Raw genomic sequence first — 46,073 nt, forward strand, 5'->3', positions numbered from 1 at the left:
CCTCGGTCTAAGGGGATTCCGTATATTATGGAGCATGGTACGTTTGATCAAGCGCTAGTTTTTATGTTGTGTTTGTTTGGCATTATGCTCGGTTTGTCGGTGGTGGAAAATATTATTATCTTTTTCATCACGCCTGTAACCATGCTCGATACGATTATATCGATTTTAGGCTTTATTTTTGCATGGGTTTTCCTAAAAGGGCTTTGGTTCATATTGGCCCATTTTTATGTGAAAGCCACTAGTAATCGTGATGTTACGTTTAAGGACACGTTTATGGCTGTTTCGTATGCGATGGCCTTTGATTTACCTATAACTGTATTGTCCTTACTCGGTGCGGTACTTGTTGTTGTATTAAGCCTTGCCGGAGCCGGTATGATTGCGTTTGGCGTTCAATTTATTTTGGGCCTCATTACATTTGTATTGGCCCTATATTATATACTTTGTTCACTTGGATTATACCGCCAAATGTTAAGGACCACATCGATGCATATTATTATCATTGCTATTGTATATACTGTACTTTTAATAGGTGCATCTATGATGTTACGAGTATAACTGAACGATATTTGATATTTTTATATTATGTAAAAGCACAAAACGAGCTTAGAATCAATCTAAGCTCGTTTTATTTTGTATGGTAAATGGGTGAATGAAGAATTTAGTATTTTATTTAGTTAATCGATAGCTCATGTCGAGGAGCATTTTTATTCTTTCAGTAGGCACGGAACCATCCAACGAAACAGTTAGCCAGTTAGCCTTATTCATATGATAGGCCGCATATATGCCCGGTTCCTTGCGAAAGGCACCGATCATGGTTGGATCGCATTTGATATTTAATACGTCGATGGGTCTAATTTTCGACCAACCTAATTTATCGGTGGTAATATTCATGACTAGGGCGAACCATTTATGATTACCTTGATGGCGGTATACCTTATAATGTGGAAACTGCGTCCAAGGCATATTGGTAGTAGTATCCTCAAATTGATTGTGAATATAGGCTTCTAAATCTTCGCGTGTCATGTAGATCCCCTCTTTCTCTCTTATGTAATTAGTATATTATCTTATGAAAGCTACTGCAAGTAATAAAACTATATTCTATAGAAATATGGTTATGAAATTAAGTTATTAGGTCAAAGAATGTAAAAAAAAACACCTATATATGGTAATAGTTACTGTTTTATGTAACTTACCACGTATAGGTGCTTTTTATATAGAGTCTAATGAGAGGAGGAGGTTATCTATATAATCTTATTCAGGTTTATGAACGAGGTTTACGATAAATTCGCTATCTTCAACAAGCGTTGCTTGAATGTAGTTATCACCGTTAAATTCAAGAACTTGGCCCGGTACGAGTTCATGTTCTTCTGTTTCATTAAGGAATACTTGAACTGTGCCCTTTACGACAGTGAAGATAACATTGGCTTCAGGGTGATTGTGTTTTTCTACCTTTTCGCCTGCTTTGCCACCTTTTTTCACGATTACGTAGTTAGGGCCTTGGAATAATAGACCTAAATCTTTTTTTACTGTGCCTGCCATGATGCTGCACCTCCTATATTTGAAAGTATATGAATAATGATTTATCCTATGCTTTTATTATAACTGATATTTCTTATCAATTCTGTGTCTATAGCTACAGTTTTGAAAGTAATTTTTTTAGGCACATATATTAGGTACTTAGACATAAAAAAACGAGCGTAAAATTTTACGCCCGCGTTTTCATTCGTTTTTCGTACGTTTCGCCCGTTTATCGCTCATTTTTCGTTTTTTTACGACCGTATAAGCGAACGATATGGTATGTATTTATTTTTTAGCGATTGTGTATAAGCGTGTGCCATTTTCTTCTGTTGTGATAAGCTCAAATTCAGGATCGATAGCTTTCACAAAGGCTTCGAACCATGTTTGGTATGCGAGCATCATGAATTTAGGATCCACGCCTGCGGTGCGCCAGTAGCCAGCTTGTAGGCGGTGGTCGCCAACCCATGTGAAACGGTCAGCGCTATCCTCAATGATTTGGTCGCCGCCATCGCAAGGCATGCCGTTTACATAGAAGTTTTGAAGGGCATTGTAGATGGCAGGAGCCGTATGTTCTTCAAGGCTATCTTGAGCCACGACGCCGCACGCTTGGCCTTGTACTGCGAAGGCATCGAGAATAGCCGTAACCACGTGGATGGCGTTTTCATCAGCATTTGTATCGAGCATGTCTTTGATAAAAGCCGCTTCGCGGACGGACGCCACGTTGATTTGGTTAGCAAGCCAACCGTGGATGTTGTTGTGGTCGATGATATTTTCTAATGGAATGCTAGGGTTGATTGGTTCGCCGTATGTATCTACGGAGATGGAGTGCAATTCTTCAGCAAGATCATCTACGACCTTTGTTGTTTTTTCAAGAATTAAGTTTTCTCGTTCTACGAGCAATTGAATTTTACGGTATAACCAGTAGTGAATGTGACCTAAAAATGCGGACATGTGAAACTCCTTTGTATAAATTTCTATGATAATGGGGAAGGGACCTATGTATTTACATAGGTCCTTATATATTTCTAATTATGCACCTTTGCGGGCTGTTTCTAATTTGTTAACCAAATCGTACACGTTAACGCCGTGGATTTCAGCGGCTTGCCATAGTGGTTCCATCGTAGAGGATGGGCAACCGAGGCAACCCATGCCGATACTTTGTAGTACAGGTACTGTATTCGGATACATATCTACGATGTCGCGGATAATCGTATCCGGTGTAATTGGTTGACCTGGTTCAAGGCTTGGCGTCTCAACCTCTGGATCATTGCCGTGACCTGGCAAGTTAATAACTGGTTCCGCCGCTTTCGTTTCTGTAGAAGCCCCTTCGAGGTCGCCCAATACAGCTTCTTTGAAAGCATCTAAGCCGATGCGGTCGATAAATTCACCCATGCGTTCGATTTGAGCATTGGCTTTGTAATATTCGATGATGCGATCCACAAGTGCAAGGGCTTCTTTTTCTGTTGTTACCTCTGCAATGAGGTCGCCAATGCGTGGATGAGCGCCACCACTGCCGCCTGCATAAACGCTCCAGCCCTCAACAGAACCGATAACGCCTACATCCTTCATGCGGCTTTCAGTACAAGAATTGATACAGCCGGACACGCCGATTTTCATCTTGCTAGGCATTTCTTGAGACAAATATTTGCGTTCCAATTGCATGCCAAGATGCACGCTGTCTTGTTTAGCCCGTTTACAGAACGTTGTGCCAGGGCAAATTTTGACGCTGCGCACGCGGTTGGACACCATGTACGCCGGTTCCATGCCGAGCATTTCCCAAGCGGCATCTACGTCCTCAGCTTTCAAATTCGTAATCATAATGCGTTGGCTGCCAGTTAGTTTAAGAACTGCGCCAAATTTGTTCGCCACATCAATGTATTTTTGCAATTGATCTGGTTGAATAAAACCCGCTGGAACACGCGGTGTAATAGCATAACGGCGTTGGCCGTTTTTAATTCGTTGTAAATTTCCTGCGATTTGAGCCATTGTAATCCCCTCTAAATTGTAATGAACTACTTATATTCTATCATATATTTTCACTGTGAAAGCCCCTATTAGCACATGCTAGAGACGATGTGTTTTGACGGTGTACGTCCAAACGATACATGCTCTAGAGAGCTAGTAAGAGATCGATATGAAATGATTGTTATCATCATTCCAAATTACATATACTAGTATAATTCATTTTACAATAAAATAATGTGTCCCAAGCTACAAAAAAACAAAAATTTTTGGCACTGTTTCACGTGAAACTAAATACAAAAGTACGGCCCTAAACCTTGATTTGGGGTCGTTTTTTCAGGGGTAAAAATATTATTCCTCTTTTTGAAACGAATTTGCTTGTCACGAGCCTCCTTTTGGAATGTATATAGGTGAAAGGAGGTGATCAGATGGCTGAACTAAAACGCACAAAGTTAGTGTTACGTTTTAATATCGGTACGGAAGAAAAGCCGAAGTACAAAGACGTCACTTTCACACGCGTCGCTGAAGAAGCTACTGATGATGCGGTTAAAATCGTCGGTACTGCATTGGCTGGTCTTTATGAGAACACCATTGCTGACGTAATACGCGTCAACGAAGTATCCCTTGGTCATTAATGTGCTTTCACTCATAATAGTTAGCACATAATGGCTGCGTGAAGGTTCGTAGTAATCCAAACCCTGTGGACCTATCGCGATCATTCCCATCCCTATGTATATGAATCAGAAAGGAGTGCCCAACATGGCTGATAAACGTGTGGTATATCTTAAATTTGCTACAGTCGATGGTAAAAGCGCATCGATCACAATTAGTGGACCTCGCACTGGCCTTACTTTGGAACAAGCTAAAACGGCAGCTAATGCGCTAGTAGCGAACAAGGTAATCTTAGGCTCTGGCGACGCTCCATTGGCAAGCTTTACCTCTGCCAGTGAAGTATCTACGCAAAGTAAAGATTTGCAATAAAACAACATATCGCTAATGCATAGATAATTCTATCCCATCTGTGCTTAGCACAACTATCGCTGTTATGCGATGAATATCTTATCCCTGGTCATATGATAGCCTCGGAACCTGTCATATGACGCCTCCCAGCGGGCCGCTCTTCGGAGTGGCCCGTTTTGTTGTATAATGAACCTAGAATTATCTTGATGTAGGAGGAACGATGAAGGTTCTATACGATACAATTTTGAAAGCAACTTATACAGGCCGGCCCAATCGGTTTGTGGTGACTTTGGATCTTAATGGTGAAAGCGTACTTGCTCATTTACCAAATCCAGGTCGTATGTGGGAACTGTTATTTACCGGTGTCACGATGTATATCGTGCCTCATGATAAGCCTGATGCGAAGACGAAGTACCGCGTTGTAGGTATTGAGCGGGATGGCGTGGTTATCATGCTCGACACGAATTATAGTAATGATGTGGCTCAACATTTGATTGAACATAAACTCATCCCTGGGTGGGAACAATGGCGCGTTGTACGGCGTGAATATACCGTAAAACTACATGGTGCGACATCACGCTTTGACCTGCTTCTCACCAATGACGAAGGTGAGGAGTTCTTACTAGAGGTTAAGTCTTGTACCTTGTTCTCCAAGACCGGTGCCATGTTCCCCGATGCCATTACAGAACGGGGACGCAAGCATTTATTGCACTTACGGGAGCTTCAAGATGAAGGCTACCATACGGGTGTACTATTCCTTGTACAATGGGACCAAGCTCAATGGTTCTTGCCAGATTACCATACGGATTTAGAATTTGCTACGACCTTTAAAGAAGTAGCTCCGTACCTCGACTGGAAAGCCGTTGCTGTAGCGTGGGATGAGACTTTCACCATGCCTACCGTGACGCGCGCCTGCACCTATCCGAGCTATGTTCTCGATAGCGAAGCGCACGATAGTGGCGTGTACATCATGGTGATGCACCTTGACCATGAACTGGACCTCGAAATCGGTTCCAAGGGCATGATGCATTTTAATGCAGGTTATTACATGTACGTCGGCTCCGCCAAGGCGAACCTTACGAAACGCATTGAGCGCCATAAGAGAAAACGCAAGAAAATGCACTGGCACCTCGATTACTTCCGCGGTTACTGCGAAATGATAGCGGCCGTGCCAATTCGTACAAGTGGTCTGCCTCTTGAAAGCTGGAGCTTCACCCATGAACCATACCCATCCATGCCGAGCATACCAGACCCTGATGTAGAAGTGAGCGTTGAATGTGCTTTGGCTGATGCGGTGCGCGCCATTGCCGTGTGGGACGTACCAAAATTTGGCTGCTCCGACTGCGATTGTACAAGTCATCTGTTTGGAATGACCGAAAATCCAATACATAATAAAGAATTTATGGACGTGGTAGAAGAATTCAGGATGAATCAGCTGGATTCGATAATTGTTGAGGATTAATAAATCAATATGCTCAAGATGTGTTATCAGTTATTTCCAAAATGGAAACAACTGATGATGATATGATAAAAGGACGTGTAAATCAATTTGATTTGCACGTCCTTTATATGTATTGAGATTTATATTGATAACTGTGTTTTGGGATTACAATCCCTAAAGGGATAAAAAATGTGGTGAATTGGGATTGTAATCCTTAAACTTGTTAAAATCGTGCGAAATTAGGATTATAATCCCTAAATATTTATTGATTAGAATAAAATTATACATTCTGGAGTGTTACTTATAGGTTTATTAAGATTATGATCATTATAGCTCTTATATTTCAAAGAACCTGTATTTTGAATTTTGTAAAAATGAGTTTTTTATAGTCGGCTGTTTATATATATTGGAGCATATTATGTTAAAATATGAATAATAGATGAATAAACTTTTTGGGAGATGTAAGCATGAGTAAAATAAATTATTGGATAGTAAGTGCTGATATAAAAAAATGGAAAGCAGAACTTGGTGCGGACTTCAATACTTGGGAAGATTGGAAAGAACCTATTAGTTATAATTTTTATGGTGATGATAGCAAAACTAAACGCCGAAATTTTACTAAAAAGATTAAAGTTGATGATATAGCCCTTATTTATGCTAAGGCTAAGGGGCTTATAGGCGAGGGGAGGTTTATAAACGTTATTCCAGATGATAAGTTGATAATTCAACCTATAAGTATCTGGCGTAGACCAATTAGTTTAACTGAAATAAAAAATAACTCTATATTAAATAAAATATATGTATCAGCAATTAAGTTTCATGCTTCTTTTAGTAAATGCTCAGAGGAGGCATATAAGGAGGTGGTACAATTGAAGTGTATTAGTGTACATAATGAGGATATAAAATCGTATGCTAAAAAATTAATTTCAGCTAAAAATATTATTTTACGAGGCGCTCCTGGAACGGGGAAAACATATCTTTCTAAACAGATAGCAGCAAGTATTATTACAGATAATAGAGAGACTGATTTGGATAATCTTACTGAAGAACAAAAGCAGCAAGTAGAATTTGTACAGTTTCATCCTAGTTATGACTATACGGATTTTGTTGAGGGCTTGAGGCCTAGTCTTGGCAGTGATGGTAAGATGGAATTTGTATTGAAAGATGGAATTTTTAAGAGCTTCATTGAGAAAGCGAGAGTTGACTACGAAAACTATTCTTTAAAGTCTGAAAAGACGTTGGGTAAAGAGGCGATTATTCAAAATATAATTAATCAATTTCTTTCTAATAGTTTATCTAATATGCAAGTCTTTCAAACTAAGACGGGTAATAATTTTAATATTACTGGATTTAATGAGAAGTATATAGTTATTTCTATACCAGATAATGATAAAGCGAATATGCTTCAATTGAGTTTGAAAAAATTAAAGGAGTTGTTAATATCTGATAAGAAGTTTGAATCGGTTAAAGATGTTATGGAGTTCTTTAATGGTAAACACCATACTCAAAAAGATTCATATTACTTTTCAATTTATAAAGAACTTGAATTTGACAAGATAACTGCTAAAAAAGACCATAATAAGGTAGAGATAAAAAAAGGTAAGTTAAAAAAATATGTATTCATTATTGATGAAATTAATCGTGGTGAAATTTCCAAAATTTTTGGTGAATTATTCTTCTCTTTAGAGCCTGGATATAGAGGGGAAATTGGAGCGGTATCTACACAATACTCAAATTTATATGATGAAACTGATGAAAAATTTTATATTCCTGAGAATGTATACATTATAGGAACAATGAATGATATAGATCGTTCTGTAGATAGTTTTGATTTTGCTATGCGTAGGCGTTTTCGTTTTATTGAAATTACACCAAATGATCGTGAGAGTATGTTAGATTCTTTGCCTCCAGAAATAAAAAAAGATACGCTTAATAGAATGAATGCTTTAAATAAGGTAATTGCTGAAACTGAGGGATTAAATGAAAATTATCAGATTGGCCCATCATACTTCCTACATCTAAAAGATATTGATGATAAAGATTTGTGGACTGATTATTTGCAGCCCCTTTTACATGATTATATTCGAGGTATGTATAATGAAAGTTCTTTAATGGATAGTTTTAAGGTGGCTTATTTTGGTAATGGCGATGAATCTGCTGAGAATTAGAGATAATAGTCAAATTAAGAAAGAAGCATTTTATAAGATCAAAAAACTAGAGACTAAGATTCTTAATGTGACATTAAAAAATCTGGAAAAAGAAGGTGTATTTGTATTTCCAGAAGCAATACTTGAATCTCAAGATCTTGAACAAAGTCAGATGATTCTTCAAGATGAAAATGGTGTCTATAAAACTAGTAATATTATGGGATTTATTGGATATGGAGATGAACGACTAGTTATAAGTTCGAGATTTAGTGATAATCATGAAGATTATTTTTTTCAATATTTGCTTAGTAGAGTGCTCGATACTCCCAATGTTGTAAACCTAGAAACAGATCTTAGCTATGATAATAGTATTGTTAACTATTTATACTTTTTATTTCCATATTTTTTGAGCGTTGCAATACGAAAAGGTCTATTTAAACAATATGTTTATAATGAATATAATGACAGAAATATAAAAGGAGTAATTGATATTGCAAGACATATAAAATGTAATACTCCTTTTATAGGTCGTATTGCCTATAGACAAAGAGAGTTTTCGTATGATAACTACCTTTTGCACTTAATAAGGCATACAATTGAGTTTATTCAGAATAAATCGTTTGGTAAAGCGTTACTTTCAAAGATAAAAAATGAAGTACAATTAGTTGTAGATGCTACATATACATATAGGGTACATGATAGACAGAGTATTATTGATAAGAATGAAAAAATGTTAGTGAGACATGCATACTATCATGAATATAGAGCATTACAAAATTTATGTCTTTTAATATTGCATAATCAAAAAGGACAAATAGGGGTAGGCTATAATAAATTATATGGAATCTTATTTGATGGTGCATGGCTTTGGGAGGAATATATTAACCTATTAATTGGTAAAGATTTTTATCATCCTAAAAATAAATCTCACTCTGGTTCGGAACAATTATTTTCGGGTAATAGACAGCAGGGGCTTATTTATCCAGATTTTATTGGTAGAGATGCAAATAATCGAATTATTGCAGATGCAAAATATAAACCTATAGATAACATCAGAAGTAAAGACTATTTACAAGTATTAGCATATATGTTTAGATTTGATGCTAAAACGGGATATTATTTATATCCAGAGTCTAAGGAAAGAGATAAGGAAGAATTAAGATTAAATCAAGGTACGAAATATGAATCAAATGTAAGTGCCAGAGAAGATATTTATGTGATGAAGTGTGGATTAGAAATTCCTTGTCATACATCTAACTATCAGGAGTTTGTTGATAAAATTAAGATAAATGAACATAAATTTATAAGAAACTTTAGTAATATGCAATCCTAGACAAAGTGAGTTTCGTTTAAAGGGGGGAAATAGTTTGTTAGGTGAATTAGAACATTTACGACGAACTTATGCGAGATTATCTGCTGAATGTATGGATCTATATGGATATTGGAAGCGCTTGAGTAATGGAGAAGAGTGTGACATTGATATAGTTGAGCGCGAAGATTATTCAGCCAAAGTTATTTCTTATGATATGGATAAAGCCGAGTTATGTAATCATATAGAAGACTTGAATAAAGAAATACTTGAAATAAAGAATAAAATTCAAGAAAGTTTGCGTTGAAGATATTTAATTAAATAATCTTAGTCATAGGAGGGGAAATATATGTCTAAATATACTGTTAAATTTCATTATAAAGGTAAAAGTGCATCCACCACTGTAATTGTTGACGCACGAAGTGAACATGATGCTCGTGAGCAAGTCAGAGTAGCGTATGGACAAAGTAAGCCACCTATTATAATTTCTGTTAGAAAAGGGTAGTTTGCAGGGGATAACCTTTATAAAATATAGCGTTAAGACCGCAAAAATGCTATAATTATATGATAATTCTATTATAGTGTTAGTAAAATGAGGTGAGATTGTGGCAGACCAACAATGGTCCCATGGGAATATTCATCCCGTTCAGATTGATAAAGAAATGAAGAACGCCTATATCGATTACGCGATGTCCGTAATCGTAATGCGTGCTCTTCCTGATGTGCGCGATGGCTTGAAACCAGTTCATCGTCGTATTTTGTACGCGATGCACGAAACAGGCATGACGCCTAATAAACCGTACAAGAAATCCGCGCGTATCGTCGGTGACGTTCTCGGTAAATATCATCCACATGGTGATAGCTCCGTTTACGACGCAACGGTTCGTTTGGCGCAAGATTTCAATACGCGCTACCTCTTGGTAGACGGCCACGGTAACTTTGGTTCCATCGACGGCGATAGTGCTGCTGCGATGCGTTATACCGAAGTACGTATGGCGAGAATTACGCAAGAAATGCTCGCTGATATCGACAAGGAAACTGTTGATTTTATGCCGAACTATGATGAAAGCTTGCAAGAACCGACCGTATTGCCAGCGAAGATCCCAAATCTTCTCATCAATGGTTCCAGCGGTATCGCCGTAGGGATGGCGACCAATATTCCGCCGCACAACCTTAACGAAGTATGTAATGGCCTTGAAATGCTCATCGATAATCCAGATGTAACTGTGGATGAATTGATGACCGCTATCAAAGGTCCAGACTTCCCAACTGGGGCGCTCATTTTGGGCCGAGAAGGCATTAAAAAAGCGTACTCCACAGGTCGTGGTAGCGTAAAGATGCGCGCTCGTGCAACCATTGAAGAGATGGCGAAGGGCAAGCATAAAATCGTAGTGACTGAGATTCCGTACCAAGTTAACAAGGCTCGCGTTATCGAAACGATTGCGAACTTGAGCCGAGACAAGGTAATCGATGGCATCACAGCACTTCGTGACGAATCTGACCGTCAAGGTTTGCGCATCGTTATCGAATTGCGCGCTGATGTGCAACCAGATATCGTCCTCAATAAATTGTATAAACATACTCAATTACAAGAATCCTTTGGCGTGATTATGTTGGCCCTCGTGGACGGTCATCCTCGCGTATTGAATTTGAAAGAAGTATTGGGTTACTACTTAGATCATCGCCTCGATGTTATCGTACGCCGTACGCAATTCGAGCTTAACAAAGCTGAAGCGCGTGCTCACATTTTGGAAGGCTTGTTGATTGCCCTCGACCATATCGATGAAGTTATCGCTACCATCCGTAGTTCTCAAACTGACGAAATCGCACGTAACGCATTGATGCAAAAATTCGGGCTTTCAGAAAAACAAGCAGTAGCCATCCTCGACATGCGTCTACGCCGTTTAACAGGCTTGGAACGCGAAAAAATCGAAGAGGAATACAAGGAATTATTGGCATTGATCGAAGATTTGAAAGCTATCTTGGCTAGCGAAGCACGTCAACGTCAAATCATCAAAGACGAACTAGAAGATATGAAGAAGAAATACGGCGACCCTCGTCGTAGTGAAATCACAATCGATACGTCCGACCTTGATGTAGAAGACCTCATCGCTGATGAAGAGATGGTAATTACCTTGACAAAACAAGGTTATATCAAACGCATGAATGCGAACGTATATCGCAACCAACATAAGGGCGGCGCTGGCGTTATCGGCATGAAGACGAAGGAAGACGATTATGTAACGCAAATTATGCATGTTCGTACGCATAATACATTGTTGTTCTTCACGTCCACTGGCCGTACATATCGCCTCAAAGCATACGAAGTGCCTGAAGCAGGTTCCCGTAACTCCCGTGGTACTGCTATGGTCAACGTATTGCCACTTGCTGTGGGCGAATCCGTTACGACTATGATCGACCTCGAACGCATCCATGAAAATGTAAACTTATTCATGGTTACCGAATTCGGTGTTGTGAAACGTACAGCTATCGAAGAATACCGCAACATTCGTCGTTCTGGTCTCAATGCAATCAACCTCGACGAAGGAGACCGATTGATTTGCGTTATCGTAACCACAGGCAACCAAGATATCTTGATTGGTACGAAACTTGGCATGGCGATCCGTTGTAACGAAGAGGACGTTCGTCTCATGAAACGTGCGGCTCATGGCGTGCGCGGCATCAAGTTGAAAACAGGCGACGTTGTTGTAGGCGCTGGTGTTCTTGAGTCTAATGAAAGCGAAGCACAAGTGTTCACCATTTCTGAAGAAGGGTATGGTAAACGCAACGAAGCGGATGCGTACAATGTACAAAAACGCGGCGGTATCGGTACAAAGAACTTCCGCATTAACGACAAAACTGGCGATGTAGTAGCCGTTGAGGTCGTTCACAATGATGACGAAGTAATGCTCATTTCTGAACAAGGTAAAATTATTCGCTTTAACATGAACGACATTGCTGTGAAAAAAGGCAAGGCCATTTCTGGTGTGAAAACACAAAACCTCGACGAAGGTGATAAGGTAGCTAGCATTGCTGTAATTCCTGCATCTGAAATCGAAAGCGAAGATTAATATCGTACACCATATGGATTCGTGTTCTATATGAAAGTAACGAAAATATATTATATCTAACATAGATATGCACAATTGGCGATCACCTATGTGGTCGCCACTCGTGTTATACAGGATGCGTGATGGTCCTGTAGTTGAGACCCTGACACTGTGTTAGGGCCGAACCTTAATCATGCCCGTATATAGTTGAATAGAGAATAGGATTGAATAGGAGAGAATGATGAAAAAATGGTTAGCTGCCATCATGGTGGCAGGATGCATATTTTTCGGTGGCTTTGGCGTAGCTAATGCTGCTGATTGGTATTACGTTGATGCGGACACAGACGATTCCGCGTGGTTTATCGACAACTCATCGGTGTTTAAAACAGATTCTATGGCGCGTATCTTGGTGAAAGCCAACAATGTAGAAGGTTATACCTATATCTACACCGTTGAAATTAATCGCCCGGATAGCACATGGACAGAAGTGAATGCCACTGTGTATAGCCAATCTGGTGTACCTTTGTTGACAAGCAATGAAAAACAAAAACCTGTGAAAATTGAGAAAGATACAATAGGGTCAGAAGTAATGCAGGCCCTTTGGGGAAAATAAAATTTAATTGAATTTGTATGCTTATGTTTCTGAATATTAGCATTCGTATATAGTGTGATAGGAATGGCAGGGAATCGAAAACCTCCACCGGCCGGAGCGGAAAAATATATTTTCCCATATTTTATGGTAAAATTAGGGGAGAAATAGTTTTATAGGGGAAAGGTGGTGTGGTATGCGTAGTTTTGATTATCGGCGGCTTGCGGATTGTCTGTGGGATGGTGAGGTTGTGTCGTTGGTATCTCAGATTCATGAGTATAAAGGGCGGCAGGATGTGTTTGTATCGCAGCGGCCTAGTAGTGTGGCGCGGCTTGTGGATATTGCGAAGGTACAGAGTGTGGAGTCGTCGAATCGGATTGAAGGGATTGTGACGACGAAGGCGCGGATTCGGTCGTTGGTGGCGGATAAGACGACGCCTCATAATCGGGATGAGGAAGAGATTATGGGGTATCGTGATGTGTTGAATACGGTGCACGAAAATTATGAGCATATTATGCTGACGAGTAATATCGTATTGCAGTTGCATCGTGATTTATACGCATATTCGCATAAGAGTATTGGCGGACAGTTTAAGAATGTGCAGAATTCAATTATTGAGCGGCTTGCGGATGGCTCTGAGGTAGAACGCTTTAAGTCCTTGACACCCTATGAAACACCGGATGCTATAGATGAAATATGCCATAGTGTTAATGCGGTTCTTCAAGATAAGTTTGTAGATCCCTTGCTTGTGATTCCTGTATTTATACACGATTTTTTGTGTATTCATCCTTTCAATGACGGAAATGGGCGTATGAGTCGATTGTTGACGACATTGCTGTTGTACCAAAATGGGTATATGATAAGCAAGTTCATTAGTTTAGAGCAGAAAATTGAGCGTATAAAGGACAGTTATTATGCGGCACTGGCCCAATCTGGTGCAGGTTGGCATACAGGCGATGAAGATGTAGTTCCCTTTGTTAAATACATGCTCCGAATTATTTTGGCGGCCTATCGTGATTTTGAAAGTCGCATAGAATTGCTAAAAACATCGTTATCTGCAAAGGATCGTATAAAAATCATAATTAGTGCTACTATTGGCAAGGTTACGAAGACTGGCATTCTTGAGAAACAACCAGATATAGCTGTATCTACTGTTGAAAAGGCATTGAAGGAACTTGTAGAAGAGGGCTTTATCGAACGGCATGGTGTGGGACGAAGTACATTTTACGTAAAAGTATCGCAAAAAATTAGCTTTCACGCAAAATACATTTAATATATGGTATAATAAATTAAATCTGATTTTATATGAGGTGAAATATATGAAAAAATTACTAGGTACATGTTTAGCTGCTGCTGCAATTTGCGCATGCGGTTTCGGTTCTGCTAGTGCTGTTAACTGGCAAGTATTTGGTCAAGATAGTGCTGGTATTACTTGGTCCATCGATCAAGATAGTGTTCAAAAAAGCGATAAAACTGCTACTGTAATGATCAAGGCTCAAGATTCTGAAGGGTATCATTTCATCGCCACTGAAGAATTTAACCACAAAAAGAAAACTGTAAAAGACCAAAAGGTTGTATTGTATAACCCACAAGGTTACGCAGAACGTGAAGATAAAGTTGATGGCAAAGATCGTCCAGTTGTTGCTGGTTCCCCATCCGAAGCAGTGTACAACTTCTTATGGCCACAACAAGCAAAACAAGGTAAAAAATAATATACACCTTATACGACAATGAACCGACCTCCTTAACGTTAAGATTTTTGGTCTAACATTAAGGAGTCACTACAAAGGCAGCTCGAAAGAGCTGCTTTTTGTGTTTTCAGATGAGGAGTGGGGTTGAGTTATAGGACAAAATATGTGGGTGAAAACTCTTGCAACACTAGATAATGTCTGGTGTGATGATGGCTGTATCTTGTTTGTGAATTTAGTATAACGTAATATAGTATAACGTAATATAGTATATCGTAATATACTATATCGTGTTATACTAAAAATATAAAAATTGAAATAGGTGTAAAATAGTGTAATTTAGATCAATGAGGAGGTGCGGTATGGTATTTGTAGGTCGTGAAAATGAATTAGCTTCCCTTGAAGCGCAATATAATTCAAAGCGTTTTGAATTGGCTATTGTATATGGACGCCGGCGTGTAGGTAAGACGTATTTATTACATCACTTCTTAGCATCGCATGATGGTGCGTATATGGTGGGCCTTGAATCTGGTGCAAGTAATAATTTAGAGGCCCTTTCACAAGCGGTATATCGAGCAACAGGCATGATCGAAACCGGTAAATTACAGTCTACATTGCCAAATTTTTCGACGATTACGGCGGCGTTGACCTATTTGTTTGCGTATAGTGTAGACCATCGATGTATATTTATTATCGACGAATATCCGTACTTGGCGGAATCGATTCCGTCCGTTTCATCTGAGCTCCAGGCTTTGATTGATGCGTATAAAAATCGGTCCCAGTTGATGCTCATCTTGTGCGGTTCGTCCATGAGTTTTATGGAAAATCAGGTGCTAGGACATAAAAGTCCACTATATGGACGTCGCACGGCGCAGTATAAAATTAAACCGTTTACGTATATCGAGGCCCGTCAAATGGTGCCGCACATTTCCTACGAGGATAGTGCGATCGCCTTTGGCCTTACTGGTGGTGTAGCTGAATATTTATCATATTTTAGGGATGGTGATTCTCTTGATGAAAGTATTATTTCCTTATTTTTTACGCCAACAGGACGTCTTGTAGATGAGCCATCGAGTCTGTTAAAGCAGGAATTACGAGAGCCGCGCCAGTATAATGCGATCCTTAGTGCCATTGCAAAAGGGGCTAGCCGTAATAACGAAATTGCCACTAAGGTAGATATGACAACGGGGGCTTTGAATAATTATCTGAAAAGCCTTATTGATTTACAGATTATCGAAAAAATACATCCTGTTGGGTCTAAATCCAATAAAAGTATTTATACCATAAAAGATTCTATGTATACCTTTTGGTATCGCTTTGTAGAACCGAACCAAGGGGCTATTGAAAACTTTAATGGCAAGCTTGTATATAAACAATATGTTAAACCTATGCTTTCACATTTCATGGGACCTGTATTTGAAACGATGGCAGCGCAATATGTACAGGCACGCATTCACCGTGGTACGGCGCCGTTCTTACCACAACAAATAGGCCATTGGTGGGGCACAGATACCGCGACGAGAAAGCAAGTGGAAATCGATTTAGTGGCCATGGCGGACATACAAGCAGATTCCAATGCACGGCCTGTGCGTCATCTATTAGTGGGCGAGTGCAAATGGAAAAATGAACCGGTTGGTCAAGATGTGCTAGTATCCCTCATGGAAAAAGCCCGCGTATTGCACGGTGAGCCATACTACTGGCTATTTAGCAAACGAGGATTTGGATTTGTCTCAGACGATGAATGGGTGGAGCTCATCGATGTACCGATGATGTATGAACTATAAAATTTGTTATTTATGAAAGCAAATAATCTTTCAATTCCTACTATCCCAGTACGTTGATGAACTGCCTCCATATTTGTTATGCTAGTACTATAGGAGAAATTTAAACTTTCACAATAGGTATGATTATACAGAACGAGGAGGTCCTCATGTCCCAATTTGAATTTATCGACAAACGCGTGCCGATCGCGCTTGACAACCCGTCCATTTACCACGACATTTCGAAGTGTAAGAATTGCACCTTGTGCCGTCGCGCTTGCGCCGATGTGATGAGTGTGCTTGATTATTACGACCTCGAGGCGACTGGCGATGTGCCGGTATGCATCCACTGCGGTCAATGTGCGGCTGCATGTCCATTCGATTCTATGCATGCAAAATCCGAGCTTGATAAGGTGAAAGCTGCCATTGCCGACCCTGATAAAATCGTCGTCATCCAAACGGCGCCGGCTGTGCGCGTGTCCATCGGTGAAGGCTTTGGCTTTGAACCAGGCACATTCTTAGAAGGCAAAATGGTGAGCGCCCTTCGTAAACTTGGTGCTGATTACGTAGTTGATACGAACTTTGGCGCAGACTTGACCATCATGGAAGAAGCATCCGAGCTCGTGGACCGCTTGAAAAACGGTGGGACCATCCCTCAATTCACATCCTGCTGCCCTGCATGGGTGCGCTTTGCGGAAATCTATTTCCCTGAACTCATTCCGAACTTGTCCAGTACCCGTTCTTGTATCGCCATGGAAGCGGCCATGATCAAGACATACTTTGCTGAGAAAAAGGGCATCAATCCGGCGAACATCGTGTCCGTCAGCGTCAACCCTTGTACGGCGAAGAAGGCTGAAACTAAGCGCGTTGAGGAGAATGCGGCGGCTCGTTATTACGATGATGAAAGCCTCGGCATGGACACGGATATTTCCATTACCACACGTGAATTCATTCGCTGGCTCAATGACGAAGGTGTTGATTTTGAAAGCCTAGAAGATTCCCAATTCGATGATTTGATCGGTATGGAAACTGGTGCATCCATCATCTTTGGTAACACAGGCGGTGTTATGGAAGCGGCTATGCGTACAGCATATAAGCTCATTACGGACAAAGAGCCACCTCCATATGCATTGACCCACCTCGAAGACGTTCGCGGCATGAACGGTGTAAAAGAAGCGACTGTACAACTCGGCGATGATGTAACATTGTCCGTTGCTGTTGTACATGGCGGTAAAAATACCCGCGATTTCCTAAACGCTTTGAAAGACAGCGGCAAACACTATGACTTTATCGAAGTTATGGCTTGCCCTGGCGGTTGTATCGGTGGCGGTGGTCAACCACGCACCAAATTACCACAAGCCGTAAAAACAAAAGAAGCCCGCATCGGCGGACTTTACAAAGCTGATGAAGAGTACAAATACGTGGCATCCTATGAAAGCCCTGAAATCCAAGAACTATACAAAAACTTCTTGGGCGAACCATTAGGACACAAAGCACACGAACTATTACATACACACTTCACAGATCGTAGTGCACAACTAGGGGACCGCAAAGATGTGGTGCCTGAAACATGCCCTACATCACCTAAATACAAAGGGTAATTATAGATGCTCCCAGGGGATCCTAAAAAACTCCACCGGCCGGATCTGTTCCTTCGGAACAGGGCCAAAGTCGTTTTTTAGGTTCCCCTGGGAGCTTTCTCTATGTACGTTTGTAGTTTAGGTGATGCTAGGGCATTGGGTATTCATAGATGTGTGATATAATAAACAGAAATGTTGATGGAGGGGTTGAGATGGCTGTAAGTTATAAAAAATTATTACATATGATGATAGAAAAAGATATTTCTAATCAGGATTTAATCAGGGGTGCCAATATTTCAGCGAATATTATTACGAAAATACGTACAGGTAAATACATAGCATTAGATAAATTAGAGAGTATCTGCCTAGCATTAAACTGTACTCCTAATGATGTACTTGAATTTATTAAAGAGGATAAATAAATGGCGAATTTATCACAGCAAAAGCGTCAAAGGATGTTAGAGTTCTTAGATAAGATAAAAGCTGAATACCAAGATAATGATGAAATGTTGATGGCACTTGGCGAAATAGAGAATGAATTAAATTCAAAAAAGTATGGACTTGTTTGGGAAAAGCACGAAGAACAAGTTGATATTATGATAAAGGATAACATTCCTGTTTTTACTGAAGTAACCGACAGAGAGGTTAAAGCTAGAGAAGATAATAATTACAACTTTCTTTTAGAAGGAGATAACCTACACAGCCTTAAGCTTTTAGAAAAAACACATAAAGGAAAGATTGATGTTATCTATATCGATCCTCCTTATAACACGAAAAACAAAGAATTCATCTATGGTGATAAGATGATAGGTTACGAAGATGGTTATAGGCATTCAAAATGGTTGTCATTTATGTCTGAACGAATCGTTGCTGCAAAAGAATTATTAAGTGAGAAAGGTGTATTGTTTATAAGTATAGATGAAAATGAATATTGTCAGCTTAAACTGTTATGCGATGATGTTTTTGGAGAGCAAAATTATCTTACAACATTTATACGTAAAACAAAGTCTATGACTGGTGACGATGGTAATGGTTTAAATATTCAGCATGAATATTTACATGTATATGCTAAGAATAAGTCTAAACCCTATTTTGTTGGAGATAAAAAGAAATTAGATTCATATAGTAACCCTGATAATGATCCTAATGGTGATTGGACTTCTGGAGATCCAAGTGCAAAAAGTGGTGGTGAAAGTACATATTTCCCTATAGAGAATCCATATACCGGACAAATTGATTATCCTCCTAAAGGCAGATATTGGGCATTTTCAAAAGAGACTATGGACTCTTATATAAATTCTGGAAGAATTAAGTTCAAAGAAAAAATCACAAAAAATCAGCGTGGCTTTATATTCAAAAGATATGCAAACAAACTGCAAAATAAACATATGCCTGTTGCGACTCTTGAATTTAGCGATAATAGTTTTATGAATTCCGTAGCAACAAAAGAAATTTTGAATATATTTAATACTAGTAAGTCTAGTAAGTCTAGTAAGTTTGACTACCCCAAACCAATCTCATTTATTGAGACATTAATAAAATCGGTTTCTGCAAAAGATTCTACTATTTTAGATTTTTTTGCAGGTAGCGGCACAACTGGTCATGCAGTAATGCGATTGAATAAAGAAGATGGTGGAAATCGTAAGTTTATTCTTTGTACGAATAATGAAAACAATATCTGTGAAGAAGTAACCTATGAAAGACTAAAAAGAGTTATCAATGGTTATGGTGATGTAGAAGGAATACCTGCTAATTTGAAATACTATAAGACAGATTTTATTTCAAAGGATGCCGAAGATGTAAGCAGTGAGCTATTACAACATATTGAGGAAATGGTTCAGCTAGAACAGGGGATTAAGATTGATGATAAGGAATATAAGCTTGTCTTGTCAGATGAAGAAGCAGATAGCTTAGAAAAAAATTGGGATAACTATCAAGACTTAAAGGCAATTTATGTATCTAGAGATGTTTTATTTACAAGTACGCAAAACAAATTATTCTCTACTGTGGAAATACATAGTATTCCTGACTATTATTTTGGATCCGAACTAAAGGAGGTTGGTGAATCATGGTAAATCCAGGCCCGACAATAAACCTTTTTGAATTCCAAGAAAAAGCAGTCACCAATTTAATTAATTTAACAACTAAAACTGATGCAAAAGAAACCATTGTAATGAAGGCTCCCACAGGATCGGGTAAGACGATTATCTTGATTGACTATATAGATACATACCTAAGCAATGTAGATAAGAAAACCGCTTTTATTTGGCTTTGTCCGGGTAAGGGAAATCTTGAAGAACAAAGCAGAGAAAAAATGATAAAACTTTCTCCGGGGAGAAGTACACAAAATCTTTTTGATGCACTTTTGGGTGGATTTGCTGAAGAATCTACTACTTTTATAAACTGGGAGCTTGTTACTAAGAGTGGTAATATTGCTATTCGTGATAGTGAAAGGAAAAATCTGTTTGATCGAATCGCGGAAGCTCATAGAAAAGGTACTGAATTCATAGTCATCATTGATGAAGAACATTCCAATAATACAGTAAAGGCAAAGTCCATTATCGATGCCTTCGCTGCAAAACATATTATTCGTGTTAGTGCTACGGCTATAGAAAATAAACGTTTTGAATTTTTTGAAATTGATGAGCTAGATGTTATCAACGCAGGACTTATAACCAAAGCACTTTATGTTAATGAAGGAATAACAGAAAACGTAAATATTGATGATGACTTCAACACTCTTTTAGATTTAGCGGATAGTAAAAGAAAAGAAATTGCTGATAATTATAAAAAATTAAATAAAAATATACGACCACTTGTTCTGATTCAATTTCCCAATGGACAACCAGAAACTATTGAGGCGGTAGAAGCAAAATTGGAATCCATGGGTTATACCTATGACAACGGTATGGTAAGTAAATGGATGAGTGAAGATAAGAAAGATTTACCCGATAATTTAACCGACAATGATGGTGTACCTATCTTTTTACTCATGAAACAAGCTATCTCTACTGGATGGGATTGCCCAAGAGCAACAATACTAGTAAAACTTCGTGAAGGAATGAGTGAAAGCTTTGAAATACAAACCATAGGCCGTATAAGACGTATGCCTGAAGCAAAACACTATGAAGATGATCTCCTTGATTTTTGCTATGTGTATACTTTTGATGAAAAGTATAAGGCAGGTCTGTTGGCAAACGTGGATAAGGCTTATGAAACTAGAAGACTATTTTTAAAAGACAAATGTAAGACTTTCACCTTAGAAAAGGAAATTCGTGATCTTGATTTTAATGGGCTTGGTGAACGGGAAGTACTCCACAAAATTTATGATTTCTTTGTAAAAAAATATGCTTTAACAAATGATAAAGAATTAAACCAAACAAAATTGGAAGCAGATGGATATATCTTCGGAGATGAGATTATTGGTCGTGCTTTACATGGTAAATTTATTCGTACCAATATGGTTATAGAAAGTGATTCATTCTATACTACTAGAAAAAGAGTTAATACGCATACACATGGTATTGAGCTCCTTCACAGTGTAGATGCGATTAAATCTACTATAGGAATGACAACGGCAAAAGTTAAAGTCATTTTGGAACGACTTTTCCGCCAAGGGAACCGTGGTAAAATGAATTTGTTAAAGCTGCCAACTGCAGAGTTTTATGCATTTGTTGTAAATAATGAGCATAAATTAAAAGAAGAATTCAAAGAAGTCACATCTGATATGGCAGTTCAAATGAGTTTAAATTTAATGCCTAAAAAATCAACCTTCAGAATACCGGAACAAGATTTCTATAAATATGATGTTGGGGTTAAAAATGAAATTGAGTATTTAAGTAATGCCTATGAGGGTTACACCTCTGGATATGTAACTAGCCTTGTAAGGTCAACATCGGAAATGCTATTTGAAAAATACTGTGAAAGTCGTGATGATATTGAATGGGTTTATAAAAATGGGGATACAGGACAGCAATATTTTTCTATCGTTTATATAGATGCACTCCAACATCAATGGTTGTTTTATGCAGACTATATTGTAAAGAAAAAAGATGGCACTGTTTGGGTCATTGAAACGAAAGGAGGAGAAGTAAAAGGGCAAGATAAAAATATTGATAGGCAAATCGAAAATAAGTTTAATGCATTTAAAAACTATGCGGAAGGAAAAGATATACATTGGGGCTTTGTTAGAGATAAAGATGGAGAGCTTTATATCAATAACACAGAGTTTGTAAGTGATATGGCTGATGATAAGTGGGTACATCTTAGTTTAGTAATTTAAGTGTGGAGATATAACTATGTATAGAAGTAGTAAATATGAACTTTCAGATCAATCATTAAAAGCATTTGCTAAATTATTTAATGAGGAAAGCACATTTAATCATATAAAAATTTATCCAATTGAAAAAGAAACATTTATTGATGATGGATACATTAAAAATGAATTAACAAATCAGACAATCGGATTTGATTGGGAAATTAGAGATAAGTATTTTGAAAATGGTGTTTTTAAGTTTGATACACTAGGACAATTTGAACGAAAAATAATAAAACCATCTATAGAATTATCGCTACAATGTGATAAAAATCAAACCGCCGTTTTAGTTGCTTGGCATCAAGATTGGAAAAATGAAAATCCAGAGATGATGCGTTTATCGACCGATACTGCAGATCAAATAGGAAAGGTGCGATATACTAAACACTTTAAAATTTATCGTTATGCTAATATTAGCGAATTAAAAGCGATGATTGATAGAGCCTTTGAGAATGGTGAATTTAATCATTCTAGTTTTTAACTTGTGTATTAAATTTCTACTAGGTCGATACGTGATGAATCGTCTTAATACGAATGTATCGACAAAGGCGTGCCGATATGACCATTATGGGGGAAGCATCGATATATGTTGGTTGTCATGAATGGTTTGCTAGTGAAATTAGTGAAATAGTGGAGATTCTTGATTAGAGCAGCTAGAGTCATTGGCCCTTACGCATGAATTATATACGAAAGACCCAAGTGAATCATTATGAAACACTTGGGCCCTTTTCGTCTTAGTTTTATTGATTACACACATAAAAACTTTCAACATATAATGAACATGTAGCCGGTGAGCAATTATTCAGTATCAATGAATTGGGATTCGTCCCTATGTCACCTTTAGCAGTAGAGGCTGCAGTTGCAGTGCTAATAGCGGTGCTTGATGGCATTGTTGATTAATATTAGATTGTTTTGTAAATAGTTTATAGAAAGGAGGGATTTACATGTTACCTTTATTAGCCTTAGTAGCTGTGCCAATGGCATGGGAAGGTTTTGCATCAGGTGTAGCCTTAGGGCTTAGTGTATATGGTGCTTCACGTCGTCGTCGCTAATAATGTTTATGTTGAGTGAAAGGAAGGTGATTAGTGTGTACCATTTTATAGGGTTTACTGTAGCAGTTGCACTTTGTACATTGTTAGAAGATTAGATTATTAAATACAATATTTTGATTAAAGATGAGGTGATAAAATATGGATGAATTATTAGACTTAGTGATGGATGTAGCTGTTGATACAGTAGTAGATGTGCTATTAGATGAATTATTAGATGATCTCTAGGAGGTGTTTAACATGTTATTAGCTGTAGACTTTGGTTTAGTACATGTATGTGTTGAGGGGTAAATTTGAAAGTAAGAAGTGAATATAAGAATCGATAGACCTATTCGTATGATGTCATATGGATAGGTCTTTTTCTGTATAAAATCGCGGCAAAAAGGTTTTCTGTTACCTTATAATGACTAAAAATAGGGATAAACATAGATATTACCTGCGTTTTGTAAAAAATAGACCTCTTGGAAAACCTACCCTCATATTGACGTAATTTCAGAAAACCCTTATAATTACTGTATCCTTAGAAATAAGGTTTTCCACCAGTATTTACCTAGGCTTCTAGGCCCTCTAGAACCTAATGAGGCGAAATTTTACCGTTTACGGTATTGAAACGTGAACTCAGTAGCTACCAAGAAACAAGTTTTATGGGTTGCAACAGTACTTACCGCTTGCGGTATTGAAACACTTTATTGTTATAGCCAACTACTGCAGATTGACCGGTTGCAACAGCGCTTACCTCTTGCGGTATTGAACCCCGTCGGCTTGTTTTATGACGTGGTCTGCCACCTTTGTAGTTGCAACAGTATTGAGACCCACCAAAATCGTCACGGAATACTGGACGTAATCCGTTGTTGTAATCGTACTTACCGCTTGCAGTATTGAAACCGGCTAATACGAAGTCGCACGTCTTGTTGTTGACGAGTTTCCATAGTACTTACCACTTACAGTATGTATCAATTGAATAGTATTAAACCCCCGAGTGAATTGAACCGACCCCTTAATGTTAGACCAAAAATCTTAACGTTAAGGAGGTCGGTTTTTCTATGGCAAAATATAGCTTAACATTTAAATTAAAAGTCGTTACTGCATATCTAAACGGCGAGGGTGGATATGAGTATTTAACTAAGAAATATGGTGTAAAGACTACATCACAAGTTCGTCGTTGGATTAGTGCATTTAAAGAATTTGGTAAAGATGGTTTGTGTCGAAAGCGAAATAATACAAGATATACTTCAGAATTTAAGCTAGCTGTGGTAGAGTCATACTTAACTAGTGAATTATCTTATCGGCAAATTGCATTACAATACGGGCTGAATAATCCTTCATTAATAGCTCGCTGGAAATCGGATTTTATGAAATATGGGGCCAATGCTTTTGTCGAGCGACCGAAAGGACGAATACCTACCATGAGTCGAACAGATGAAAAAGCAAAGATTACCACACATACTAAATCACGTAACCAAAAGAAGAAAAAAGAATTAACACCAGAGCAAGCTCGTATTTTAGAATTGGAAAAACAATTACGCTATGCTCAAATAGAGAACGCCTATTTAAAAGAATTGAGGAGATTGCGCATCGAGGACGCTCGAAAAATGAAAGAGCAGCAAGAATCATTAGCAGTCTCCGAAGAGAATTCAAACTAACTGAGATTCTTGCTGCCTTACGTTTGGCAGTCAACCACATCAAAAAATTACTACAGACACAACTGAATTTAAGTATTATGAATTAGATGCAAATGGTGCTTTGAAAGTCAGAAAACTATACTTAGATCCATTTATGGATTTATATAATCTTGAAATTATCAGTTTTAGTATAAGTCCTACACCATCAGCCGAGTCTATACTTTCAGCACAACAACAGGCGATTGAAAAGACTGCTGATGCTAAGTATCGGCGGACATTTCATTCTGACCGTGGTTGGGGTTACCAAATGAAAGCGTATCAACATAATTTAAAAGTGCATAATATTTTCCAAAGTATGTCTAGAGAAGGTAATTGTCTCGACAATTCACCAATGGAAAATTTCTTTGCCATCTTAAAAACAAGAGATGTATTATGGCAATACTTTTCATAGCTATGATGAGTTAAAAATGGCGATTGAAAACTATATTATGTATTACAATACTAAACGAATTAAGGAAAGATTGAACTGGCTAAGTCCAATTGACTATCGTTTAGCTACTACTGCAGCATAAAAAATTCCGAGCAACCAGTTTAGGTTACTCGGAATAAAAAGTCTAACTTTTTGGGGTCACTACAAATCATTTTGGTTTGCTTGGGGGTTTGTGTCTTAGTTTTCCTGAATATATTCATTGTTATTTATTTTATATACTTAAGATGTAGCCGATGAGTTATGGAAATTTAGATAGAGGATACGTCCTAGTAATTTTGATACAGAGATTTCCGACGTTAGGTTTATACTTAGATTAGTACTTATAGTATTTTGTTAAAAGGAGGAATTACTATGTTTCCATTATTAGGTGCTGTTGCATGGGGAGCTTTCGCAGAAGGTGTAACATTAGCTGTTTCAGTATATCAAACCGTACGGTCTCGGGACTAATTGTGGTTTGATTATACAAGAAAAGAAGGTGATTAGATGGTTCAATTTGTAGGTTTCGGCGTAGGCTTAGCAGTTTGTATGTTATTAGATGATTAGTAAAAAAGTAAATGTAATGATTAGTTTAGTATAAGGAGGAATTGATATGTTACCAGCATTAGGATTTTTAGCAGCTGCGTCTGCATGGGAAGTCTTTTCAACAACTGTAACAGTAGGAACAACAATATATCGGGCAACACGGGACTAGTTTAAACTCTGTAATAAAAGGAGGTGTTATACATGATGCCATCAGTTGATCTTGGTTTAGTTCATGTATGTGTTGAGGTATAATTTTGAAAGAAATAAGTGAATATAAGAATCGATAGACCTATTCGTATGATGTCATATGGATAGGTCTTTTTCTGTATACAATCGAGGCAAAAAGGTTTTCTGTTACCTTATAATGACTAAAAATAGGGATAAACATAGATATTACCTGCATTTTGTAAAAAATAGACATTTTGGAAAACCTACCCTCATATTGACGTAATTTCATAAAACCCTTATAATTACTGTATCCTTAGAAAAAAGGTTTTCCACCAGTATTTAACTAGATTTCTAGACCCTCTAGAACCTAATGAGGCGAAAAATTACCGTTTACGGTTTGAGGTTTTCCAAAACTAGCTTTTGGAACCGCTTAAATACTGGCTTTCCAGACCCCGCTGTTGCAACAGTACTTACCGCTTGCGGTATTGAAACGCATTCGTATCGACGAACACCTTATTCTCCCATCTAATATGTTGCAACAGTACTTACCGCTTGCGGTATTGAAACTATCTTCATCACCAACATAGTAACGAGAATACTCTACAGTTGCAACAGTACTTACCGCTTGCGGTATTGAAACAGATTAGAAGGAGGTATTCGTTATGAAAACTATAAAGTTGCAACAGTACTTACCGCTTGCGGTATTGAAACCGTCGAGATATTCCTTAGCGAAGCAGTTTTCGCTATAGAGTTGCAACAGTACTTACCGCTTGCGGTATTGAAACATGTACGTTACTCCATCTACTTCAAAGCCAGGAGCAAATCCCTGTTGCAACAGTACTTACCGCTTGCGGTATTGAAACCAACTTTAACTAAATTTGTTTCTTTTACTGTAACATTTACGTTGCAACAGTACTTACCGCTTGCGGTATTGAAACAGCGTTGCTGTTGCAACAACTCCCGTGCTGCAACTATGCAGTTGCAACAGTACTTACCGCTTGCGGTATTGAAACTTTAGGAGTGATTTTACGGATCAATTCAGGACGACCAGTTGCAACAGTACTTACCGCTTGCGGTATTGAAACGTCCTAATAGCATCACCAACACTAAAATCTTTAACGCGTTGCAACAGTACTTACCGCTTGCGGTATTGAAACGTTCGATCCTTTGCTTCATAGACTACAGGGTGCGGACAAGTTGCAACAGTACTTACCGCTTGCGGTATTGAAACTGCCAAGAACCATTCATCTTTTCAGTAAAGCCTGATACGTTGCAACAGTACTTACCACTTACAGTATGTATCAATTGAATAGTATTAACCCCCGAGTGAATCATTTTGATTTGCTCGGGGGTTTTGTGTCTTAGTTTTCTTGAATATATTCATTGTTATTTATTTTATATACTTAAGATGTAGCCGATGAGTTATGGAAATTTAGATAGAGGATACGTCCTAGTAATATTGATACAGAGATTTCCGACTCTAGGTTTATACTTAGATTAGTACTTATAGTATTTTGTTAAAAGGAGGAATTACTATGTTTCCATTATTAGGTGCTGTTGCATGGGGAGCTTTTGCAGAAGGTGTAACATTAGCTGTTTCAGTATATCAAACCGTACGGTCTCGGGACTAATTGTGGTTTGATTATACAAGAAAAGTAGGTGATTAGATGGTTCAATTTGTAGGTTTTGGCGTAGGCTTAGCAGTTTGTATGTTATTAGATGATTAGTATATATTGGGCGACACGGGACTAGTTTAAACTCTGTAATAAAAGGAGGTGTTATACATGATGCCATCAGTTGATCTTGGTTTAGTTCATGTATGTGTTGAGGTATAATTTTGAAAGTAATAAGTGAATATAAGAATCGATAGACCTATTCGTATGATGTCATATGGATAGGTCTTTTTTGCATATATTTGTATTTAGATTATGAAAATAAGATGATACAATAGGTATATATATTAGAGTATCTGTGTAAGTGGAGGCATTATGTTAACGGTTGCGCTCAATGAATATGGGGACTTTCATCATTTAGGACAAGATGAAGAGAGTATTAAGACGATACATTTTATTGCTGGTATTGTGTACGATGATATGGACAATGAACAGGATGCGGAGAACGAACGGATTCGACTAGATCGGTTTTTCCGTGCTGTTGCAAAAGATTCGCATAGTTTGTATCCACAAGGTTTTTTTGGCAAGCTCAAGGTTGATGAAGCCGAAGAGGAAACATTCAATCCTAATGCCAAAAAAGATATGCGTATCTTTCGAAATGCCATTGATGCGGCATTGCCTGAGTTTTTAGCGCACGGTACATATAATGGGGACGAGCTTGTGGCGATGCCACGTATTGGTCATTATGCGATTGCGCTTACGCTAAAGAGTGAGGCCGGAAAAACTGAATATTTACAACCTTTCATGAGTAATCTGTTGCATGATAAGGTTGCGAGTAATCTCTATTGGCACATGGCGGATGGGCTAGTGTCGCGCTTGGTATTTACGAATCCTTTTGCACTAGGCGTACAACGCGTACGTTTACAGTTAGCCACACAAATGATAGATGTACTAGATTCGGAACGAGAGCGGTTAATTGAGTATTCTCAATTAGGCTATACGCCATATGAGTACCAAGATGAGGCGGTAAAAAAAGAAGGAATTACATCCTATCAGGTGGCGAATGCCTTTGCGTATAGAGCTTCTTTAGATCGTCACATGGTGGAATCGAATCGACCAGATTTGGATGTAAGGCTTCGCACCGTGTCCCTGCGTATGAAAGAGGATGATCCTGAATCGACGATTCGTAATGCATTTTTATACTTAGCTACCTATATCTGTACGAATTTTATTTATTACGGTGCCGACCGGGAGGCTACCGATGTTTTTAAATTCAAAAAACTGGTAGATTTTTCTAATCGATTGAATCCGACGCATCAAAATCTATTGTTCGTATATGACAATATCGATACGTACTTTGAGCAAGCTATGCAGGCCTATCTTAATTGCAATTATTTCGATGCCTTATGTTATACCTATGATGCGTATAATTGTGAAAGTAAATTCCAATCTTATTACAAAACAAATTGGTTCCCCTTCCTTGAGGAACTCATTCATAGCGCGAATGACCGCGTAGCGATTGAACGAGCTGTACAAGATTTTGTAAATTATGCAAATCAAAGTCATATTGATGCGGGAAAATTACATTATGTGTACGAGCAACTCACATATGTGTTAGAAGATATTCAGCATCTTTCTAGCGTTGACCAACGTTTTGTATATGCTTTTTATGATGGTGGCGTAACGGCTTTTAATCACCTAGGTGAAAGCGACCTTGCCGTAGCGTGCTTTCAAAAGTGTCAATCCTTGGCACACACCGTACCATTAGAAACGTATATGCAAACTGTACGTCGTCGTATTGTAGCAAAATTGGATAGTTATGCTTATGACGATGCCTTAACATTAGCTAATTACGTGGTAGAGTATGAGGAACAAATACAGGGTTTACGGAAAAAACTCAGCATGGATGACAAAGCGATTAGTTTGGGGCAGGCCTATAGCCAGTTGGGTCAGGTGTATGCTTATTTGGAACGAGAAGAAGCTGAATCTTATTTTGTGAAAGCCCTTTCTATATTCCAAGAGGGAACGAGCGATTATTACCGTACATTGTCCTATCTATTACACTATTATATTGATGCAGAAAAACAACGTGACTATGAAACATGGGCGCCCAAATACTTTGGCGGAGCCATTAAAGTTTCCGATCAATTAATATATATTATGAGCATGACAGATGATGATAAAGTGGTGCAGCATGAATCTTATGTATTATATGTGTATATCAAGGCATTGTATCAATTTTATAAACATGCAGTAGGAAAAGATGTAATAAAACGTATCGTCGCACTGGGCAAAGAGGTGGGACAAACATTAAATTACTCTGTTAAAGGGCATCCATGGGAACTTATTTTTATTTATATGTCGCTTCTTGGATATGACTGGAATTATATGACGGATGCTGAGTATTTCAAGGAATGTATTCGTCAAACTGTAGATAATCCAGGCCCAGCTATTCGGAATATCATGGCCTATGGCGAAATGCGCATTGCGGATCGTAAGGGAAATCAAAAATTATGTGATGCGATACGCAAAATATTGGAGCAAGATGTGAAGAATATTGAGCGAACTATGACGTATATGTTTAGATAGAGGAGACTTAGGTGCTGTTGCATGGTAACATGCAACGGGGCTCTATTATATATTTATAATAAAGAGCACCATCACTCAATTGTACGTAGTAATGGTGCTCTAAAAGGCAAATGATATTAACTTATTCGTTGCTCGGTGCATAAACAAGAGCTGTTTTGTAAATCGTTTCTAGGCGGTCACGTAATGGACAGTCATCCAGAATACGTATGGCACAGCCTAATTTTAGTAAGTGTCGGAGAATATCTTGTTCTTGGAATGGGAGGTAACTAACCTCAATCGTAAATTCCTCGGCGGTGATATTTTTAGCCTGAATTGTATAGTTACTAAAATAGTTAAAGCAACGATCTACAGCATTATTGGCATCGTGAAGAATGAAAGAAATCGTTTGCTTTGATTCTTTTCTATAGGTTGCATAGACTATTTCTAAATCATCTAATCTTGCTTGTGTACTCACTGTAATGCTTTCAACATCGTGTAATGAGAAATCTCTGAAAGTTTCTTCCGTATGGTCATAGGCGATGAGCGTATATCCATTACTAGCTACCGAATATTCTAGACGGCATGGTGATAAGTCTTTGTCATTTAGCGTGATACGCACATTGCTTTCTATTGCTTGTAAGCACTGTATTACCACATCCATTGATGCCGGTGTATCATCTGTCATGGTTGGAATGCGTGTCCATGTATTAGCCGGGAATGTTGTATCCACTGAATCTAATGTGGTCGTTAATAGTTGTAATAGGTCTTCTGAAAGTAGCCAACTCACTCGTGCATCGCTAATGAGGTCTTTTAAAAACATGCGTTCCGCATCAGATATAATGACAAGAGGTAAATCAGGTAAGATAGACTCAACTTCTTCGCCGTCTTCGGTTGTTTCAATTAAGGCATGGGCTAGTAGATGTTCATAGTCATCGTTCCGTAACGCTTTTTTATATAACGCTGGTGTGAGCAAATCCCGTTGATTGATTACATCATCAATCTCTGATTCCGTATAAGCGATGCCATTAATTAAATCTAACTGTAATTGATATTGCGTGGTAAATGTAATCGCATTAATATCATTGAGTACAGAGGACACATAGGTGCCATCAATATCTGGATCTTTTTTTGACTTATTACGGAATTCTTTATCGGCCTCCTTTTTCTTTGGATATGGATGGAGAAATCGGTTAATTTTTTTCTTCTTTTTATATCCTTCCGGATCTATAAAATCGAGGCCCAATGAAGCATATAAATTGCTGTAGAATTTATTCTTAATACTAGGCTTGCTACTGTGTGTGATATATACATATGGCAAATAGCTTCGTAACAAAGGTAGTAACTGTAATGCATCAGGCACATCTAATTGTATTTCGATATATTCGTCCGTTGTATTTAGAACAGTTATCCAATTTTTGAATTGTCGAGAAAATTGGTCGTAAGCTAATTGATATCCTTCTAGGGTTAAGAAGTGAATCATACAAGTGTCTGTGGATGTTGATGTGTGTTCCCTATCAGGTATAAAGTCAGAAGCATTATATCTGGTTACTTCTAATGATTTGATGCGGTCCACTCGATTGCGTTGCATAATACCATTATTAATGCTACATAGTATATTCTTATTTTCTCCATAATATGTTTGCAATGATAATGGAGTTACAATTTCTCGAGGCTTTCCAGGTTCATAAAAGGAAAGACGTACTTTTCTATGTCGATGTAATGCATCTGCTAATGGATAAAAAATATCCCCATCAATTACATTATTAGGATTATTATCTTTAAATGCAAAGAAGGTATTATTAAATGCATAGATAGCAGAGTTTTCTTGTTGTTTTAGTGGTGCCAATCCATTGAGCAAATACATAATTTTTTTAAGTAGAATATGCCCTGCTGCAGATGTAATAGATATACTAGTGAAAAAGAATACGGCTTTAGCTAATTCTTGTAATTGAGGTTTTGTTAACTCTTCAATAATAGTGTTTTTTATTGTATATGTATAGCTTTTACTGCCTTCTGTTTTAGTTATAATACCTAATATTTCGAGAGTTTTGACTTGTCGTTGAATGTATTGTTGATCGATAAGTGTGGGAGGCTCTTGTTTTTTATTGCGTTGTGCAAAGAGGCTTTTAACTAAATCAACATAGTTATCCACTATATTTAAATCCGCATTCATATTTTGGTACAAATCTGTGATTGTCACATTCTCATTGCATGATATATACGATAGAATGCATAGTTGTACGTAGATTTGCTCAGGTACAGCCGCATAGAGTTCATATAATTGATTGAGGTAGTTGTAACCATCTAAAAAATCATTTTTATCTAAGTGATGAATAGAAGCCTTACCAATACGTTGTGTGTAAATATGACGCATAATATCAAAATAATCAAGACGACGAATGACATCGTCATGTTGACTTTCTTTGATGCCACGTACATTTACTTTTCCTCGATTATGATTCCCGAATGTTAAACTACGAAGAAATTGACGCATACTGGCTAAATCGTTTATGTAATTAGTGGTTGTTGCCATTGTTGTCTCCCTTACCAAATGTATAGGTCCATCTATACAAAGTTATTCTTAATTATGAATATAACATGATACAATAGAAAATGTAAGGATAAAGTGAAGTCGGAAACCCTATGTATCGATGCGTGCCTTCGAATAATGGGTAAATTTAATGTAGGTTTGGTGATAGTCATGGCAATACATAATATATTTTTGACATTTCTTAGCATAGTCACTAATACAAGTGTTAAACGGGTAACTAATGAAGATATAGATGACTCTATACGAGATGTCATTACAACGAATGAGACTGCTTTAAAATATGTTTTGTTTCACGGGTGGAAAAAAGAAGCAACAGCTCACATATCATTTGATAAAATCTTTTTACTTTGCACTGATGGAGTTATGGAAAGTGAGGAAAGTGCTCCTTCGTCTTATGATATATTTATAGATCAGATGATTAAGTTTTATAATGATAAACAGCAAGATGTAGAGGCTTTCACTAAAAGCATAGTGTCCGTTCCTTGCGGTGCCGACCTTGATAATATAGACCGGATTAAGGCGAGTATTATTGATGTATCTAAACGTATTCTTGAGTTTAAATCTAGTATAGATATAAATAAAGATACAGTTCATTTATATATGGATACCACAGGTGGTCCACGTAATGCTGCTATGATTTTACTCGTTATCAGCCGTATGATGGCGTATCATGGCATCGTTGTAGAGGATATGTATTACTCTGGTTATACTCGAGTAAAGGGTGCTCCGGATCAAATTAAGGTACATCGTGTACTTGATATTTATAATCTATTTGATATTGTGGCCGGCTTTGAAGAATTTAATCTCTATGGTAGTGCAAAAAAATTAAATGCACATTTTAAACCCAATGAAATAGATAATGTAGAGCAAGATAACCATTGTAATGAAGGTGAGGCCGGGCATACAGATATAATCTATAATTCAGCGATTCATGATTTATTAGCGGCCATGGATAGTTTCTCAGAGGCGATTAATATATCTAGCCGTGGCTCTTTTGAAAATTCTATTAAACGTCTTGATGAAAGTTTAACCTTGGTTCGTAATACTGCTAATGATACATCGAGTGGTGAGGATTTTGATCAGGATTTAGTTGAACTGTTACAAGATCCTATTGAACAATCTTATGAATCCCTATTAGAATGCCATCGAAATAATACACCTGATGAATTAACCTATATTGACTGGTGTTTAGACCATGATTATTTGCAACAAGCATTAACCCTGTTTTGTGAATACGTACCGGAATATGCAATAGAAAAAGGTATTATTGTTTATGATGTGGATACGTTCTATAAATATTATCAACAGAATCAGGTAGATAAAGATAAAAAAATATTACAAGCGGCTATTAAGTCTTGGAATCGAGCTGGTAATACTATTTCGTTTACTAAGTTTTATAACACTGTAAAATCCAATAGTGACAAATCGGTTACAGATACGGATTTACGTTCGATGCCTATGCGATTATTTAATACCATTAATGAAACACGTGCTAATGGGCTAGCAACAATTAAGAATGATGGAAAAAATCGAGTATCCCCATATATTGATAAAGAAATTAGAAGTTATATTACTTGTGTTATCAAAGAGAAAAAAAGATTGTCATATATTGAGAAAAATCCAACACAGCAAAAGGAACGAATTCACTCTTTTATCAATAAGGAAACAGAAAAATTGTTTCAGAAATGTGAGAGCTTATTAAATCAATATCATTTCAGCCTTCACGTTCAAGATGAGAAATATGCTGAAAACTATACATTAAAAGAATGGATTGTTTTTCTGAAAGAGATTCTTAAAGATTCACACAAAATACTGTTGTTAAATAATGTGGGTTCATCATTACGCAGGAATATTATTGCTGATACCTTAAATAAAGAAGTGTATCAAAAATATGTCTCTTGTGATCTCGATAGTGGATTGATTACCCTGAAAGATAGTACTGAATTAGCATATAATGTCATATGTAATGCACTGTTAGATAATATAATCCATATACATAAAGACAAACAGTATAAGAACTTAATTCTTCATCAGTTACCATTGCAGGATGATACTTCAATCGTATATGCGGAGCAACTTCTTTCACATCGAGGTCGTGATTCAAAGGAAACGGCGCTATTCAATGTGCCTGGTGTATCCATTCCTCATACAGATTTTGAATCTGTTAGAAATACGCTGATTTTTATTGAACAATATTTTGAAATCAAAAAAGCTAGAAATGATAGTAACCACGCTAATAAAGAGATGTTATGTAAATATACGACATCTAAAGAATTGCATAGAGAAATGCGGAAATGTGTGGAGTTAGCAAGACAATTGAGTCGAAAATAAGATGAAAAAGGCTACAGAACAAACTGTATCCACAAAAATTATGTTTAATTTTGGTGGAGCAGTTTAATGCTCTGTAGCCTTTTATGCTGTTAATCTAGAGTAGATTTTTTCTTTATATAGTCAGATACCTCACGAATGTGTTGTATACAAGGTCTAATTTGGTTAGTGATTTTATCAGGTGTTATATAACGGGCAGTTCTAACTTCGTTAGCATGTGCTGTTTCGTTACGACTCTTTTTTAGCTGCCTATATTGATTTAGTATAGAACATACCCGAGAGGTTAAATGTTCATTATTTTTAAGTATTGGATTTAATGTTAAACCCTCTATATTATATGGCGCGTTTGGGAAGTTATCCATATTATAGTGATAAGTGACTATTTTCCTAAATAATATGGGAATCAGATTATTTACTTCATCACTTTTAAGCATATTAAATATATCGGCTTTTAGTTTAACTGGTTTTTTGTCTCCAACCAAGCTCATGGTGTTATTTTTATCTACTGTATATATATCAGAGGATTTGTTATGGTTATCGCTTAATTTTTGCGTGCTCCAAATCACTTCTCTAACGTAATCGTCGAAGTCATTTAACTCTAAAATTTTCATACTATCTATGCAGATAGCACTTAGAAATTTTAAAAATTTACTAGGTAGATTACTACCATCATTTTTATAGACTGTATGCTGTATGTGTGATGTAAAATCTGACTCTATATTTTTAGATACTTGTTCAATGATAATATCATTTACTGTATTTAAAAATTCAGTTTCAAGGGTAATTAGGCTTGCTTTTTCTTTTTCTAGAGTGCTTGAAGGGTTTTGTTTTAATTGACGAATTATATTACTTTGCTCATTTTTAATTGATTTTATGTGTTTTATGAGGGCTTCTTTGATTGCATTATATATATTATTCTTTGTATCATCAATAACATCCATTATAGTACCGATTTTCTCGTTAATTAGGCCAAATGTATCTGATAATCTGATGGTTTTTTTATTTTTTTCTTTTGGAAATATAGTTTCATCTAATGAAATCATATTTGACTTTAATATAACTCGAGGTATAAATTCCGTGAACAAAGCTAATGCTTGTTGTAAATAACCATTATCCAAGCACCAATCAATATATGCTAAATCATCTTCTTTATTACTTAGTACAGTAGCATAGTTTGCTTGGATTTTATTACTCATTAATTTAAGTGTTTCGATTTCAAAATTTTTATGCCCTGTAGAGATTTCGTTTACAATATTTTGTTTGCCAGTTTCTATATCCTTTAGCGTGTTATCAATATCTTCCATGGATTTTTGGAATTGTCCGCGGCTAGACAATCGAATTGCATCAGAAAATTCATTCATCTTAGAAATAAGATTAGTGATTTGTTTATCAGGGTTTTCCAATGTATTTACATATGTTTGCAATGTATCGACACTACCGAATTGATTAAATTCAGCAAAGCCTGTAATCATATCATAAATATTGTAAATAGAATTCCCTTCATACACGCGGACTTCTTTTTGCTTTTTTACATTTATATTGGCATATAAGATGGAACCAATATGAATACCTTGAAATGCTACAAGACGGATAATAGCCGTCATTAGCATAATTGCTGTTCGAGGGCCTCCTGAAAGGTCAACATGTAATGTTACCGTGTCTCCTTCGGGTTGAGCATTAAAGTAACTCATGATTGCATTAGACATATTGATAATACTGTCTTTTAGATTATCAATATAATCAATATCATCACAGTCTATATAATTAATTGTATCTGTTGTCCAAGAGATAGGTATTTGTTCATGGTTAATATATTGGCGCATTTGATTGTTAAATACATTAAGAGTAGATATATTTGAATCCTTAAAGGTGGTTAGCATTTCTTCCGTTTTAAATAGAAAGAATTTTTCTATTGTGAAATTAGGATCATTGATTCTTTTATGGTGCAATAAATATTTCAATGCAGATTCATTCGTTTGAAGAATTACATTAAATGGCGAAATTTCGGTGAGATTAACAACTGTTTTTTTTAGTGCCTCTGGCGAATAAGCATAATTGGTATTCAATGTACTGAGAAATGTTAGGTAAATATGATGTTCCATAATAATGCTCCTAAAAGACTGAAATAAAATGAATCTTTTATGAATACTATATCAAATTTAAAAAAAAATACATAGCTTTTACTAATAAGGAGGTAGTAATTAGACTATGCATCATTGTTAAGTAAAGAAATTTGAATCTTAGTTTTTTTGAATAGGTAGAGATTTGTCTTTCTTATATACTAAGGATGTAGCCAATGAGTAACGAATAACTTATTAAATCTATAGGTTTGACCTAGTGCTTTTGATAATGTATATTTGGCTGTTGGTATATAGTGTAACTATGAATTGTGTTTAGTTTAAAGATTGTGAGGTAATGTATGTACAAGAAATTTAATAGGGTATTAAAACTGTAGCGTTATAAAGTTGTAAATGAAGGGAGGGATAATATGTCATCTTTTGAAATGGATCCTGCAGTAGCAGTGTTAGTCGCGATGCTTGATGCACTTGACGGCTAACAGATTAGTTGTTTATTGAATATGTATTAAAGTTAGGAGGAATGTAAATGTTACCTTTATTCGCAGTCGCATTAGCGGCATCCGCATGGGAAGGTTTTGCAGCTGGGGCGTCTTTAGGGCTCACATTATATGCAGCTACAAAGTCTAAGGACTAATTGTATTAATTGTATAAGAAAAGGTAGGTGATAATATGTATCCATTTGCAGGATTTGTAGTAGCGATAGCTGTTTGTAAATTATTAGAAGACTAATATAAGAGGGTAAGATTACATCATAATGTATAAGAAGGAGGAATTGTTATGTTACCAGTATTAGGGCTTTTAGCAGCCGCGTCTGCATGGGAAGTCTTTTCAACAACTGTAACAGTAGGATCAACAATATATCGGGCGACACGGGACTAGTTAAAACTCTGCAATAAAAGGAGGTGTTATATATGTTGACATCAGTTGATCTTGGTTTAGTTCATATATGTGTTGAGGTATAGTTTTGAAAGTAATAAGTGAATATAAGAATCGATAGACCTATTCGTATGATGTCATATGGATAGGTCTTTTTCTGTATACAATCGAGGCAAAAAGGTTTTCTGTTACCTTATAACGACTAAAAATAGGGATAAACCTAGATATTACCTGTGTTTTGTAAAAAATAGACCTTTTGGAAAACCTACCCTCATATTGACGTAATTTCATAAAACCCTTATAATTACTGTATCCTTAGAAAAAAGGTTTTCCACCAGTATCTACCTGGGTTTCTAGGCCTTCTAGAACCTAATGAGGCGAAAATTTACCGTTTACGGTTTGAGGTTTTCCAAAACTACCTTTTGGGACCGCTTAAATACTGGCTTTCTAGACCCCGCTGTTGCAACAGTGCTTACCGCTTGCGGTATTGAAACGGATTCTAATTTTTCGGAACGTTGTTTTTGCAATAGCTCGTGTTGCAACAGTGCTTACCGCTTGCGGTATTGAAACCCTTGATATGGGGCTATCGGAAGAAGAACTTCCGGACAGTTGCAACAGTGCTTACCGCTTGCGGTATTGAAACGATGATGTATTAAACATTCGAGATGATATAGACTTCTCTGTTGCAACAGTGCTTACCGCTTGCGGTATTGAAACATTATCAAGATTTTGAAGAACTGTGATTGCAGTACTTGTGGGTTGCAACAGTGCTTACCGCTTGCGGTATTGAAACGTATAGAACGATAGAGTGATAGCGATACAATTTCATCATGTTGCAACAGTGCTTACCGCTTGCGGTATTGAAACCTGCGGTGAGCCTTATCGATCATAAGGAATTGTAACGGGTTGCAACAGTGCTTACCGCTTGCGGTATTGAAACTAAAACCATGGCTTTTTGGACTGAGGAGCCCCAACCTCAAGTTGCAACAGTGCTTACCGCTTGCGGTATTGAAACGTCCTTTTACGATATGATCTTTGTGCCATTGCTTACCATCGTTGCAACAGTGCTTACCGCTTGCGGTATTGAAACCTTGCGGTGCCACCATCAGTACCGTCCCAGTATGTAACTAGTTGCAACAGTGCTTACAGCTTATGATATTGATACTTACATCTGTAATAATCTACAGTTGACCCAAAGACTAGTCATATATTTAAACCAGTCATGGTATCTATAAAAGAAGATACTTTGAATTACGAATCAGTTGGATTTGCTATCGGATTTAAAAAGGATGGTGCTAAAGGGCTTCTAGCAATGGCCAATAGGATACTTTACGTTTGATTCCTGCTTTACAATGGTTATATAATCAAATTAATGAAGAAGGATTAAGTAATCGTATTCAAGAAGTCACATTAGATGTACTTTTTGATAAATAATTTAATAACGTATTAAACGGAGGATAAAATCATGAGCAAATTATTAGACGTACTACCTGAAGGTGCTGAGGATATTATTAAAACAGTTTTAAGTGAAACTGATGCTGATGTAATTAAATCTGTAACACCATTTTTAGTTGTTGGAGGGTTAGTTGCATATGTAATTAAAAAAGATAAAATTAAAGACGTTACAGCTCTTATTTCTGAAAGTAAAGGTATATTATCCGGCTTAGTATCTAAGGTAGTTAAATAATGGATGTAGGCAGCAAATTAAAATCACTAATTCCCAATAGCTAGTTTGTTGCTGATAAGCCTTACATGTTTAACTGCTTTAAATATGAAGCAGATGGATTAGTCAATAGAATGTTCTTGAATCTCTTAAATATACGAGATGAAAAATTAATTTAATCTATTGAATCTCCATAATAAAGAGATGAAACAGAGTAGGCGTAATTCCTACTCTGCTAATTATATAAGACAACCTCAAGTGGCTAATGGTGCATTTTAAGTAAACTATGATATATTTTCAGATAAGGTTAATTATATCAATAGTTGTCTTGGTATTAATCTGTCCGTATCGGAAGTGATAAATATGAAAATTATATTCGATTTTTCTTTTTTAACGGTAGATTATAAGGTATCTGGGAGTTATAGAATCTAATTTTGAAAGAATTCAAGTTGCAACAGTATTTACCACTTATAGTATGTATCAATTGAATAGTATTAACCCCCGAGTGAATCATTTTGATTTGCTCGGGGGTTTTGTGTCTTAGTTTTCTTGAATATATTCATAGTCATTTATTTTATATACTTAAGATGTAGCCGATAAGTTATGGAAATTTAGATAGAGGATACGTCCTAGTAATATTGATACAGAGATTTTCAAAATTAAGGTTATACTATGATTAGTGGTTTTATTAGTTAGTAATTTAAAGGAGGAATTAATATGTTTCCATTATTAGGTGCTGTAGCATGGGGAGCTTTCGTAGAAGGCGTAACATTAGGTGTTTCAGTATATCAAGCGACAAAGTCTAAGGACTAATTGAATTAATCGTATAAGAAAAGGTAGGTGATAATATGTGTCCATTTGCTGGTTTTGCAGTAGCGATAGCTGTTTGTAAATTATTAGAAGACTAATATAAGAGGGTAAGATTACATCATAATGTATTAGAAGGAGGAATTGATATGTTACCAGTATTAGGATTTTTAGCAGCCGCGTCTGCATGGGAAGTCTTTTCAACAACTGTAACAATAGGAACAACAATATATCGGGCGACACGGGATTAGTTAAAACTCTGTAATAAAAGGAGGTGTTATACATGATGCCATAGTTGATCGTGGTTTAGTTCATGTATGTGTTGAGGTATAATTTTGAAAGTAATAAGTGAGTATAAGAATCGATAGACCTATTCGTATGATGTCATATGGATAGGTCTTTTTCTGTATACAATCGAGGCAAAAAGGTTTTCCACCAGTATCTACCTGGGTTTCTAGGCCTTCTAGAACCTAATGAGGCGAAAATTTACCGTTTACGGTTTGAGGTTTTCCAAAACTACCTTTTGGAACCGCTTAAATACTGGCTTTCTAGACCCTGCTGCTGGTTGCAACAGTGCTTACCGCTTGCGGTATTGAAACAGTTTCAAATTGCTCAATATCCATATCTTCGATTTCAGCAAGTTGCAACAGTACTTACCGCTTGCGGTATGCGACGAAGGGTGCGAGACAGCAGAGGAGTGAAGCGACGATGAGGTCCGCACATCTCTAGTCCCTGACCTAAGGGAAGGGAAAACGAAAAGGGTGGAGTGAATGTACTTACTGTTTACGGTATTGAAACACTGGTACCCAGTTATACACTTTTTTGCCTTCACCATCATTGCAACAGTACTTACCGCTTGCGGTATTGAAACAACATTTTTGAAGCCTAAGCCTTCATAGAAAGCCTTGGGTTGCAACAGCACTTACCGCTTGCTGTATGCGACGAAGGGTGCGAGACAGCAGAGAAGCAAAGTGACGATGAGGTCCGCACATCTCTAGTCCCTGACCTAAGGGAAGGGAAAACGAAAAGAATAGAGTGGATGTACTTACCGCTTACGGTATTGAAACTCGTACTCAAAGCCAGTTTTGAATAGCTTTATAGTATGTTGCAATAGTGCTTACCGCTTGCGGTATTGAAACTCTTGCTCTAAACAAGGTACTGCAGCAGTTAATACTAGTTGCAACAGTACTTACCACTTATAGTATGTATCAATTGAATAGTATTAAACCCCCGAGTAAATCATTTTGGTTTGCTCGGGGGTTTTGTGTCTTAGTTTTCCTGAATATATTCATTGTTATTTGTTTTGTATACTTAAGATGTAGCCAACGAGTTGTGGAAATTTAGATAGAGGATACGTCCTAGTAATTTTGATATAGAGATTTCCGACTCTAGGTTTATACTTAGATTAGTACTTATAGTATTTTGTTAAAAGGAGGAATTAACATGTTTCCATTATTAGGTGCTGTTGCATGGGGAGCTTTCGCAGAAGGCGTAACATTAGGTGTTTCAGTATATCAAGCCGTACGGTCTCGGGACTAATTGCGGATTATTTATACAAGAAAGTAGGTGATTAGATGGTTCAATTTGTAGGTTTTGGCGTAGGCTTAGCTGTTTGTGCGTTATTAGATGATTAGTATATACCGGATGACACGGGATTACTTTAAACTCTGCAATAAAAGGAGGTGTTATATATGTTGATATCAGTCGATCTTAGTTTAGTTTGTGTATGTGTTGAGGTATAATTTTGAAAGTAATAAGTGAATATAAGAATCGATAGACCTATTCGTATGATGTCATATGGATAGGTCTTTTGTGTCTTAGTTTTATTGAATATATATGTAGTTATTTTTCTAATATACTTACATTGTAATCGTGAGCTTTGGAAATCAAAATAGGGGATATGTCCTAGTAATTTTGATATGAAGTTTTCCAAAACTAGAGGTATACTATAATTAGTTGTTTTAGTAGTAAGTGAATATAAGTGTTCAAAAAATGTAATTAATATGTGTTTGTAATTGTATGAGGTGGAATATGGAGAGATATTTCAGGGATGAATTTATTGGTTATAACTTAACAGCAAGCCAAAGGGAATTAGTCACTCAGATTGAAGAATTCTTAAAAAATGATTCAGAGCATGTATTTATTTTGAAAGGCTATGCTGCAACTGGGAAAGAGCTGATTTTAAAAGAGTTAGAAAACTATTTACGTAAAATTGAACGTGGTATGAGTTTAGTGACACCGACGAATAAGGCTGCATTTTGGTTGGATCAATCAGTCGATAGACCCGTATCTACAATACATTCTATGATTTATGAATATACGGAAACGAAAGAATCTGAAGATGGGCAACCGCGAGAGGCATCTAAATTTATTTATAAGTTAAGAGGAAATCTTGATTCAGTGGATCATGTGTATGTGATTGGTGAAAGTGGTTTACTGAATGATGAAATTTCAGATTGTAACTATCTTTGCTATGGTACTGGTAAACTACTAGAGGACTTGATGAGCTTTATCGATCCTAACGCAACTGGTTGTAGAAGAAAGGTTATTTTTATTGGTGATGATACCCAAATGGCACCAGTGACAAGTGCATCGTCTGCACTTAGGCCAAGTTATTTTAAAGCTATGTATGGTGATGCATTTCCGGTTAGAATATTTCAGTTAACGGATGTGGTAGACAAACAATTAAAAAACTTAATTCTTAAAAATGCAGTACGTATTCGTCATGCTATAGAGAAGAAACGGTATAATCGATTAGTATTTGAACGAGATACATCTACCATGATAGAGCTAGATAAAAGCCAGTTTTTACCGACCTATATAAAGGCGTATCAAGCGGTAGAAGATAATAAACCTATTATTGTTGCCTCTATGAATCAAACGGCACAATTATATAATGCACAAATTCGCGAGCAACTATTTCCTGGTAAAACTTCAGTTCAGCCTGGTGATTGGATTATGTTCACTAAAAATGTGTGGATAGGGGATTATCGAGCATTTAATGGTGAGTTTACTAAGGTTTTAGCTGTTAAGGGTTCTGAAAATAAATATATAGACTTTGCAGGCCGTAGTAGAGAGTTAAGATTTAGGTATGTTGATATTGAGATTACTAACCGGTATGGTGAAAAAGAGAAGTTATCATGTAAATTGTTTGAGAACCTGTTAGATGCGTCTGGCTCCGTGTTACCAGATGATGAATGGTTGGAACCATTAATAAATACGCTCTATTATCCTGTAGTATACGCTCAATATGGTTATGCAATCACAGTTCATAAGGCTCAAGGCGGTGTATGGAACACCGTATTCTTTGATACCGAGTTTTATCAGAATATAAAAACTAAGGCTGGATTTAAATGGCTGTATACAGGACTTACACTGGCGAAGGATAGATTGTATTTTACCAATTGGACTGATATGGGATCTAAACTATTGGGAACGATGTCATCGCTTTCTAATACCTCATCTAGTAATACTAAGAATGTAACATGGCCTCAAGGTTCCTCTGTTGCAATTAATGGAAAAACCACCTTGCCATCTATAGCAATACCAGACATTGAAGGATCTACTGCTTATCGAGAGTATGTGCAGGAGGTTAGTGAAGAACTGGCCGTAGTTCTGAGCCAATTAAATATTCAAATTGTGGGGATTAATAATATGTATTTTCGTATTCGGTATACTTTCAAACGTGGCAATAGCAATGCTTCTCTAGATGCTCTTTATAAACAGAAACAAATTATTACATCGATAGAGAATCATAGAAATCAAGGGGATGATCAAAACTTGGCCAGTGAGATTAAGGCTATTATGGACAGACTAGTGGAGTAAATAATCATTACCTAATAAATTGGTTGGAATATCAGCGTTTGTTAGTATATGTTTGTATTGTGTTGTAAATAAAAGAGAGGGTATGTATATGGAACATACAGAACATGTGACAAGCCGTGATGTATTTGATCTACGTCGTGAGGGCAAGTTAGATGAAGCCTATGCAATGGCTAAACGATTAATGGAGAATCCCAATTATAGCATATGGGATAAGCGTGCATTTGCTTGGTGCTTGCACAAGATGATACAAGTAGAGGCAAAGGAAAAGGTCATTAATTTTGAGCGAATCAAAGCTTGTTTGAATGAGGTCTTTTCCTTGGGGCTTCATAATGACATCAATTTTATGCGTTACCTTTGGGGACCAATCTTAACCATTAAAGAGGTGGAGCAACATATTCCGTTATATCAATACGCTTTACAGCTAGATTTCGCCAAATTTGAACGGGAGGATTATGAAGTCAAACCTTATAAAGGTTCAGATGGAATGATGCATGATTGGCCATCTCTCGTTATACGAGTGCTAAGAAAATCCTTAAATAGTCTTGATAAAACTACAGATAAGGAATCGATTATTGCTTTACTTAACTTAGCCATAGAGCACATGGCTTACTTGAATGAAAGTACGTATTACTTAAAATGGTCTATTGCAAAGGCCTATGTTATGTTACATGAATTAGATAAGGCACAACAGATAATTCTAGATTTATTACAAGCGAAACCGAATGAGTTCTGGCTTTGGAATGGGTTGGTGAATACTATTGAAAATGATCATCTATTGGCACTGTCTTGCTACTGCAAATCCTTATTGTGCCAAAACAGACTACAGTTCAATGGAGCCGCTAAGTTCGGTGTGATTAAAGAACTAGTTGCATTAGAACAATACGATATGGCTAGTGCCGAACTTCATGAGCTCGTTACATTTAAGATTGATAACCATCAAAAGATTAATGATCAATTGAATGCATATCTTCATGCAGATTGGTATAACCCTGATGCTGAAAGACTTCCCAAGGACTTTTATAGAGAGCATAGTGAAATGGCCGTAGAACTCTTGTGTCAGTCCTTACCAAAGACCATTGGCATCGTTAACTATGTTTCCAAATCACAAAATAGAGCCTTTATTGTTGCTGATGGAGACATATCCTTAACGTATCAATACGATTCAAAAGAACCTTTGCATGAAATGGATGTTGTGTCTGTTATCTATACACGCTATGAAGATCAAGATGGCACAGTAAGATACAATATTGCAGCTTGTAACAAGACAGATGAAGAACCGCCTACATCCCTTGTAATGAAATTTAAAGAACCTATCAAAGTGATAGATACAGGATTGGCTTTCACAAAAGAAAGTAATGTATTTATTGAAAATAGATTGGTTCAGACCCACAATCTCATGAATGGGCACATCGTTTTTGGCGTTGCAGTTCGCTCCTTTAACAAGAAAAAGAACTGCTGGGGCTGGCAAGCAACCGAAATATTAGCCGTTGACAATGTTAATCATTAAATCCTAAGACATGCCAGATACATCTAATGTAAGGCAGGAACCTGCAAGTCCTGTGAATCTATATTAATAGTAATGAAAGACCTATCT

The 46,073-nt window shown here is 37.0% G+C and carries 29 protein-coding genes, 1 pseudogene and 2 CRISPR repeat arrays (1 of these 32 only partly in view); of the genes and pseudogenes, 24 read left to right on the forward strand and 6 right to left on the reverse strand.

From position 1 onward, the window contains the following. Positions 1–555: the 3' portion of a hypothetical protein gene (locus O3617_RS06220; RefSeq protein ID WP_371449173.1), read on the forward strand. 39 nt of this gene lie to the left of the window's left edge; only the last 555 of its 594 coding nucleotides appear in the window; its start codon lies off the left edge, out of view; the stop codon is at positions 553–555. A gap of 111 nt (positions 556–666) precedes the next feature. On the opposite strand, the gene O3617_RS06225 is transcribed toward O3617_RS06220, so the two are convergent. The 4 genes from O3617_RS06225 to O3617_RS06240 all read right to left on the reverse strand — a co-directional run bounded on the left by O3617_RS06225 (position 667) and on the right by O3617_RS06240 (position 3,504). Continuing rightward, positions 667–1,023, reverse strand: a complete 357-nt coding sequence (locus O3617_RS06225; RefSeq protein WP_371449174.1) for an MmcQ/YjbR family DNA-binding protein — start codon at positions 1,021–1,023, stop codon at positions 667–669. A gap of 228 nt (positions 1,024–1,251) precedes the next feature. After that, positions 1,252–1,539, reverse strand: coding sequence for a cupin domain-containing protein (locus O3617_RS06230; RefSeq protein ID WP_371449175.1), 288 nt, complete (start codon positions 1,537–1,539; stop codon positions 1,252–1,254). Between the two features lie 264 nt (positions 1,540–1,803). Next, positions 1,804–2,469 (reverse strand): hypothetical protein, encoded by a 666-nt coding sequence (locus O3617_RS06235; RefSeq protein ID WP_371449176.1) that lies wholly within the window; start codon positions 2,467–2,469, stop codon positions 1,804–1,806. 78 nt (positions 2,470–2,547) lie between these two features. After that, entirely contained in the window at positions 2,548–3,504 is a 957-nt protein-coding gene (locus O3617_RS06240; protein ID WP_371449177.1) for a DUF1858 domain-containing protein, read from the reverse strand. 404 nt (positions 3,505–3,908) lie between these two features. On the opposite strand from O3617_RS06240, the gene O3617_RS06245 reads away from it, so the two are divergent. From O3617_RS06245 to O3617_RS06335, 19 genes and pseudogenes are all read left to right on the forward strand, one after another. Then, on the forward strand, positions 3,909–4,115 hold the full coding sequence (locus O3617_RS06245; RefSeq protein WP_005375915.1) for a DUF1659 domain-containing protein: 207 nt from the start codon (positions 3,909–3,911) through the stop codon (positions 4,113–4,115). 124 nt (positions 4,116–4,239) lie between these two features. After that, positions 4,240–4,461: a DUF2922 domain-containing protein gene (locus O3617_RS06250; RefSeq protein WP_016476269.1), complete on the forward strand. Its 222-nt coding sequence runs from the start codon at positions 4,240–4,242 to the stop codon at positions 4,459–4,461. Positions 4,462–4,660: 199 nt separating this feature from the next. Continuing rightward, positions 4,661–5,902, forward strand: coding sequence for a DNA/RNA nuclease SfsA (gene sfsA, locus O3617_RS06255; RefSeq protein WP_371449178.1), 1,242 nt, complete (start codon positions 4,661–4,663; stop codon positions 5,900–5,902). A 446-nt stretch (positions 5,903–6,348) separates the two neighbouring features. Beyond that, on the forward strand, positions 6,349–8,049 hold the full coding sequence (locus tag O3617_RS06260; protein WP_371449179.1) for an McrB family protein: 1,701 nt from the start codon (positions 6,349–6,351) through the stop codon (positions 8,047–8,049). After that, entirely contained in the window at positions 8,024–9,361 is a 1,338-nt protein-coding gene (locus O3617_RS06265) for a hypothetical protein (RefSeq protein WP_371449180.1), read from the forward strand. The genes O3617_RS06260 and O3617_RS06265 overlap by 26 nt, the downstream gene beginning before the upstream one ends. Positions 9,362–9,395: 34 nt before the next feature. After that, entirely contained in the window at positions 9,396–9,644 is a 249-nt protein-coding gene (locus O3617_RS06270) for a hypothetical protein (RefSeq protein WP_371449181.1), read from the forward strand. A gap of 42 nt (positions 9,645–9,686) precedes the next feature. Then, entirely contained in the window at positions 9,687–9,842 is a 156-nt protein-coding gene (locus tag O3617_RS06275) for a hypothetical protein (protein WP_371449182.1), read from the forward strand. A gap of 100 nt (positions 9,843–9,942) precedes the next feature. Further along, positions 9,943–12,408 carry a DNA gyrase subunit A gene (gyrA, locus tag O3617_RS06280; protein WP_371449183.1) on the forward strand — a complete coding sequence of 822 codons (2,466 nt, stop codon included), beginning with the start codon at positions 9,943–9,945 and terminating at the stop codon, positions 12,406–12,408. A 220-nt stretch (positions 12,409–12,628) separates the two neighbouring features. Next, a complete protein-coding gene (locus tag O3617_RS06285) occupies positions 12,629–13,000 on the forward strand; it encodes a hypothetical protein (protein WP_371449184.1) in 372 nt (123 codons plus the stop codon). Between the two features lie 172 nt (positions 13,001–13,172). After that, positions 13,173–14,249, forward strand: coding sequence for a Fic family protein (locus O3617_RS06290; RefSeq protein ID WP_371449185.1), 1,077 nt, complete (start codon positions 13,173–13,175; stop codon positions 14,247–14,249). Between the two features lie 46 nt (positions 14,250–14,295). Continuing rightward, the gene (locus tag O3617_RS06295) at positions 14,296–14,688 is read left to right on the forward strand and encodes a hypothetical protein (RefSeq protein WP_005375898.1); all 393 of its coding nucleotides are present in this window, start codon (positions 14,296–14,298) and stop codon (positions 14,686–14,688) included. 338 nt (positions 14,689–15,026) lie between these two features. After that, on the forward strand, positions 15,027–16,448 hold the full coding sequence (locus O3617_RS06300) for an ATP-binding protein (RefSeq protein ID WP_371449186.1): 1,422 nt from the start codon (positions 15,027–15,029) through the stop codon (positions 16,446–16,448). Positions 16,449–16,594: 146 nt separating this feature from the next. Further along, the gene (locus O3617_RS06305; protein WP_371449187.1) at positions 16,595–18,025 is read left to right on the forward strand and encodes a [FeFe] hydrogenase, group A; all 1,431 of its coding nucleotides are present in this window, start codon (positions 16,595–16,597) and stop codon (positions 18,023–18,025) included. 191 nt (positions 18,026–18,216) lie between these two features. Continuing rightward, a complete protein-coding gene (locus O3617_RS06310; protein ID WP_371449188.1) occupies positions 18,217–18,426 on the forward strand; it encodes a helix-turn-helix domain-containing protein in 210 nt (69 codons plus the stop codon). Further along, positions 18,427–20,079, forward strand: a complete 1,653-nt coding sequence (locus O3617_RS06315; protein WP_371449189.1) for a site-specific DNA-methyltransferase — start codon at positions 18,427–18,429, stop codon at positions 20,077–20,079. After that, positions 20,073–22,286 carry a DEAD/DEAH box helicase gene (locus O3617_RS06320; RefSeq protein WP_371449190.1) on the forward strand — a complete coding sequence of 738 codons (2,214 nt, stop codon included), beginning with the start codon at positions 20,073–20,075 and terminating at the stop codon, positions 22,284–22,286. Before O3617_RS06315 ends, O3617_RS06320 begins: the two co-directional genes overlap by 7 nt. Before the next feature lie 16 nt (positions 22,287–22,302). Beyond that, on the forward strand, positions 22,303–22,800 hold the full coding sequence (locus O3617_RS06325) for a hypothetical protein (protein ID WP_371449191.1): 498 nt from the start codon (positions 22,303–22,305) through the stop codon (positions 22,798–22,800). A 1,611-nt stretch (positions 22,801–24,411) separates the two neighbouring features. Beyond that, a pseudogene (locus O3617_RS06330) lies at positions 24,412–25,562 on the forward strand (IS3 family transposase). A 1,065-nt stretch (positions 25,563–26,627) separates the two neighbouring features. Next, positions 26,628–27,474: direct repeats of the CRISPR family, unit length 35 nt; unit sequence GTTGCAACAGTACTTACCGCTTGCGGTATTGAAAC. 684 nt (positions 27,475–28,158) lie between these two features. Then, the gene (locus O3617_RS06335; RefSeq protein WP_371449192.1) at positions 28,159–30,372 is read left to right on the forward strand and encodes a hypothetical protein; all 2,214 of its coding nucleotides are present in this window, start codon (positions 28,159–28,161) and stop codon (positions 30,370–30,372) included. A gap of 121 nt (positions 30,373–30,493) precedes the next feature. Here the strand turns inward: O3617_RS06335 and O3617_RS06340 are convergent, their stop codons facing one another. Then, positions 30,494–32,884: a hypothetical protein gene (locus O3617_RS06340; protein ID WP_371449193.1), complete on the reverse strand. Its 2,391-nt coding sequence runs from the start codon at positions 32,882–32,884 to the stop codon at positions 30,494–30,496. A 189-nt stretch (positions 32,885–33,073) separates the two neighbouring features. Between O3617_RS06340 and O3617_RS06345 the strand changes: the two genes are divergently transcribed. Further along, positions 33,074–35,233 (forward strand): hypothetical protein, encoded by a 2,160-nt coding sequence (locus O3617_RS06345; protein WP_371449194.1) that lies wholly within the window; start codon positions 33,074–33,076, stop codon positions 35,231–35,233. Positions 35,234–35,322: 89 nt separating this feature from the next. Here the strand turns inward: O3617_RS06345 and O3617_RS06350 are convergent, their stop codons facing one another. Then, positions 35,323–37,332 carry a hypothetical protein gene (locus O3617_RS06350; RefSeq protein ID WP_371449195.1) on the reverse strand — a complete coding sequence of 670 codons (2,010 nt, stop codon included), beginning with the start codon at positions 37,330–37,332 and terminating at the stop codon, positions 35,323–35,325. 1,311 nt (positions 37,333–38,643) lie between these two features. Then, positions 38,644–39,349: a CRISPR direct-repeat array (repeat unit 35 nt; unit sequence GTTGCAACAGTGCTTACCGCTTGCGGTATTGAAAC). A 300-nt stretch (positions 39,350–39,649) separates the two neighbouring features. Here O3617_RS06350 and O3617_RS06355 point away from each other — a divergent pair. The 3 genes from O3617_RS06355 (at position 39,650) to O3617_RS06365 (ending at position 45,986) form a co-directional block, all read left to right on the forward strand. Continuing rightward, on the forward strand, positions 39,650–39,871 hold the full coding sequence (locus O3617_RS06355) for a hypothetical protein (protein ID WP_371449196.1): 222 nt from the start codon (positions 39,650–39,652) through the stop codon (positions 39,869–39,871). Between the two features lie 2,814 nt (positions 39,872–42,685). Further along, the gene (locus O3617_RS06360) at positions 42,686–44,479 is read left to right on the forward strand and encodes an ATP-dependent RecD-like DNA helicase (protein ID WP_371449197.1); all 1,794 of its coding nucleotides are present in this window, start codon (positions 42,686–42,688) and stop codon (positions 44,477–44,479) included. An 88-nt stretch (positions 44,480–44,567) separates the two neighbouring features. Then, positions 44,568–45,986: a hypothetical protein gene (locus O3617_RS06365; protein WP_371449198.1), complete on the forward strand. Its 1,419-nt coding sequence runs from the start codon at positions 44,568–44,570 to the stop codon at positions 45,984–45,986. Positions 45,987–46,073 lie beyond the last annotated feature (87 nt).

It is taken from the genome of Veillonella sp. 27098_8_77, assembly GCF_041431535.1.
Taxonomy (GTDB): Bacteria; Bacillota; Negativicutes; order Veillonellales; family Veillonellaceae; genus Veillonella.

Coding starts and splice junctions, on each gene's coding strand:
- O3617_RS06225 (WP_371449174.1), bottom strand. CDS start 1,023: ATGACACGCGAAGATTTAGAAGCCTATATTCACAATCAATTTGAGGAT.
- O3617_RS06230 (WP_371449175.1), bottom strand. CDS start 1,539: ATGGCAGGCACAGTAAAAAAAGATTTAGGTCTATTATTCCAAGGCCCT.
- O3617_RS06235 (WP_371449176.1), bottom strand. CDS start 2,469: ATGTCCGCATTTTTAGGTCACATTCACTACTGGTTATACCGTAAAATT.
- O3617_RS06240 (WP_371449177.1), bottom strand. CDS start 3,504: ATGGCTCAAATCGCAGGAAATTTACAACGAATTAAAAACGGCCAACGC.
- O3617_RS06245 (WP_005375915.1), top strand. CDS start 3,909: ATGGCTGAACTAAAACGCACAAAGTTAGTGTTACGTTTTAATATCGGT.
- O3617_RS06250 (WP_016476269.1), top strand. CDS start 4,240: ATGGCTGATAAACGTGTGGTATATCTTAAATTTGCTACAGTCGATGGT.
- sfsA (WP_371449178.1), top strand. CDS start 4,661: ATGAAGGTTCTATACGATACAATTTTGAAAGCAACTTATACAGGCCGG.
- O3617_RS06260 (WP_371449179.1), top strand. CDS start 6,349: ATGAGTAAAATAAATTATTGGATAGTAAGTGCTGATATAAAAAAATGG.
- O3617_RS06265 (WP_371449180.1), top strand. CDS start 8,024: ATGGCGATGAATCTGCTGAGAATTAGAGATAATAGTCAAATTAAGAAA.
- O3617_RS06275 (WP_371449182.1), top strand. CDS start 9,687: ATGTCTAAATATACTGTTAAATTTCATTATAAAGGTAAAAGTGCATCC.
- O3617_RS06285 (WP_371449184.1), top strand. CDS start 12,629: ATGAAAAAATGGTTAGCTGCCATCATGGTGGCAGGATGCATATTTTTC.
- O3617_RS06290 (WP_371449185.1), top strand. CDS start 13,173: ATGCGTAGTTTTGATTATCGGCGGCTTGCGGATTGTCTGTGGGATGGT.
- O3617_RS06295 (WP_005375898.1), top strand. CDS start 14,296: ATGAAAAAATTACTAGGTACATGTTTAGCTGCTGCTGCAATTTGCGCA.
- O3617_RS06300 (WP_371449186.1), top strand. CDS start 15,027: ATGGTATTTGTAGGTCGTGAAAATGAATTAGCTTCCCTTGAAGCGCAA.
- O3617_RS06305 (WP_371449187.1), top strand. CDS start 16,595: ATGTCCCAATTTGAATTTATCGACAAACGCGTGCCGATCGCGCTTGAC.
- O3617_RS06310 (WP_371449188.1), top strand. CDS start 18,217: ATGGCTGTAAGTTATAAAAAATTATTACATATGATGATAGAAAAAGAT.
- O3617_RS06315 (WP_371449189.1), top strand. CDS start 18,427: ATGGCGAATTTATCACAGCAAAAGCGTCAAAGGATGTTAGAGTTCTTA.
- O3617_RS06320 (WP_371449190.1), top strand. CDS start 20,073: ATGGTAAATCCAGGCCCGACAATAAACCTTTTTGAATTCCAAGAAAAA.
- O3617_RS06325 (WP_371449191.1), top strand. CDS start 22,303: ATGTATAGAAGTAGTAAATATGAACTTTCAGATCAATCATTAAAAGCA.
- O3617_RS06335 (WP_371449192.1), top strand. CDS start 28,159: ATGTTAACGGTTGCGCTCAATGAATATGGGGACTTTCATCATTTAGGA.
- O3617_RS06340 (WP_371449193.1), bottom strand. CDS start 32,884: ATGGCAACAACCACTAATTACATAAACGATTTAGCCAGTATGCGTCAA.
- O3617_RS06350 (WP_371449195.1), bottom strand. CDS start 37,332: ATGGAACATCATATTTACCTAACATTTCTCAGTACATTGAATACCAAT.
- O3617_RS06355 (WP_371449196.1), top strand. CDS start 39,650: ATGAGCAAATTATTAGACGTACTACCTGAAGGTGCTGAGGATATTATT.
- O3617_RS06360 (WP_371449197.1), top strand. CDS start 42,686: ATGGAGAGATATTTCAGGGATGAATTTATTGGTTATAACTTAACAGCA.
- O3617_RS06365 (WP_371449198.1), top strand. CDS start 44,568: ATGGAACATACAGAACATGTGACAAGCCGTGATGTATTTGATCTACGT.